Raw genomic sequence first — 48,909 nt, forward strand, 5'->3', positions numbered from 1 at the left:
CCCCGCCGACGCGACCGAGTCCGACCGGGCCGCGACCGAGGAGGGCCGGATCTCCCGCTTCCGCGAGGCCACCCGCGACATGCGGGTGCAGATAGCGCAGCAGCTCCAGTACCGCTACCACCGGCAGTCCTCGTGGGGCGCGCGCTGCGGGAGCACCACGATGGTGTTCACCCACCAGTCGCTGCCGGTGACCACGCGTCTGCGCCAGCCCGAGCGGCTGGTGCTCGACACGCTCGTCGGATCGGGGGTGGCCGCCTCGCGCTCGGACGCGCTCGCGTGGTGCGTGCGCCTGGTCGAGCAGCACGCCGAGGACTGGCTCAAGGAGCTGCGCGAGGCGATGGTCAGCGTGGACGAGCTGCGCCGACGGGGGCCGTCGGTCTAGACCCGAATGCTTCGACCGGCGGGGACGCCTGACGTCCCCGCCTTTTTCATTCACCGCAGGAGCAGGTAGACGGCCGCGATCGCGACCAGGATCAGGACCGGGACGGCGACGCCGACGGCCACCGTCCTGGTCCGGTTCGAGTGCGGCTGCGGTTCACGGTGCGCCATGGACCTCTCCAACGATTCGTCCCTGTGTTGCTGCTGTGCATCTTCGCCCAAGTCGCACCCTCGCGCGGTGATTCGCGGCGAATGGGCGCGGTGCACGCCCGTAACCGTTCTGCGACAACGATCTAACGCGCTCGTTCCATGATCGAAACCGATCGCATTAGTTGCGAGCGTTCTTCGAACGCCGTCGATGATGATCGCTACTGAGCGGTAAAGCATGAAGGGCAAGTAGTTGTGATCGTTTCGAGCTTGAATGCGCAAACTCTGGGAAACCGCTAGGAGAGGCCCTGCTCAACGTCCGATCAATCGAGCACGAGTCCCTGCGCGCTCGCGCGGGTTCCCGTAGCGTCCGAAGGACCGGCCCCGGCCGGAGCGCCCGCGTCAGCGCTGGGCGACCAGTGCCGTCGAGCCAGTGCCTTGGAACCAGCGCCCATCGACAGCAGAGCACCGAAGGAGCCACCGTGAGCATCGAAGCCGCCGAACCCGCGACCGGACTGACCGATCCGCCCACCAGCCACGCAGGGCTGGTGGCCTGGGTCGGCGAGGTCGCGGCGCTGACCGACCCCGACCAGATCGTCTGGTGCGACGGCACCAGGGCCGAATGGGAGCGGCTGACCTCCGAACTCGTCGCGTTCGGCTCGCTGGTGCCGGTCCCGGCCAAGCCCGACTCGTTCCTCGCGCGCACCGACCCCGACGACGTCGCCCGGGTCGAGGGGCGCACCTTCATCTGCTCGGTCGACCCCGAGGACGCCGGCCCCACCAACAACTGGACCGCGCCCGACTACATGCGCGAGACCATGACCGGCCTCTACCGCGGCTCCATGCGCGGGCGCACCATGTACGTCGTCCCCTTCTGCATGGGCTCGCTCGAGGCCGAGAAGCCCATGTTCGGCGTCGAGCTCACCGACTCGGCCTACGTCGCCGCCTCCATGCACATCATGACCCGCATGGGCGCGTCGGTCCTCGACAGGATGGGGACCGACGCCGAGTACGTGCGCTGCCTCCACTCCGTCGGCGCGCCCCTCGAAGCGGGCCAGACCGACGTGCCGTGGCCGTGCAACGAGACCAAGTACATCTCCCACTTCCCCGACGACCGCGAGATCTGGTCCTACGGCTCGGGCTACGGCGGCAACTCGCTGCTGGGCAAGAAGTGCTACGCCCTGCGCATCGGCTCGGTCATGGGCCGCGACGAGGGCTGGCTCGCCGAGCACATGCTCATCCTGCGCATGACCAGCCCCGAAGGGAAGGTCTACCACGTGACCGGGGCCTTCCCCTCCGCGTGCGGCAAGACCAACCTCGCCATGCTGGAGCCGACCATCCCCGGATGGAAGGTCGAGACCCTCGGCGACGACATCGCCTGGCTGCGCTTCGGCGAGGACGGGCGCCTGTGGGCCTCCAACCCCGAGTACGGCTTCTTCGGCGTCGCGCCCGGAACCGACTACCGGACCAACCCGAACGCCATGCGCACCATCGAGAAGGGCCACACCCTGTTCACCAACGTGGCCCTCACCGACGAGGGCGACGTCTGGTGGGAGGGCATGGGCGAGGCGCCCGACCACGCGATCGACTGGAAGGGCGAGGACTGGACCCCGCAGTCCGAGGGGCCCTCCAGCCACCCGAACAGCCGCTTCTGCACGCCCGTCAAGCAGTGCCCGGTCCTCGCCGACGAGTACGACGACCCGCGCGGCGTCCCGATCGACGCCATCCTCTTCGGCGGGCGGCGCGCCACCACGATCCCGCTGGTCACGCAGGCCCGCGACTGGGTCCACGGCGTGTACATGGGCGCGACGCTCTCCTCGGAGACCACCGCCGCGGCGGTCGGCCGGGTCGGGGTGGTCCGGCGCGACCCGATGGCGATGCTCCCGTTCATCGGCTACAACGCCGCCGACTACTTCGGCCACTGGATCGAGATGGGCAAGGCCGCCTCCGACGAGTCGCTCATGCCGCAGGTCTTCTACGTCAACTGGTTCCGCCGCGGCGAGGACGGCCGCTTCCTGTGGCCCGGGTTCGGCGAGAACTCCCGCGTCCTCAAATGGGTCGTCGAGCGCCTCGAAGGCCGCGCCGAGGCCGTCGAGACCCCGATCGGGTACTGCCCGACCCCGGAGTCGCTCGACGTCGAGGGCCTCGACCTCGCCGAGGCCGACCTCAAGGCCGCCCTCCTGGTCGACCACGAGGAATGGGCCGCCGAGGTCCCGCTCGTCGAAGACTGGTTCGCCCGCTTCGGCGACAAGCTCCCGGCCATGCTCTGGAGCGAACTCGACGCGCTCAAGCAGCGCCTCGACGTTCAGTAGGGTTGGCGCGCAACGCGAACGCGAATCACCGCAAACCGGGGCCGGGGTGTCGCGCACCCCGGCCCCGGTCTGCTGTCCCGCTTGACGGGGCGAAGTGCACGAGCGGCGCGGCGCCGCCCGAGGCGAGGTTCGCGAACGGCGGACCGGCACCCGAGGTGAAGCGTGCGAACCCTAAATCGGGGGAGCCTACAATTGCCGGTTGTGGCGATCTCGAACCTGCTTTACCGGATCTACGAGCGTCGGCTCGCTCGCGAGCTGACCGGCCAGTCCCTGCCCAAGCACATCGGCGTCATGGTCGACGGCAACCGGCGCTGGGCCCGCGACATGGGCCTGACCGACCCCAACGACGGCCACCGCGCCGGCGCCAAGCACATAGAGCGCTTCCTCGGCTGGTGCGACGAGCTCGGCGTCGAGCACGTGACCATCTGGCTCCTCTCGACCGAGAACCTCTCCCGGCCCAAAGACCAGCTCAACCCGCTCCTGGACATCATCGACGAGCTCGCGGGGGAGCTGTCCGAGGACGACCAGCCCTGGCAACTGCGCATGGTCGGCGCCCTCGATCTCCTCCCCGAGGAGCACCAGGCCGCCCTCAAAAGCGCGCAGCAGCGCACCGCCGAGAAGCTCGGGATGCAGGTCAACCTGGCCGTCTGCTACGGCGGCCAGCGCGAGATCGCCGACGCCGTGCGCGCCTTCATGCTCGAACAGGCCGCCGCGGGGGCGAGCCTGGAAGAGGCCGCGGACGCCCTCGACGCGGACTCGATCGCCCGCCACCTGTACATGACCGGCCAGCCCGACCCGGACCTGGTGATCCGCACCAGCGGCGAGCAGCGCATCTCGGGGTTCCTGCTGTGGCAGTCGGCGTACTCGGAGTTCTACTTCTGCGATTCGAACTGGCCGGACTTCCGGCGCGTCGACTTCCTGCGCGCGGTCCGCTCCTTCGCCACCCGAGACCGCCGCTACGGCAAATAGCCGCGGGCGAAGCCCGCGGCTCAGCTCCGTGTCTAGGAGAGGGTCACGCCCGCTTCTTCGAGGTCCTTCAGGGCCTTGGCCCTGGTCTCCTCCGCCACCGCCGCGGTGTACTCGAGGAGGACCGTCGTCGCGAAGCCCTCGGCGGCGGCGTCGATGGCGGTCGCGCGCACGCAGTGGTCGGTGGCGATGCCTACGACGTCGACCGCGTCCACGTCGCGCTCGCGCAGCCACGCGGTCAGGCCCGTCTCGCCCGAGGAGCCCTCGAAGCCCGAGTACGCCGCCTCGTAGGCGCCCTTGTCGAAGACCGCCTCGGCGAGCGTGTGGTCGAAGTCGGGGTGGAAGCCCGCGCCCGGGGTGCCGACCACGCAGTGCGGGGGCCAGGAGTCGCGGAAGTCCGGTTCGGCCGAGAAGTGCTTGCCCGGGTCGATGTGCCAGTCACGGGTGGCCACCACGTGGTCCCATCGTTCGGGTTCGGCGCCGATGAGCGCGGTGACCGCCGCCGCGACGGCCGCGCCGCCCTCGACGGCCAGCGAACCGCCCTCACAGAAGTCGTTCTGGACGTCTACCACGATCAATGCCCGGCTCATGTCTTGATCCTATGGGCATTCGCCGACCGCTTCAAGCCACGGGTGGATCACGGCCCGGCGCCGGGTGCGCGAAGAGCCCGGAAGCGGCCGCTTCCGGGCTCTTCGCGTGCTTTCGGGCTAGTGGCCCTTCACTTCCTTGACCAGGTGGCCCCACTTCTCGTCGAAGACGGGGCGCTCGGAGCGGATGCGCGGGAGGCGGTCGAAGTTGCGCAGCGGCGGCGGGCAGCTGGTGGCCCATTCGAGCGAGCCGCCGTAGCCCCACGGGTCGTTGGTCTCGACCACGCGCCCGGCCTTCCAGGACTTGAACAGGTTCCAGATGAACGGCAGCGTCGACAGACCGAGGATGAACGCGCCGACCGTGGAGATCATGTTCAGCGTCGTGAAGTCGTCGGTCTTGAGGTAGTCGGCGTAGCGGCGGGGCATGCCCTCGGCGCCGAGCCAGTGCTGGACCAGGAACGTGGTGTGGAAGCCGATGAAGGTCAGCCAGAAGTGGACCTTGCCGAGCCGCTCGTCGTACATCCGGCCCGAGACCTTCGGGAACCAGAAGTACACCCCGGCGTAGACGGCGAACACGATGGTGCCGAACAGCACGTAGTGGAAGTGCGCCACCACGAAGTAGGAGTCCGAGACGTGGAAGTCGACCGGCGGGCTGGCCAGCAGCACGCCCGACAGGCCGCCGAGGAGGAAGGTCACCAGGAAGCCGATGCTGAACAGCATCGGCGTCTCGAAGGTCAGCTGGCCCCGCCACATGGTGCCGATCCAGTTGAAGAACTTGACGCCGGTGGGCACCGCGATGAGGAAGGTCATGAGCGAGAAGAACGGCAGCATGACCGCGCCGGTGGCGTACATGTGGTGGGCCCACACCGCCATCGACAGGCCCGCGATCGCGAGCGTGGCGGCGACGAGGGTCTTGTAGCCGAAGATCGGCTTGCGGCTGAAGACCGGGAAGATCTCGGAGACGATGCCGAAGAACGGCAGCGCCACGATGTACACCTCTGGATGGCCGAAGAACCAGAACAGGTGCTGCCACAGGATCGCCCCGCCGGTCTCGGAGTCGAAGACGTGCGCGCCGAGCTGGCGGTCGGCCACGACCGCGAGGAGCGCGGCGGCGAGGATCGGGAAGACGAGGATCACGAGCAGACTCGTGATGAGGATGTTCCAGGTGAAGATCGGCATCCGGAACATGAGCATGCCGGGGGCCCGCATGGTCACGATCGTGGTGATCATGTTGACCGCGCCGAGGATGGTGCCCAGACCCGAGATGGTGAGGCCGACGAACCACATGTCGGCGCCGATCCCGGGGGAGTTCACCGCGTTCGACAGCGGCTGGTAGGCGAACCAGCCGAAGGAGGCCGCGCCGCCGGGAGTGATGAAGCCCGAGACCGCCAGCAGCGAGCCGAGCAGGTACAGCCAGTACGCGAAGGCGTTGAGCCTGGGGAACGCCACGTCGGGCGCGCCGATCTGCAAGGGCACCAGGTAGTTGCCGAACGCGAACACGATGGGCGTCGCGAACATCAGCAGCATGATGGTGCCGTGCATGGTGAACAGCTGGTTGAACTGCTCGGAGGAGACGATCTGGAGTCCCGGCTGGAACAGCTCCGCGCGGATCAGGAGTGCGAGGACGCCGCCGATCGCGAAGAACGCCATCGAGGTGACGAAATAGAGCAGGCCGATCTGCTTGGCGTCGGTGGTGCGGAGTGTGCGGGCGAGCCAGGAGCCGTTCGGCTCGCGGCGCACCGGCCACGGGCGCGCGACGACAGGCGTTGGCTCCAGCTTGGGCTCAACCGTGGTCACCTGTGGGCCTCCAGATTCGTTTTCCAGGTAGCGAACGCAGCATAGCTCCGCGAGCGGCCGCGGACGCGCAGGGGCGTTGCGGAAGCGGCGTGGCGGTGCGTGATCGTCTGCTGCGCTCTCGGTGGTTCTCGCAGGTCGACGGTGCGACCGGGCATTGAGGAGGAGTGCCGCGCGCGGGCCGCGGACCGGTGCGGCCCCGCGCGGGTGAGCAAGGTCCTACAGGTTCATGCGCCGCTGCGGGCGTCGGGCTCCAGGGCCGCGTAGACCCGCTTGACCAGGAGGGCGGTCTCGTAGCCGACCTGGCCGAGGTCGCACCCGGCGTTGGCCAGGACGGCGAGCTGGGCGCGGTCGCCGACGGCCATGAGCAGCAGGACGCCCTCGTCCATGTCGATGACCGACTGGCGGATGCGGCCGGCGTCGAGGACCTTCGCCGCGCCGGTCGTCAGGCTCGCGAGCCCGGAGGTGATGGCGGCGAGCTGGTCGGCCCGGTCGGTCGACAGTCCGCGCGAGGCGGCGATGGCGAGGCCGTCGACGGAGACCGTGAGCGCCTCGGAGACGTCCGGGACCTTCTCCACGAAGGAGGTCAGGAGCCAGTCGAGTTCACCGACGTTCTTGTCCTTGCTATCCATCTCGCTGCTTTCTATTGGCGTTGTTCGTGCGCGGCGGCCGCCGCGATGCCGGAGGCGAAACCGGCGAGCCGGTCTCGGATCTCGGCCGGATCGATGTCGGCTCCGCCGCCGGAGCGCGTGGCGGGCACGGAGCCCGGGAGCAGCCGGGTGCCCGGCGCGCGACGGGGCAGTTCGGCGCCGTTGACCCTGCCAGAGGATTCGAGTGCTCGGTTCACCTTCCTGAAGGTAACATCCAGCGTCTCGGAGCCTGGTCCCGCAGGCCCCTGGGAGCCGTTGGCGCCGTTGAGTGTTCCTCCGGCCACAGGCCGTGGTTCCGGGGCCGGCCCGGCCTTGCGCGGGCGCGGCACGATCGGCTCGACGGCGCTCGGCGCGGCCGCCTCGGCGCCCGTCCCGGTCACCGGCAGGTTCGCCGCGCGGGCCGACAGCGCCAGCCGCGCGGCCGAGCCGCCCGTGCCGTCGGGCGACAGGCCCACCGGGTCCTCGGCGTGGGCGCTCGCCGGGATGCGCACCAGCGCGAGCGTGCCCTTGCCCATGGTCGAGTGCAGCTGCTGCACGCTGATCGAGTGCTCGGCCGCGAGGCGCCCGACGACCAGGAGGCCCATGGTCGCGGTCAGCTCGGAGTTCAGCTGGGTCGGCTCGGCGAGGCGGCGGTTGATCGCGGCCATCGGCTCGGGCGCGAGCCCGATGCCGTCGTCGGCGATGGAGATGACGATCTCCGAGCCGGTGCGCCGCGAGGTCACCCGCACCGACTGGGTCGGCGGCGAGTAGGCCGCGGCGTTGTCGAGCAGTTCGGCGAGGATGCGCACCAGGTCGCCGGCGGGCTTGGTCTCCAGGCGGGCCGCGACGGGGTTCTCGACCACGACGCGCCCGGCGTCCTCGATCTCGGCCACGGCGTCGCGGATGATCGCCTCCAGCCCCGAGGGGTGGCTGTAGCGGCGCTGCGGGTCGCCGCCGGCGAGCAGGAGCAGGTTCTCCTCGTTGCGGCGCATACGGGCGAGCAGGTGGTAGACGCTGCGCCACTCGTCGGGGACGGACGTGCCCGGCGAGCCCTCCACGAGGGCCTCCATGACCTGCTGCTGGCGGCGGATGAGGCTCTGCCCGCGGCGGGCGAGGGTCTTCATCATCGCCTCGACGTCGATGCGCAGCAGGGCCTGGTTCGCCGTCTGGCGCAGGGCCTGGTGGTGGGCGGCGCTGAAGGCCTCGGCGAGGCTGTCGAGCTCGTCGGCGTAGCGCGAGTCGCTCGCCATGAGCGTCTGGCGCTTCGCGGCCTGGAGCAGCCGATCCACCTCGTCGGCGTTGCCCGCCTGCGAAACGGCCGCGACGGTCTTGGGCAGCGTGTCGTAGGCGGCGGTCAGGGTCGCCTCGCGGACGCCGTCGACGCGCAGGCTGATGCGGCGGGCGAGCATCGCCGCCGAGATGATCGCCGTCAGCGCCAGCACGATCACCAGCGCGAGCGTGGTCAGCAGCGTCCGCGACGAGGCGTCGCGCATCGCGTCGACCTCGTCGTCGAGGGAGTCGAGGATCGACTCCTGGGTCGTGTCCAGGGCGGCCACGATCGAGCCCTGGGAGGTCGAGAAGTCCTGCGGCGAGATGGAGGGGATGTTGCCGCGCAGGTAGATGCCGAGGGCCTGGCGGGCCGCCTCGGCCTCGCGGGACTCCGAGGCCTGCCGGTAGACCGAGGCGGTCTGGGCGGAGGCGTTCGCCTTGAACTCCACGATCTGGCGGTCGAAGGACCCCGAGAGGTAGGAGACGGTGCTGAGCGTGTCGCGCCCGACCACGACCGCGCCCTCCTGGGCGAGCATCGCGAGGTCGGCGGCGACGGTGAACTGGATCTCGGCGGCGATCCGGCTGGCCTGCATGACCGCGGCCAGGGAGTCGAGGTGGGCCGAGACGGTCGCGTCGTCGACCAGGCGCGGCAGGATCGAGGCGACGCCGACGATCTGGTCGGCCACGCCGCGGTAGACCTGGTAGGCCTCCTCGACGGCGGTGTCGCTGAAGTCGGCCTCGCCGGCGGCGAGCATGTCGAAGCCGGCGCGGGCGATCTCCAGGTCGTGGGCCTTGGCGAACAGCTCGTCGAGGTCGTCCTCGAGGTCGGGGAAGCGCTCGGAGGCGGCCGCGGCGGTGGTCTCGAGGTCGGCGAAGGCCCGGTCGGTCTCGCGGCGGGCGACCGCGGCGTCGAACTGGCCGCCGCCGCCGTTGATGACCGAGCCGACCAGCGGCGCGGCCTCGGCCTGGTGCACGTCGAGGGTCCGGTTGAGCCCTGCGGACAGTTCGGCGAGCACCTCGGCGTCGGTCGCGTTCTGGTACTCGTCCCAGACGCTGATGGTCTGGAACAGCCCGAGGACCAGCATCCCCATGAGCGCCGCGGCGATCGGCAGCATCAACTGCATGCGGATGGGGAGACGACTGGTGCGCTGCCGGGCTTTACGGGACATCGAGGGGCGTCCTTTCTGAGAGCGACGATCCGCGCTGCGGCGTGCTGGTGACCATCTTCGCTTGTTGGTCCTGGGCTTCGTGAGGCGGGGCTCACCCCACGAGCGGTCGTGTCTCTGGGTAGCGGTACAGGCGGTGTCGCGTACGCAATGCCAGTGAGGCCGCAAACAGTACCGGTCCCACACGGCCGGTGTACATCGCGAGGGCCAGCAGCCACTTCGAGGGCTCGGACAGGTCGAAGGTGATCCCGGTGGACTGCCCGACCGTCGCGAACGCGCTCGTCACCTCGAACATGATCGCGGTGAGCTCGACCTGCGGCTCGAACCGTTGCAGCAGGAACACCCCGAGGGCGTTGCAGGCGACGTAGACGAGCGCGACGGTGAGCGCCTCGCGCATCACCGCGGGGCTGATGCGGCGGCGAAAGACCGTCACGTCGGGCTCGCCGCGCACCTCGGCCCAGATCACCAGCAGCAGCACGAAGAACGTGGTGACCTTGATGCCGCCGGCCGTCGAGGCCGAGCCGCCGCCGATGAACATCAGGATGATCGAGCCCAGGAGCGAGTCCTCGCGCATCGTGCCGATGTCGACGGAGTTGAACCCGCCGCCGCGGACCATCGCGGACTGGAAGAACGCCGGCGCCAGCTTGTCGTACCAGGGCCACTGGCCGAACGTGGCCGGGTTCGTCCACTCGAACACCAGGAAGGCGGCCCAGCCGCCGACCAGGAGGATCGCCGTTCCCGCGAGGGTCAGCTTGGTGTGCACCGACCACTGCCTGCGGCCCCAGCGCCGCCGCGTCATCTCGAAGACCACGGGCATCCCCAGGCCGCCGAGGATCGTCGCCACGCACAGCGGCACGGCGATCCACGGATCGGTCGCGTAGCCGACGAACGAGTCGGCGAACAGCGCGAACCCGGCGCTGTTGAAACTGCTCACCGAGTGGAACACGCCGTTCCACACCGAGGAGGCCGCGCCCATCCCGTACGCGGAGAACCGGATCGCGAGTGCGAGCGCGACCGCCGCCTCCACCAGGAACGAGAACGCGACGGTGCGCACCAGCACCGCCCGCACGTCGCCCAGGCTCAGCGCCTGGCTGATCTCCATGCGCGTGCGCAGCTTCGTGCGCAGGCCCAGCTTCTTGGACACCAGCAGGCCCACCAGGACCGCGCTGGTCATGATGCCCAGCCCGCCGATCTGGCAGCCCAGCAGGATCACGAACTGCCCGAAGCCCGACCAGTGGCCGGGCGTGTCGACCACCGCCAGGCCGGTCACCGACACCGCCGAGGTCGCGGTGAAGAACGCGTCGGTGACGCTCGTCGGCTCCCCGTCGGCGTGCGCGACCGGCAGCATGAGCAGCAGCGCGGCGACGGTGATCGCCCCGAGGAAGATCAGCGGGACGAGCCGGGCCGGGTGGCGGAAGAAGGCCTTGAATCGGGCGGTCATGTCAGGTCGTGGAGGCGAAGGCCTCGACCTTGGTGGTCGCCCCGGAGACGATGAGGGTGTCCCCGGCGGCCACGACCGTCTCCGGGGTCGCGTACGTGAAGTCCTCGCCGGACTGCTTGACGCCCACCACGGTGACCCCGTACTTGCTGCGCAGGCGCGATTCGGCGAGCGTGCGCCCGACCGCCTCGTTCGGCGCCCGCGTCTTGACGATCGCGAAGCCGTCGTCGAACTCGATGAAGTCGAGCATCTTGCCGCTGACGAGGTGCGCGACCCGCTCGCCCATGGCCGCCTCGGGGTAGACCACGTGGTGGGCGCCGGTGCGGTGGAGGATCTGGCCGTGCTTGGCGTTGATCGCCTTGGCCCAGATCTCGCGGACCCCGACCTCCTCGCACGCCAGGACGGTGAGCACGCTCGCCTCGATGTCGGTGCCGATCGCGACCACGACGTGGTCGAACTCGCCGATGCCGAGCTGGGCGAGCACCGCCGACTCGGTCGCGTCGGCCTGCACCACGTGCGTGAGGGTCTCCGAGGCGCGCTGGACGATCTCGGGGCGCTCGTCGATCGCCAGGACCTCGTGGCCCAGGCGGGTGAGGGACTCGGCCACGGCCGAGCCGAAGCGGCCCATGCCGATGACGGCCACGGTCTCCTCGGTGGCTCGCTCGCCCCTGCCGAACAGGTTCATCGGATCGCCCCTCGGACGCGGCGCTGGCTCGGTGCTGACACGAGAGCTGATTCTGCCACTCGCCGGGCGCGAACGCGGTGCGCACCCGCGGAACCTCAGGACGCGGGACGGATCGGGGGACGGAAAGAGGGAGGCGGTCGATAACCCCTCATGACCGCCTCCCTCGAACACCCCTAACACTCTCCAAGGATGGAGGAGCTTCACATTCTACTCCGCGAGCACGGCCCGAAGGAAGTCCTGAGTACGGGCTTCCCGCGGCTCGGAGAACATCGCCTCGGGCGTGCCCTGCTCGACGATCCTGCCGTTGTCGAACATCATCACGCGGTTCGAGACGTCCCGCGCGAAGCCCATCTCGTGGGTCACGATGAGCATCGTGATGCTCGTGGTCGCCGCGACGTCGCGCAGCACCCCGAGCACGTCCGAGACCAGCTCGGGGTCGAGCGCGCTGGTGACCTCGTCGAGCAGCAGGATGTCGGGGTCCATCGCCAGCGCCCGGGCGATCGCGACGCGCTGCTGCTGGCCGCCGGAGAGCTGCGCGGGGTAGTTGTCGACCTTCTCCGACAGGCCCACCAGTTCGAGCAGCTCGCGGCCCTTGGCCTCGGCCTCGTCCTTGGAGCGGCCCAGCGTGTGGACCTGCGCCTCGGTGACGTTGCGCAGCACCTTCATGTTCGGGAACAGGTTGAACTGCTGGAACACCATGCCGATCTTCTGGCGGGCGCGGCGCAGGTACCGCTCGTTCGCGACGTGGAGCTTCCCGCCCTTCTCCATGTGGGAGTAGGGCTTCCCCTCGACCCAGATGACGCCGCCGTCGGCGTCGGGGTCCTTCACCGGGGTCACCCGCTCCAAGGTCATGAGCAGGCGCAGGATCGTGGTCTTCCCCGAGCCGGACGGGCCGATGAGGGTGACCCGCTCGCCGGGGGCGACCTCGAAGTCGAGCTCGTTGAGCACGCTCAGGTCGCCGAAGGACTTGTTCACCCGGTCGAAGCGGATGATCGGCTCGCCCTCGGCGGGCCCGGAACGGTCAGAAGTGTGATTTGGCAAGACGGTTCTCCAATCTCCGCGCCGCCACCGCAATCGGGTAGGAGGCGGCCAGGAACAGGATCCCGGCGATGGTGTATCCCTCGATGTCACCGGTGTAGTGCTGGCCCTGGTACTTCTGGATCTGGGAGATCATCTCCAGCACGCCGATGGCGAACAGGGTCGGGACCTCCTTGAACATGGCGATGATCCAGTTGGTGACCGCGGCGGTCGAGCGCCGCATCATCTGCGGCAGGACCACCGCGCCCCAGGTCCGGTGGGCCGGCAGGCTCAGCGCCGTCGCCGCCTCCCACTGGCCCTTCGGGATCGCCTCGATCCCGGCCCGGTAGGACTCCGAGGTGTAGGACGCGTAGTGGACGCCCAGGACCGCCGAGCCGACGGCGAAGGCGCTCCACTCGGGGTTGATGTAGTAGCTCGTCGCCGTCCACACGAACAGCACCTGCACCAGCAGGGGCGTGTTGCGGACGAACTGGAAGAACCCGGAGACGACGCGCTTGAGCCAGGTCGGCCCGACGCGCTCGCCGATGGCGACCAGCAGGCCCAGCGCCACGGCGATGAGGCCGGCCACCAGGGTGACCTGGAGGACGACGATGAAGCCCCTCCAGACCGCGGGGAGGACTTCGAGAGCGGTCTCGCTGTTCCAACCGTCCATCAGAGGGAACCTCCCGCCGCGCCGGCCCCGCCGGGGGGAGCGACCGCGCGGACCTTCTTGGGCGGCTCGACGCCGATGCCGCGCTTGGCGCGGCGCTCCAGCGCGCGCATCCCGGTCCAGATGAGCCAGGCGAGCACGAAGTAGACCACGAGGATGAACCCGTACTGCGGCAGCAGGTACTGGCCGCTGGGTCCGCCGAGGATGCCGGCCATGGCCGTGAGGTCGAGGACGCTGATGAACGAGACCAAGGCGCTGGCCTTGAGCAGCATGATCGCGAACGAGCACAGCGAGGGGATCATCTCGGGCCAGGCCTGGGGCAGGACCACCAGGCGCAGGCGCTGCAACGGGGTGAAGTTCACCGCGACCGAGGCCTCCAGCTGGCCCTTGGGGACCGCCGCGATCGCGCCGCGCACGATCTCCGAGCTGTAGGCCCCGTAGTTGAGGCCGAGCGCGATGATCCCTGCGGCGATCATGTAGTCGAACTGGATGCCCAGGATCGCCGGCATGGCGTAGGCGAACCAGAACAGCTGCACCACCACCGAGGAGCCGCGGATGAACTCCACGAACACGCGCGCGGGGGTGCGCACCGCCAGGAACCTCGAACTCGTCATGATCCCCAGGGCGAACGCGACGATGAGCGCCAGGGCCGCCGAGGCCAGGGTGACCGAGACGGTCACCAGCAGCGGTTCGGCGTACCTGGGCAGCGAGTCGATGACCGCTTGAAGGTTCATGGGACGCCTACTGGTAGGTGTCCGGGCACAGGTCCTGCGCGGTCAGGCCCTCGGGGTGGTTCTCCTCGACGGTGAACCCGTACTCGCTGACCAGGCCCTCCCAGGTCTCGGTGTCGGCCAGCAGCTCCTGGAGCTTCTCGTTGATCGCGTCGCGGAAGTCGGTGTCCTTGGGCTGGAAGACCGCGGCCCCGGCGCCGATGATGTCCTCGCCGGTCTCGGGGTCGGTCAGCCAGAACCCGTCGGTGGTCTCGACGTCGCCGTCGGCGTCGGCGGCGAGCTTGAGGTTCGCCGAGGTCAGGCCCACCGCGTCGCAGCGCCCGGCCTTGAGTTCGAGGATGAGCGCGGCCAGGTTCGCCTGGACGTTGATGCGGTCCTCGTCGAAGATCTGGTCGGCCACCTCCTGCTCGCTCGTGCCGTTCATGACGCCGATGACGCCGTCGGTGTCGGCCATGGCGTTGAGGGTGGTCCACCCGCCCGGGTTTCCGGCCGTGACCAGCAGCGCGTCCGGCATGATGTAGTCGGGGTCGGCGAACGCGACCGCCGCGCAGCGGTCGGGGGTGACGTACATCCCGGCGATGACCATGTCGTGGTTGGTGCCCAGGCCGGTGATCAGCGCGCCCCAGTCGGTCAGCTTCCACTCGATCTGGTCGGGCCCGATGCCGAGCTCGCCGAGCAGGTGCGTCTGGACGTCCACGGACTGTCCGAGCACGTTGTCGCCCTCGGTGTAGGCGTAAGGGGGCTCGTTCGCGTAGGCGACGCGGATCTTGCCGCCGTCCTGGGCCTTCTGGAGCAGGCTCGTCCCGCCGCCGTTGCCGTCGTCCCCGCCGGAGTCGGTGCGCGAACAGGCGGCCAGGGCCATGGCCGCCGCTCCGGCGGCGGTGCCCTGGAAGATGGTGCGGCGGTTGAGATGAAGTTCTTTCGACACTGTGGTCGCCTCCTGAGTTGGACTCGGGTGTCTTGCCGACCCTAACGTTCTATTGTAAGTTTGTCGACAATCCGATGATCGACGTTCGGTAACAAACCTGAAAGCATGTTCGCGAGGCCGCAACCGGAGCGAGCGGCGAAACGTGAAGTTCCGACGGCGATAGGATGCCGACCATAAGCGACGGAAGGAGAGCGGGCCGACGTGTCGACACGCAACAGCGGACTGAGCGCGCTCGCGGGCGCGCGCCAGGTGGGGCGCCTCGCGCCCGTGCGCCGCACCTCGACGGTGGACCTCATCGCCGAACGCCTCCGCGAAGCGGTCGTCGAAGGCTCCCTGCCCCCGGGGGCGGTGCTCGGCGAGGCCGAACTCGCCTTCCAACTGGGCGTCAGCCGCGGCCCGCTGCGCGAGGCCATGCAGCGCCTCACCGCCGAAGGACTCCTGGTCATCCCGCGCCGCCGCGGCCTCGCGGTGCGCACCATGACCCCCGAGGACGTGCGCGACATCCACTGGCTGCGCTCGCGCATCGAACCCGAACTCGGCCGGCGCATCCTCGCCCGGCCCGCCGCCGAGCGCAAGACCGTCCTGGCCGAACTCGGCGCCGAGGTCAAGCGGATGCAGCGGGCGCTGCGCAAGGACGACGCCCGCGACCTCGGCGACGCCTACCTCGACTTCCACCGGGCCCTCGCCGCCTGGGGCGGCTCGGTGCGCCTGGCGCGCATGATGGCGACCCTGCTCATCGAGACGCGGCTGTGCACCTTCTCGATGTACGAGCACTTCGAGGTCCACCGCGACCTCGTCCCCGAGCACGTGGCCTTCGTCGAGGCGCTGGCCGCCGAGGACGCGCGCCGCTTCGCCGTCCTCATCGAGGCGCACCTGGACGCCGAGGTCGCCCGCCTGCTCGCCGAGCCGGTGGCCGCCGCGAAGGAGGGCGAGGACCGGCTCCTGGCCGAGACCCCCGACGAGCCGCAGCCCCTCGACCGCCTCGACCTCCCCGAAGGCCTCTGACCCCGACCGGTCCTGCCGCCGCGCACCCCCGCGCCGCAGGTGGAACGGGCGTTGTCGACATCCCGACACACCGCGTTCCGCTGCTGGACCGTTCGTTATGCGACCGATATAAAGAGGGCTCCGACACCCGGACAAAATTCGAGACGGAGCCCAAAATGTCACACCCCCGGCGAATCTCCACAATGGCGGCCACAATGGTCGCCGCCGTCGTGGCCGCCCTGGCCTTCACGGCCGGCACCGCCCAGGCCCAGACCTTCGAGTACGTCGCCCTCGGAGACTCCTACGCCTCCGGCGTCGGCACCCGCTCCTACATCGACGACGGCACCGACTGCCAGCGCTCGACCCTCGCCTACCCCTCCCTGTACGCCGCCGCGAGCGGCGCCAGCCTCGACTTCGCGGCCTGCTCGGGCGCGACGACCGGGGACGTGCTCTCCGGTCAGATCGGCGCGCTCTCGGCCTCCACCGACCTCGTCACCATCACCGTCGGCGGCAACGACACCGGCTGGGCCGGCGTGGTCCAGCAGTGCGCCTACCCCGCCCCGCTCACCTGCGACAGCGAGATCGCCGCGGCCGAGGCGTTCATCCGCGACCAGCTGCCCGCCAAGCTCCACGCCGTCTACGACGCCATCGCCGCGGCCGCGCCGAACGCCCAGGTGGTCGTCCTGGGCTACCCGCGGCTGTTCAACGGCGAGGAGTGCAACATCATCACCCGCATCAGCCCCGCCGAGCAGGCGGCCCTCAACGCCGCCGCCGACCTCCTCGCCGAGACCATCGGCCTGGTCGCCTCCAGCCACGGCTTCACCTACGTCGACGTGCGCGGCGCCTTCGACGGCCACGCGGTCTGCGACGACGCCGAATGGCTCAACGGGCTGTCCTGGCCCATCGGCGAGTCCTTCCACCCGAACCAGGCCGGCCACGCGAGCGGCTACCACCCGCTGCTCGCGGGCGTGGCCTGACCGCGACGACGAAGGGCCCCACCGGAGCGATCCGGTGGAGCCCTTTCAGGCGTTCGCGGACCTTAGAGCAGGCCGCCGGTGTCGCCGCAGACCTTCCAGGCGCCGTCTTCCTTGACCAGGTCGAGGTCGTAGGACTCGTCCATGGGGATCGAGCCGAAGTCGGGGTGCGTGAGCTCGCCGGTGATGGTCACCGGCACGGTCGCGTTGTCCCCGTCGACGGTCGCGTCGCCGACGCTGTAGTCGATCGTGATCTCGGCGTCCTCGAACATCTCGGCCATCTCGGCCAGTTCGGCCTCGCTGTCCTCCGCGTCGGCCAGGTCGGCGTCCATCTCGTCGGCGAGCTCGGAGCACATGTACGGGCGCAGGTCGTCGGCCAGGCCCTGGAGGTCGCTGAGGCCGCCGCCGGTGACCGCGTCGTAGGTCGTCGACATGTAGCCCTCGGCGACCTTCTCGGGGGAGTCGCCGGCGCCGGGGCCGCCGCTGCTCCAGGGCTGGAGGACCAGGAGGACCACCGCGGCCGCGAGGACCACGACGCCGCCGACGACGCCGACGATCAGGCCGGTCTTGCTCTTCTGCGCCGGGGGCGGCGCGCCGTAGCCGGGCTGCTGGCCGTACCCGGGTTGGGGCTGCTGCCCGTATCCGGGCTGCTGCTGGCCGTACCCGGGCTGCTGCGGCTGGTATCCGGGCTGCTGGGGCTGCTGCCCGTAACCCGGTTGCTGCCCGTAGCCGGGCTGCTGGGGCTGCTGGCCGTATCCCGGTTGCTGCCCGTAGCCGGGCTGCCCTTGGGGCGGTTGCTGGTTCGGGTCGAATCCCGGCTGCTGAGGCGGGTAGGCCATGACGGTTCCTCGGATTGTCGTGAGCGTGTCGCGCCAGGCTAACACGCGCGGCCCAGCCCCCGGGGTCTTCATTGTCCTCGCTCCCGGCAAGGGAAAAGGCGGCGCCGGGACCGTGAGGTCCCGGCGCCGCCGGCGATGCGCGGAGGGCTCAGCCGCCCTCGGCGGGCTCGCCGGAGTCGTAGCGCGGCACCTGGCTGTCGTCCATCACCAGTTGCTTGCGCGCCTCGAACGGGTCGAGGTCGGCGCCCCTGGGGATCATCTGGATCATCGTGTCCGGCACCGATACGGACCTGACGTCGCCGTAGCCCAAGAGCTTCTGCGTCGAGTCGGTCACGCCCTCGTCGACCAGGCCGAACTGGAAGCCGAGGCTGTCGATCAGGTAGGTGTTGCTCTGCACCGTCGCGCCCGAGTTCGTGCGCGAGTCGGCGAGCACGGCCCGGCCCGGCGGCAGCACCGTCTGGGCCGTCAGCCCCTCGACGCTGGAGAAGATCTCGCCTTCGGGGGTGAACTCCACGGCCTTGGCGTTCTCGGTGAGCGTGGTCGGCGCCGAGTCGTACAGGGCCACCGAGATGCGGGTCTGGCCGTCCTCCTGGGCGGTCGGGTCGTAGACGCTGCACAGCGCCGGACGCTCGCCCGAGGGCTTCCACACCGTGTCGCTGAGGACCTTCGTGGGGAAGTTCGCGGTGCCGTACTCGGCCTGCGCCCCGTACTCGTCCAGGGCCGTCGGGCTGACCGAGACGGGGTTGCCGTACTTGGCCTGGAGCAGGTTCTTCTGCGTCTCGGTGATCCGGGCGAACTCGTCGCCGCGGTCCTGGGTCTCCAGCAGCACGTAGAAGTTCCCGGCGATGTCGAGCGGGTGGCCGTAGTTCACGATCCCGCCCGCCTCGCTCGGCACGCCCTCCGCGGAGGGCTCCTGGAAGTAGTCGGGGATCTCGACGGTGAGCGGCGCGCCCGGCAGGATCGTGTTGATGACGTTCTCGTTGACCGGGATCGCCTGGCTCTCGGTCATCCGGAGCGCATCGAGCGTGCTGGTCTCCTCGATCCGGTAGCTGCGGTCGTTCCACAGCAGGAAGTACTGCGCCTGCTGGCCCTGCGAGGTGTCGACGGCGGTCTTCACCAGGACCCACTTGTCGTCGCTGAGCCACTGGGAGGGCGGCTCCATGTCCGAGATGACCAGCTGGGTGAGCTGGTGGCTGTCGATGCTGCCGACCTCGCGCGGCATCGAGCACGCGTTCCAGTCCTGGTCCTGGAGCAGCTCCTCGGCCGTGGGCGGCTGCGCGGGCACGTTGTCGATGCCGACCATGAACCCGCGCGGGACGTCCGTGAGCGAGGTGGGCTTGAGGTTCTGCACCGGCGGGTCGCCCTCGTAGGGCTGGAGCAGCAGCAGCGCCGAGGTGAAGTTGGCGACCGGCCACAGCTTCGCCGGGTTCGCCTCGGTCGGCTCGCCCCCGCCGGCCACCGTGTACACGTAGATCGCGCTCGTGCCCTTGACCTGGATGATGTGGTTGAGCTGCGGCGCGTCGTTGCCCTTGCCGAACAGCGTCGCCACGGCGAACCCGCCGAAGATCACCACCATCACCATGAACGAGGCGAAGATCGAGACGCCGATGCGCCGCAGCGGCCGCTCGATCGAGTCGGGGTTGGCGAGCACCAGCGCCTGGTTCATCCGCGAGGTGATGAAGCGGTGTGCCTCCACCTGCTCGCGGCGGGAACGCATCTGGGCCATCGGTGTGTGCCTCTCTTGGAGTCGGGGTCGGGGGTGCGGGCGGTCAGCCTCGCAGCGACAGCGCGATCGAGTACAGGTCGCAGACCCAGCCGACCAGCGGCAGGATCGACACGATGAGCAGCGCCTCGATGATGTCGAGCGCGCGGCCCCAGGTGGGGGCGATCTTCTTGCCGGCCACGGCCAGGCCGTAGACCATCGCGATGAGCGTCACCAGCGTCAGCGCGCCCAAGATCACCGTGAGCCGCACCAGGATCGAGTCGTTCCCGAAGAACACCGCCGCGAGCGAGGCCGCCAGGGCCCCCATGCCGCCGGCGAGCATCACGATGCGACCGGGGCGGTCCTCCACCGTCCGGGAGCGGCTCAGCAGCACCAGGCCGATGATCACCGCCAGGAGCAGGCCGGGCGTCTGGCCCGAGAACGCCAGCGCGATCGACGAGACCAGGCCGACCACGGCCGCGAAGGAGTACAGGGCCTCCAGGTAGTTCCCGGCGTGCTCGGAGAGCTTGAGGATCCGCTTGCCGTCGATGGCCTCGGCGTCGCCCTCCTTGAGCTCCTCGGTGGTCGCCGGCAGCTGCGGGGTCGGGACCATCGCCATCGACAGCGACAGGCGCGGCGCGGCCGGGAGGATCGCCAGCGCCAGGGGCGCGGCGATGCCCGCGGCGGTGGCCGCCGTCCCGTCCGGGATCACCATCATCAGGGCCGTCGAGACGCCGAGGACCACCGCGCCGAGGATCGTCACGATGAACACCGGCGCCGAGGCCATGTCGCCGACGGCGACCATCGACAGGACGCTGAACAGCAGGATCGCCGAGGCCGCGATGAGCACGTGCGGGCCGGCCAGGTCGAACAGGGAGTTGCTCCCGGCGGCGATGAGCAGGCCGCCGACGCCGCCGTAGAGCACGGCGGTGACGCCGAAGTAGGTCGCGGCGCGCGAGTCGCCCACCGCGCGCGAGAGCAGCGCCGCGGCGCCGACCAGGACCGCCGCGATGCCGAGGCCGACGATGGCGCTCGCCATGCGGCCGGTGAGCAGGATCGCGACGGCGCCGATGCACAGGGCCGCGGTGCCGACGCCGACGCTGAAGCGCTTGGTGGCCAGGTGGTCCCAGCGGTTGCCGCGCTGCTCGGTGGCGGTGGCGACCGCGTCGATGATGTCGTCGAAGACCACCTCGGGCTTGGCGGCGTCGGCGGGGTTGAGGTAGAGCATCTCCCCGTCGCTGATCGACAGCTGCGAGCACGAGTGGCCGGTGTCGAGGGCGTCCTCGCCGAGCCTGGCGAGGATCCACCCGCCGTTGTCGCCGGCTTCGTCGATGTAGTACTCGCCGGCCTGGTGCAGGATGGTGGGCAGCAGGTCGGAGAGGGGGACGTCTGAGGGCAGTGCGAGGTCGATCCGCGTGCGCGGACTGACGATCGTCACCCTTGAGAGAGTGGCCGACTTGGTGCTCACCGCGTGAACCTCCGGGTCAGGTCGGTAATCGGGGGACCGTTCAAGGATAATTCCCTCGCGCAACGGCGGGTGTACCGCCCGTGTGGCGATGCGGTTCTACCCTGTTAGTGCGATACTCGACAGAGCGCACTTACAAACCTTTATACGGCAGCGTCGAATCGCGGCTCGCAAGCAGCCTCGCCGAAGCTCGCGGACGCGAATCGGACGAGGCGTGGTAGACGCATCCCCCGGTGAGTACAAGGACCCTCTGTGACGACCAAACTCTTCCGCAGGCCTCCGCGCAAGCGCGGACCGCAGGCTCCGCGAGGCGACATCCTCCTGGAGTCGCCGCCGGACATGCCCGATCCGCAGCCCAAGAACATCTCGCAGTATCTGATGATCCTGCCGATGCTCGCCGGCGCCGCCGCGATGGCGATGATGATGATGATGCGCACGACCGGCGGCGGCTCGGGCGGCAACAACACCCTGCGCATCGCCATGGGCGCCATGATGGGCATCTCCATGGTCGGCATGATGGCCACGAGCATGGGCGGCAACCGCGCCCAGAAGAAGGCCGAGTTCAACGCCGACCGGCGCGACTACATGCGCTACCTCAACCAGGTGCGGCGCCGGGCCCGGAAGGGCGCCGAGCGGCAGTGGCGCGCGGCGCGCTGGCGCCACCCCGACCCGAAGGCCCTGTGGTCGCTGGTGGGCTCGCGGCGCATGTGGGAGCGGCGGGTGAAGGACGACGACGCGCTGGACGTGCGCGTCGGCATCGGCAAGCAGCGCATGACGATGAAACTGGTGCCTCCCGAGACGAAACCGGTCGAGGACCTGGAGCCGATGACCTCGATGGCGCTCCGGCGCTTCGTGGCGGCCCATTCGAACGTGATCGACATCCCCAGGTCGATGAAGTACACCGAGGCCGGGCGGATGGTCCTGCGGGGCGACCGTGCGCTCGTGATGGACAACCTGCGCTCGCAGCTGTGCCAGTTGGCGGTGCTCCACTCGCCCGACGACGTGATCTTCGCGGTCGTCGCCGACAACGAGCGGATGCCCGAGTGGCACTGGATGAAGTGGCTGCCGCACTTGCAGCACCCCAGCGCCGAGGACGGCGCGGGCCCGGTGCGGATGTTCTACAGCACCACCACGCAGCTGGAGACCTCGCTGCGCGACCAGCTCTCCAGCCGCGGCGCGTGGGCGCCGGGGGCCGGACCGGGGGAGGGCCAGGCGCAACTGGTCGTCATCCTCGACGGCGGGGAGGTCGACCCGACCGGCGTCATCGCTGCCGACGGGATGGCCGGGGTCACGGTGTTCGACTTCTCCGGTTACCTGCCGCGCAAGCCCGGGCCGCAGATCAAGCTCTACGACGTCACGCCCGAGGAGATCTACACCGACCAGGCCGGGCGCCGCCGCGTGCTCGGCAAGCCCGACCGCCTGTCGTACAACCAGGCCGAGGGCATCGCCCGCTCGCTGTCGCCGTGGCGGCTGTCGCTCAAGAACGCGAGCGGCGGCACTGATTCTGGTGACGAGGACGCCTCGCCGCTGAACAACCCGTCGAGCCTGCCCGAGATGCTCGGGTTCAACGACTCCGCGGCGCTCGACCCGGCCGTGCACTGGCGCGAGAAGCCGATCAAGGACTACCTGAAGGTCCCGATCGGGCCCGGCCCGGACGGGGCGATCGTCGACATCGACTTCAAGGAGTCGGCCGTCGGCGGCATGGGCCCGCACGGCCTGCTCATCGGCGCGACCGGTTCGGGCAAGTCCGAGGTGCTGCGCACCATCGTGGGCTCCTTGATCGCCACGCACTCCTCGGAGGAACTGAACTTCATCCTCGTCGACTTCAAGGGCGGCGCGACCTTCGCGGCCCTGGACGACCTGCCGCACGTCTCGGCGGTCATCACCAACCTCGCCGACGAGATCGAGCTGGTCGACCGCATGGCCGACGCGCTCGAAGGGGAGCTGGTGCGCCGCCAGGAGGTGCTGCGCGCGAACGGCAACTTCACCAACCGGTGGGAGTACGAGAAGGCCCGCAAGGCCGGCCAGCCGCTCGACCCGATGCCGACGCTGCTCATCATCGCCGACGAGTTCTCCGAGATGCTCGTCGCCAAGCCCGAGTTCATCAACCTGTTCCTCCAGATCGGCCGCATCGGCCGCTCGATCGGCGTGCACATGCTGCTCGCCTCGCAGCGGCTCGAGGAGGGCAAGCTCAAGGGCCTGGACACGTTCCTGTCCTACCGGGTCGCGCTGCGCACCTTCTCGGCGCAGGAGTCGCGCACCGTCATCGGCTCCGGCGCGGCCTACGAGCTGCCGCAGGCGCCCGGCCACGGGTACCTCCAGGTCGGCACCGAGGACCTGGTGCGCTTCCGCGCCGCCTACGTCGGCGGGACCTACAAGCCGCCCAAGCGCGTCGCCTCGCGCGCCGAGCGCATCGCCGCCGTGCAGCACAAGGTGCAGCGGTTCCTGCCCGGCTTCGTCGAGCTCCCGCCCGAACCGGAGGTCGAGGAGGAGCCCGAGGAGGAGCTGGCGCCGACCGAGGCCGACGAGGAGAACGAGAAGCTCTCCGACCTCGAGGTCATGGTGAACAACTGCATCGGCATGGGCCGCCCGGCCCACGAGGTGTGGCTGCCGCCGCTGGCCGAGCCGCCGACCCTCGACCAGCTGCTCCCGCCGCTGGAGGCCGACCCGCAGCGCGGGCTGTCCCCGAAGGGCTTCTCACTCAACGGGAAGCTCCACGCCGTGCTCGGCGAGGAGGACCGGCCGTTCGAGCAGCGCCGCAGCCCGTTCGTGGTCGACCTCTCCGGCGCCCAGGGCACCGTGGCGATCGCAGGCGGGGCCCAGTCGGGCAAGTCGACGATGCTCCGCGGCATGATCGGCTCGCTCGCGCTGCTGCACACGCCGCGCGAGGTGCAGTTCTACTGCCTCGACTTCGGCGGCGGCACCCTGCGCGGCATCGAGGACCTCCCGCACGTCGCGGGCGTCTTCGGCCGCCAGGAGGAGGAGGGCGTGCGGCGCACGATCCAGGAGGTCACGACCATCCTGGACGAGCGCGAGACCTTCTTCACCGCCAACAAGATCGACGGCATGGGCTCCTACCGGCGCATGAAGGCCGAAGGCCGCTTCCAGGACGACCCGTACGGCGACGTCTTCCTCGTCATCGACAACTGGATGACGCTGCGGGAGGACTTCGAGCCGTTCGTCGACCAGGTCCGCGCCATCGGCAACCGGGGTCTGGCCTACGGCGTGCACGTCATGGTCACCTGCACCCGCTGGGGCGACATCCGCATGAACATGCGCGACATGTTCGGCCTGAAGCTGGAGCTGAAGCTCTCGGACAACATGGAGTCCGAGATCGACCGCAAGGCGGCGGCGAACGTGCCGAAGAACCGCCCCGGCCGGGGCCTGTCGCTCCAGAAGCTCCACTTCCTCGCCGGCGTGCCCCGCGTCGACGGCATCCGCGACGGCGACAACCTGCAACCGGGCGTCGAGGACTTCGTCAAGAAGGTCAAGCAGGCCTGGCGCTTCGCGCCCTGCCCCGAGGTGCGGCTGCTGCCGCGCCAGCTCAAGGTGGCCGACTTCCTCAAGGCGATCGACCGCTCGAAGCCGGGCATCCCGATCGGCCTCAACGAGGCCGGGCTCAAGCCGGTGTACCTCGACTTCCAGACCGAGCCGCACCTGCTCGTGTTCGGCGACTCCGAGTCGGGCAAGACCAACCTGCTGCGGCACATCGCCCGGGAGATCCAGGCGAACTACACGCCGCAGGAGGCCAAGGTCATCATGGCCGACTACCGGCGCGGGATGCTCGAGGAGATCTCCAAGCCGACCCTGCTGGACTACGCCATGTCGGGCAAGCAGTTCGAGAACTCGGTGAAGAACCTCAAGGGGCCGATCGAGCGGCGCCTCCCCGGCGACGACGTCTCCCCGGCGCAGCTGCGCGACCGCTCCTGGTGGACCGGTCCGGACCTGTACCTGATCATCGACGACTACGAGATGGTGGCGCAGCGGGTCAACCCGCTCGCCCCGATCGCCGAGCTCATCCCGCAGGGCCGCGACATCGGCTTCCACGTCATCATCGCCCGGCGCGCCTCCGGCGCCTCGCGCGCGATGATGGACCCGATCGTCGGCCAGATCAAGCAGTTGGAGTCCCCGGGCCTGCTCATGAGCGGCCGCAAGGAGGAAGGCGCGATCTTCGGGAAGCTGCGGCCCAGCCCCCAGCCCCCGGGCCGCGGCACCCTGGTGCGCCGCAAGGACGGCGAGCAGCTCATCCAGACGACGCTGCTCCCGCCGAACGGCACCGCGTAAGACGAGGAGGGCCGCTCGCGGCCCGAATGCAGGAGTAGGGCCGCCCGCGGCCCGATGTGAGACGGGGCCGCCGACCCGGCGGCCCCGGACGGCCCGCTCGCGGCCCGATATGAGGATCACCACGGGGCCGGCGACCGCGCAACCGGTCGCCGGCCCCGCCGCGTATCCCGGGCAGCAAGGAAGACCCCTTCGCCGCACCCGACGACAAGGGCCCCGATGGACACACTGCTCACGCCCTCCGGTGTCGCGCCCGCACCGCAGGAGGAAGCCCCCCGACACCCCGCGGCGCGCCCTCCCGCGAGCGTGCTCGCCCTCCAGGCGCTGCTGCTCGCCGAGACCGCCGCGGTCGTCTGGATCTGGCTGTGGACCTGGCACGGCGTGCAGGCCTACGCCTGGCCCGGCGTCGACAACGGCCTGTTCGAACGCGGCCTGTCGTACCTGCTCATCCTCGCCCCGACCCTCCCGGTGAACCTGCTCGCGGCGATCTGGCTCGGCCGCGGCGGACGCCGCGCCCAGCTGTACCTGGCCGCCGCCGGGGCCCTCGCCGTCGCGCAGCTCCTGCTGCTGCTCACGCCCGCCGCGATGCCCTCGCACGAGGCCATGAGCGACGGCGCGGCCAACGTCGGGATGCGCTTCCTGGTCCTCGTCGTCCCGCTCCTGTTCGCGGGCGCCGCGATCGCCGCCTCGGCCCGCGCCCGGACCTGGCTCGGCGAAGGCCCCGACCGGCCCCGCCGCCGCGTCGCGGGCGTCGAGGCCGCCGTGTGGTGCCTCGCCCTGGCCCTCGCGGTCGGCACCGGAACCGAAGCGCGCCAATGGGCCGAGGCCGCCGCGACGCCGCAGGGCCCGCAAGGCCACTTCGCCGAACCGGGCACCTGGGCCCGGCTCGAGAGCGCGGTCGCCGACACCACCGCGGTCCTGCCCGGCTTCACCGGCTTCGCCGCCCGCACCGTCGAGGTCGCCTCCTGCGACTACACCGCCCGGTCGGGCCTGGCGACGTACCGCTACTCGCTCGAATACGAGCTGCCCGCCGCCACCGCCGAAGACGAGGCCGCGATCGCCGCCTACTGGGCCGAGGACGACCACACCCTCACCTACGACGGCGAGACCCTCGAAGGCACCCGCCGCATCACCGCCGAACGCCTCTACCACTTCGACGAGCAGGTCTTCACCGTCACGCTCCTGTACACCGGCGGCGGCGACCCGCGCCTCCACCTGGAGAGCCCCTGCGTCGAACGCACCGAGGACGCCCCCGAATGCCTGGCGCCCCAAGGCGACCCGGTCGCCGACGAGGTCATGGGCCTGCGCTGCGGCGCATACGCCTGATCACCAGGCCGACAGGAACGCCGTCTGCGAGAGGTCGGCCTCCACCGGCAGGCAGTGGCCGCGGATCTTCACCGAACGCGTCGACTCCCCGGGCGGCAGCGTGTCGACCGATCGGACGTCGCACCCGCCCACCACAGCGCCCTCGCCATCCCTGAAGACCGCGATCAGGCTGGGACGCAACGGCTCCTGCGACGCCAGCGTGAACCCGACCGCGAACAGCCGATCGCCGCCGGGCAGCGTCGACACGGAGTCGAACCGGGCGCTCAACGGCTCCGGCTCCGCCGGGGGACCGTCGTCGTAGACGAACCACTCCAACCCGACCACCTCGACCGTCAGCTTCAGATCCGCGGGCCGCGCCTCGCCGACGTACATGCTCCCGGCGGCCGCGGTCCGGGCGCCCGGGGCCAGCACGTCGCCGGTGCGCAGCACCAGATCCTCGCGCTCCTCCAGGCCCTCACCGGTCAAGGTCACCACCAGGTCGAAGTCCGCGGCGTACTCGTCGTGGCCGCTGACGATCGACACGGCCCAGCCGATGTCGACCTCCTTGTCCCCGGCGACGCCGAAACCCAGCTCCTCCACCGCGATCGCCTCCGCCGGCGGCGGCTCCTCGCCGGGCCTCGCCACCGACAATCGCGAGTACGTGCCGGCCGAGGGCACCACCGACTCGATCGCGGGCGCCGACCAGGGCTCGACGAACCGATCGCCGCCGGGCTCCCACCCGAAGGAGCACAGCAGGAGGACGATCGACACCGCGACGCCCAGGGCGAGGACCCGGTCGGGGATCCGACGCGGACCCGCGGGAGCGGAATCGGGAGAGGTGCGCACCGCTGCATCGTAGGAACGGAGCGCAACCTGGTGGAAGCGCCGCAGTACGGTGTGGCGAAGCCGAGCCCTTCAAGGAGACCGATGGCCTCGCCCGACCCCGAACCCGACCGAGGCCCCGTCCGGCACTGGCCCGACGCGCCGATGCGACCGCGCACCCGCAGGAACCTCGCGATCGCCGTCCCGCTGATCCTCGCGCTCGCGGGAGCGGTCCTGGCCGGCCGGTGGGTGCAGGCCGACCGCCAGACCGACGCGCCGGTCGCGACCGTGCGCGCCTTCCTCGAAGCCGTCCGGTCCGGCGAGGTCGAGACCGCGCTGGCGATGACGGCGAGCGAGCCTTCGGCGTCGACGGCGCTGCTGGTCCCCGAGGCGCTGGACGCGGACTGGGAGATCGCGGACCTGGGCCTCGGCCGGTGGGTTTCGGCGGCGTCGACCGCCGAGGTGTGGGCGACCATCAGGGGCCCCGAGGGCACGGAGGTCACCGCCGAGTTCGAGCTCGACCCCGAGGGCGACGACTGGAAGATCACCGACCCGTTCTCCACGCTGCACCTCCCGCAACTGCCGTTGCCGTACATAGAGGTCAACGGTCACAAGGTGGACTACGACCCCGAGGCCGAGGACGCGCTGGGGTTCGTGGTGCTCCCGGGGGTGTACCGGCTCTACGGGGACCCTCCCGAGCTGCTCGCCTACGACCACGGGCCGATGCTCACGCTGGGGCACCGCTGGAGCGACCCGGACGGGACCCGGATCTTCGACCAGGGGACGACCTTCGCGGCCGCGGGCGTCTTCAAGGGCTTCAGCGTGGCCGAGGGAATCGAGCCGGCGCTCGGCGAGCAGGTCGCGGCCTACCTCGACGCGTGCTTCGCCGATCCCGAAGGGCCCGAGCTGTTCGGCTGCCCCTTCGGCTTCGAGGAGCGGTACCTGGACCTGGACGGGGTCGACCTCGGTGCGGTCCGCGGCTGGGAGATCGTCGAATACCCGCAGGTCGCGGCGGTCAGCTACCAGGGGCCGATCGTGGGACCCTTCCAGATCGACGTCCTGGACCGCGTCCCGGGGCTCGCGCGGGTCACCGTGGCCGACGCGAACTCCGGCGCCGACGTGGTCCTGGAATGCACCGTCGCGACCAGCGGCCTCTACCTGTGGCTCGACGAGTCGGGCCAGTACGCGATCGGCCCGAACGGCGACCCGAACGGCCCGGACAGCGGCGCGGCCCGCCTGTGGGAGGAGGGCTACCGCGCGGACTGCGAACCCGCGCCCTGACCGCTACCTCGCGAAGGCCTCTTCGAGGTACGGCAGCAGATCGGCGGCGATCGCGGTGACATCCCGCACGACGGGGTCGGCGTCCACGGTGAGCTCCAGATTGGCGTCCCTCGCCTGGCACATTCGCGCGCTCTTGCCGTAGCCGCTCTCGGCGTACTTGTAGCAGAATCCGAACTCGTATCCGGGGATCGCGCTCGCCAGGACCTGCACGCCCGCATCCTCTTCAAGGGTGCGAAGGCGGTCCTCACCAGGGCTGGTGGCGTCGCCGTTCTTGTAGATCCTCACCGAGAAATGGACGGCGCCGGCGTCGCGCCCGTCGGCGCCGAACACCCGGACCGTGCAGCTGTAGGAACTGGCACGGGCGTCGCCGGAGTCGAACCCGACCTCAGGATCGCCGGTGCTCGAAACCCCGGCGTCCCTGTCGAACACCGAGGTCGCGCCCAGGCACGAGTTGAAGGCCTCCGCGTTCGCGTCGAACGAGTAATGGACGCCCTGCGTCCGCTCGATCACCTGGTGCAGTCCGAAGCCGAGAAGCGTCAGCACGAGAGCGACCGACAGCAGCAGCGTCACCACCTTCCCAGGCGGCCAAGGCTTCCCGACGCCCCGACGGTCAAGCTGACTCATGATGGAAGGCGTCCCCTCGCGCTGGTCGGCCGCGCACTTCGCAGGTGCGTCAGGACGTTTCGAATTCGAGGTCCGGCTCGCCCTGGGCCTGGCCCGACAGGTCGTCGTAGCGCTTGGCGCGCCGCATCACCTGCTGCCAGCGCGAGGTCAGCGCGGGCTGCGCCTGCTCGCGCCGGTGCGCCATCGCGAGGAAGTTGAACCAGGCGACGACCGGCTTGGCCTCGCGCTCCACGAGGATCTCGGTCTCCTCGGCGACGCCGACGCTCTGGCAGCCGCCGATCCCGTCGATCTCCACCCGCAGCCGATGCGTTCCGGTCCCGGCCGGAATCCACCACTTGCCCCAGGCCGCGCCGAGTTCCTGGCCGTCGAGGATCACTCGCGGCGGCGAGACCCAGTCGACCAGCTCGTTGTAGTAGAACTCGTAGCCGATCCGCTTCCTGGCGTCCCGGAACGCGCGGCGCTGGAAGCCGATCATGGGCATCGTCCGCGGCCGCGGCCGCACCCGCAGCACGATCCCCGGTCGGCCCTTCGGCGCGTCGACCGCGGCCGGAAGCACCACCGCGTTGCCGCCCATGCGGATCGGCTTGGGGGCGAGTTCGCCCGCGTCCTCGGCGGGGCGGCGGCCCGCAAAGCCGAGCCAGACCCCGCCGATGAGGCCCACGATCGTCGCTCCGCCCAATGCGCCCAGGATCGCCTGGGCCCCATTGAGTCCGAGCGAGCCCGCGAAGGCCCCTGCGATGCCGCCGAGGACGGCGAACATCAGAAACCACAGGCCGAGGCCGCAGCCCACGCCTTTGACCACGGCCGAGTTCCCGGCGGAGAACGCCCGGTCCACGTACGGCTTGGTGCCGACGTAGAGCCGGTCGTCGCCGTCGGTCTTGCGCCGCAGGTACCCGATCCGGAGCTCGACGGTCTCGCCTTGGGCCAGATCGACCTGCACCGTCTCGTAGGTCTGCTTGACCATGACCTCGACCCGGTGCCTGCCGGGGTTCAGCGGCACCTCGATGCGGCGCACGGCGTCCCGCTCGGGATGGTCGATGACCGGGTGGCCGTCCACCCGCACGGCCGGGGCGACCTTCGTCGCGCGGACCATGCCGGTGAGCGAGTCGGGGTCGATGTCCTCGGATTCGAGGACGGGGGCGTGGATGACGAGCCGCGTGCTCACCTCAGCATCCCGGCGGGAGCTCGACGACGATGACGAGTTCGATCTCCTTGAAGATCTGCTGGATCTCGGCGTCGGCCCCGTCCCAGGCGTCGCCGGCCTGCTGGATGTTGTCGGCCAGGAGCTGCACGGTCGACTTCGCCTCGACCATCACCTGCTTGAGCTGCTCGACCTGCTGATTGTAGTCCCCGGCGAAGAACCAGCCGGTGATGCCCCAGGTGAGGTCGTCCTTGGAGGTCCCGGCGACCACGTCGGAGACGCCGCCGGCGTCCTCGGCGATGTTCTGGAACACCGGCGCCGCCTGCGTGATCTCGGCCGGGTCGACCGAGAGCGACAGCCCCGGGCCCTGCCCGCGCTGGATGGACTGGAAGGAGCCCTCGGCGTCCTGGCTCATGCCGATCGCGTCGGGCACGGAGTTGCGGAGCGCGTCGATGGCGACCACGGCCGCGTCGCTGCCGATGATCTTGCCTACGACGCGGACGAGCTTGCCGAAGATCTGGGTCATCTCGCTGATCTTCTGGGCGACGCTCGTGGCCGTCTGCGCCGACCGCACCGAGGCCCACGCGACCCCGGTCGCGGCGGTGGCGCCGAAGGTGAGCGGGCTGGCGAGGATCATCGGCGCGATCTCGGTGATGAAGTACTTGATCAGCTGCGAGATGAGGTACTTGACGACCGACTGGATCGTCTCGGCCATGATCTGCGCGGCGGCGAGGCACCCGGCGATCCCGTTCGACATGGAGCCGGCGGCGAAGAAGCCCGCGCCGATGAGGTTGGTCTTGATCGCGGCGGCGGCGCCGTCCTGGCCCGCCCAGTTGCTCAGGGGCTGCATGTTGTCGACCACGGCCTGGCTGAGGTCGACGTTGGCCTGGGCGACCCGCTTCCACAGCTCGGCGGCGTCCTCCATGTCGCCGGGGCTGCCGGTCACCCAGTCGAGGGCGTCCTGCAACGGCGTGACGAGCGACAGCAGAATGTCCAGGCCCCAGGCGGCGAGGGTGCCGATCGGGTCGGAGATGAACCCCGCGACCTGCGAACCCAGGGAGGCGACGGTGAGGCCGATGTCGGTGAGCCCTTCGGCCGCACCGGTGTCGCTGTTCGCCATGTCCCAGATCGTTCCGGTTATGTCGGCGACCTGGTTGACCCCCGGCATGGCGCTGACGCCGGGAAGGTTCCCCATGAAGTTGTCCACGGGATTGTCCGACGACACGTCGGTGTCCACTTGGATTCGCTCATAGTCGCTCATGCCGAATCGCCTTTCGAAGCTTGGGGGCTTAGGCGGATTGTACTGATGGTCCGCACACCGTCGAAACCGCAGCATATTGGGGCCCTGAAAAGCACGCGATCGCATGGGGAACGCGATGAGCACGCCATCGCTACCTTTGTGCCTACGTGTACGAGAACGTCGGTCCCGCAATTGCGCGGACCGAGTGTCAGCGGATATCAATTGTTCGGCAGATCCGAAGGGGCGCAACGTGACCACCGAATCCCAGCCCGAACCGGCACCGGCGCCGCCCTCGTTCGCGGCGGGCCGGGCGATGCTGGTGGTCCAATCGGTCGTCGCGCTGCTCAGCATCGTCACCGTCTACCCGCTCCTCCTCGTCTTCGCGGCCATGGCCGGCTACACCACCGCGAGGCTGCACGCCTTCACCCTGGGCTTCATCGTCGTGGCGGTGCTCCCCGCCGCCGTCCACGCGCTCGCGGCCGTCAACCTCGGCGCCACCAGGCGCGGCCAGGTCTACGTCCTGCTGTCGCTCATCGTCTCGGCGGTGCAGGTCGTCGTCGTCCTCGTCTACGCGGGCAGGTACGGCCTGTGCCTCATGCTCCCGATCGCCCTCCTCGCGACCGGGACCGCCGTCGGCTCGTTCGGAACCGAGCGCAACGCCTACGTCCGCGACCTCGGTCCCGCGCGCCGCCGCGCCGCCGCCGACCTGACCGTGCTCGCCGCCGCCGCGGCCCTGGTGGCCTCGCTCGTCCTCGTCAACGACCGCGTCCACGACGTCGACAACCGCCACCCGGCCCGCGAGTTCGACGCCGGCGAGGCGAGCGAGCGCCTCGACAGCGCCCTCGACCCGCTCCTGGCCGTCCTCGCCGAGGTCGAGGGCATGCCCGACCCGCTGCGCGACTACAGCGACGCCGACATGTGCAACGACGGCACGGGCTGGGACGAGGAATGGTCCGACCACCAGCACTTCTACCGGCTCGAAGACCGCGACGAAGTAGTGAACATCTCGCCGAACGCCGGCGCGGGACTGCGCGCGATCGAAGCCGTCCGCGCCCACCTGACCGAGAACGGCTGGGACATCGCCTGGGACGAGCAGCGCCATCCGGGCTTCCACGCGATGTCGGCCGTCCGCGACGACGGCGTCCGCGTCCACTTCGAGGTCGGCGCGGGCGCGACCCGCCTGTGGGCCGCCACCGGCTGCATAGAGAACGCCTGACGCCGCGAGCCCCGGAGCGGGCCGCCGCCGAAGCTGTCAGTTTGCTGAGTGAACGGAGTCTCGAACGCATCGGCCCTGGTCCAGGCCGACCTGCGGGGAACGCGGGCCCGACATCGGTCCGGTATCTTGTGGGACAGAGCGGACAGCGCTGTAACGACCGGCATACGGAAGGGGTCCCCCCTATGGCCACACCTCTCACGCCAATCCCTCCGAATCCTCCACCGGCACAAGCCGACTCGAGGCGCAGCCTCCGCACGACCATCGGCGCGGGACTCGGCGCGATCGCCATCGCGGCGGCCGTCACCGCCGCCCCGGGCACGGCGTTCGCTCAGGACACCTACGCCCAGGACAACGCCTGGGTCCCCGAGGTCGTCAACGCCCCCGACGTATGGGGCACCACCCAAGGCGAAGGCGTCACCGTCGCGGTGATGGACACCGGCATCAACGACCACCCGTTCTTCGAGGGCAAGAACATCCTGCCCGGTTACTCCAGCTTCTCCGACGAAGAGGACGGCTGGAACGACCAGGACGGCCACGGTTCCGGCGTCGCGGCGGCAGTGCTGCTGGCGGCACCGGAAGCGACGATCATGCCGGTCCGCATCGGAACCGGGGCCTCCGTTCTGAGCGGGGCCATGGGGCCCGTCCAATGGGACGCGTTCTACTGGGCCGTCGACAACGGCGCGGATGTCCTCGTGGTGCCCTGGATCGTCAGCGGAGTGCGCTCCTCGTTCGATGGCGGATACCTCGAATGCCTCCAGTACGCGGTGGACAACGGCGTGATCGTGGTCGGCTCGGCGGGCAACGACCCGAACGCCGAAATCGCCTATCCCGCATGGGTGCCGGGGGTGCTCACCGTCACGGGGGCCAATAGCAGCGGCGACATCTGGTACGAGAACACGACCGTCGGACCGGAGGTCGACGTCGCGGCGCCGGCCGACGCGATGACCGTGCCCCTGCCGCAGGACAGCGCCCTGGGAAACACCGAGCTTTACGCCGAAGTCATCGGCGGCACCTCGATGGGCACCGGTGTCGTCGGCGGAGTCGCGGCCCTCACCTGGGCGGCGCATCCCGACCTCGACGCGAACAACGTCATCCAGCGGCTGCTGCTGACCTCGGGGGACGGCAGCGGCAACCGCAGCGACGACGTCGGGTACGGCCTGGTGAACGCCGAGCGCGCCGTCAACGCCGACGGCATCGAACCGGTCGACGAGAACCCCCTCGGCTACCCCATGGGCGAACCCGGAGTCAGCGGTTCCTCCGACGAGACTTCCGACACCGACGAAGGCGAAGCCGCTCCCGGAGTCGGCCCGTCCGGTCCTTCGGAGACGCCGCAGGCGAACAAGGAGTCCAACCTCTCCACGATCATCGTGGTGGCGGCCGCCGTCGTGCTCATCGGCGCGGCCATCGCGGTCTGGCTGGTCCTCCGCGGCCGCGGCCGCAAATCCGCCGCAGCCGCCGAGCAGCCGGGAGCGTTCAACGCCGACAATGGACCCGCACCGGGCGGCTACCAGCAGCCCGCCCCGCCGCAGCAGCAGTTCGGCCCTCCGCCGGGAGGCGGCCAGCAAGGCTACGCGAGCCCCCCGCCGGGACCCCAGGGCTACAGCAGCCCACCCAACGGGCCCCAGGGATTCACCCCGCCGCCCGGCGGCGGGGAGCAGAGTCCCCCATGGCGCCCCGGCGACCGCCAGTAGCAGTCCGAAAGGGCCTCAAGCGCTTGCGCTTGAGGCCCTTCTCTCATCCCGCGTCCTTCGAATCCTGGAAACAGGTGAGGGGCGGACGGCCTTGGCCGTCCGCCCCTCACACGACTGCTACCGGTCGTCAGTCCTCGTCGAGCTCTTCGCTCCGCACGTTGTTCCGACCCCAGTTGACGTCGTCCTCCCGCAGCCAGGTCTCGCGGGTGTACGTCTCGTCGTCATCGTCGTCGCTGTAACCGGAACGCGTGCCCCCGCGCCCGTTGTTGGCGCCGCTGCTGCCGCCGCGGTTGAGCGCGTTGCGCCCGCCCGCCGAGTTCGAGGACATGCGGCCCTGGTTGCCGCCGCCCGCACCACGACCGCTGGCGGTACCGCCGGAGCGGGCGCCGGTCGAGCCGGGACGGTTGTTCGCCGCACCCGCGCGAGCCGGGCTGTTCGAGGTGCCCCCTCGGCCCGGCGCGTTGTTCCCGCCGGTGGTGGCGCCGCCGGCGGGGAAGAGCCCGCCTCCGGAGCTGGCGATGCTGGAACCGCCGAACGTCGAGGTGCCCATGGTGGGCCCCCCGCCCGTCGGAACGGTGGCGCTGGCGAGACCACCGCTGCCGAGGTCCGAATCGATGTCGTCGTAGGAACCGGGGTTCCAGCCGTTCTCGACCGGGTCGAGGTCATCCGAGTCGATCACGCCGTCGCCGTTGGTGTCCAAGGAAGCGCCGCCGCCGCTGGCGCTGCCTCCGGCGGTCGCGGGAGAGCCTTCGATGGAACCGGGCGGATTCAGACCGCCCTCGGCGAACACCCCGCCCGTGGGCGGCTGGTAAGTGGCGTTGCCGGGCATGTCGCTCGGAGGCGGCGGCGGGGGCTCGGAGAACGTCTCGTGGAGCGCCTGCGCGTATACGTCACCGAGGTTCGCGACGATCTCGGCGAGCTGGTCGTGCTTGAGGTCCAGCTCGTCGCGCCACTGCTGTTCCCACTGCGCCCGGTTGGTCTCGAGCCGGGGGTCACCGGGCTCGACGTTCTTCTTGCTGAGGACCCAGGTCTCGAAGTCGTCCTCGAGATAGGTGGGGTTGAGGTCGACCGCGTTGTCCTGCGCGGTCTTGAGGGCGGCCGCCAAGCTGGGGACCACCGTCTCGCCGACCTGCTTCATGCCGTTCTCGGACTCGACGCTGTAGCGCTTGACCGCGGCCATGCGGTTGTCGAACTCGTCGGAGGCCGGACCGGTCCATTGCGTCCGCAAGCCGGTGACGTGGGTGTCCAGCTCCTCGCGCGCGGCCTTCATACCGCTGGCGGCGGAGGTCCAGATCGAACCGGCGCGCTCGACCGCGAAGTCGTCGCCCTGCCCGAGCAGCGTCCACAGCTCCTGGTGGGTGTACTTGTTCTTGTAGAAGGCCTTGCCCTTGCCTTTGCCGGCCATCCTCGGCTCCTTCCTAGGGGGTCAAGTGTGCAGCGATCGACCCGAATTACATGGTCGGCGGTTCGTCCTCGGCTTCGCCTTCGGCGCCCGGGTCGGCGCCGGTCCCGTCGCCGCCCCGCTCGTTGTCCTGGCGGACCTCGTCGACCTCGTGGTCGGTCACGCCGCCGCGGCTGTCGAACCCGCTCTGGACATCGTTGAGCGAGGCCTCCGACTCGTCGTCGGTCTCCAGGTAGCTGACCTTGATGTCCGCGCTGACATCGCGGCCGGTGCTGAGGCCGTGGTAGACACGGTCGAGCTGCTCGGTGCGAGAGGGGTAGAAGACGGTGCGGTAGGCCTCCTGGAGCTCGATCGCGTCGTCGAAACCGCCGAACTTGGGGTTGACCGCGTCGATGTCCTGGATCGCCGCCGTGCTCAAGTAATCCTGGTTCCATCCCTCGCGGATCGTGACGACGGTGCCGCCCAGCAGCCTCGACCGGAAGTTGTCGAGGTCGGAGATGGTCGAGTCCATCTTGGTGATGAACTCGTCGAAGGACTCCTCAGTCATCTCGAAGCGCTGGCCGCTGTTGTCGGTGACCGTGTAGAGATCGGTGCTCGAGTCGTAGCTCGCACTGGCCATGCCATCGGGAAGCAACGTCATCACCTCAGGGAAGATCAGGTTTGTCAGGGGGTAGAAATCCGGGCCGTTCCACGCAGCGCGAAAGGCACGGCCGCTCGATCAGTACTGGATCCAGCATAGCGAGCCTGGACCACCCCGGCCTATCAGGTCGCGCCGCGTGGCACGAATGGGGGAGTGGACGACTCGGCCCCGCCCGGACCCCCGAACCCCGCCGCCCGCCGGCGCCCGAGCCCCCGGGCCGAGTGCTCGCGGCACCTCGCGCGTTCGCCCTGGTAGGCCCGGATTGTCCACCGCGCCGCCGCACAGGTGATCGCATATAGCTCCCACTCCACCGTTCGGAGGAGACCTCCCTGGAGGGGTGGCACAAAGTGGGGATACACGCGGGTGGCGGCAACCAGTAAACTCGGAGACGCACCGCCAGCCCGGTGAGTTTGCACGGACGGGCTATGGTGATTGCGGAATCGATCAAAACACTCACTGGGATACCCCTGACGGCCTAGCTCTCTAGTGCCGCAGCCCCGGTTTATCACTTGGAGGTGAACATGGCCGGTGTCGCAATGGACACAGAGACAGTCGCCCAAGCCGCGACTGACACGGTCAACGCCAAGCTCTCGGTCGACGGCAACCTCGCCCGACTGAAGGCACTGTGCGACGAGCTGGCTTCGTCCTGGACCGGCCAGGGTGCGCAGGCCTTCACCAACGTGATGCTGCAGTGGGACAACGAGGCGAACAAGCTCCTCGAAGCTCTCCAGACGATCGCGGACAACCTCGACTCGTCCGCGGCCCAGCAGGCCGAGATGGACGCCGAGTCCAACTCCGAGTTCGCAGCCTTCGACGGCGAGCTCTAAGCAAACCCCCCGACCCAAGGAAAGAGGTGAACCATGTCCGGCCGCATTGCAATGAGCTACGAGGAACTCGAAGCTGCCACCGCCGAGATCGCGTCGCAGTCTGGTGAGATGACCAGCACGCTCGCCGACCTCCGCACCCAGCTCGACGCCATGGACTGGCAGGGCGCCGACAAGTCGTCCTACGAGGAAGCCAAGCTTCAGTGGGACCAGTCCTTCGAGAAGATCAACGACATCCTCGAAGCCGTCGGTCGCGCCGTCGACAACGCGAAGAACCGCTACCAGGAGACCGAGGCGGCCAACGCCGCTCGCTTCTCCTAGCGGCCTCGCAGCTCGAAGACGAACGGAAACCCGGGCAGGTCCACTGGACCACCCGGGTTTCTGCTTGCCCGGAAACCAGCCCGAAAACCCGAGCCCGGCCCCCTACGAACGGCGCCGCCACGACCCCCGACACGGAACCGGTCCCACAGCGGCGACGAACAAGGGGCGCGGCCCGAAGGCCGCGCCCCTCATCACACTCGTTCCGACTCAGTCGCTCTCGGCCTTCACCAGCACCTCGTCCGGCTTCCGCACCCCGGCCCGCCAGCGCCGCCTACGTCCCATGGGGATGATCTGCCGAAGCACCAGCACCAGCGCCACCAGCACGATCGACCCGCCGACACTCGCCCAGGCGACCGTCTTCTCGAACGCGAGCGGGTCGTAGTTCACATCGATCGCCGCGATCGAGGACGGCTCGACCTGCGGCTGGTTCGGAGCGCCGCCCTCGCCGCCGTCCGCGTCCGGCACCACCACCTCGTTCGGCGCGTGCGCGTTCCCCACCGGCGTCGCGATGGCGTCGCCGACGTTGAGCACCCCGTGCCCCTGGTAGATGCTGAAGTCGTTCGGCGGGTGGATCGCGGTCGTCTGCAAACGCCACTCGATCCAGCTCGGCGTGGTGTCCTTCCCGAACTCGCCCTTCAGCAACGCCGCCGCACCGGCCACGTACGGGGCCGCGAAGCTCGTCCCCTCCTGCCGGCTGAGCCAGCCGCCGCCCGGATACGGGATCGTCACGCCGTCGCCGGGGGCGATCAGGTCGAGGTTCTCCCCGTAGTTCGTCTTCGCGTACCAGTTCCCGACCTGGTTGTGGCCCCCCACCGCGATCACCTCGGGATAGTTCGCGGGGTAGAACTTCGCGTCGTCGACCGGGGTGTTCGACGCGTCCATGTTGAGGTTGTCGTTCCCGCTCGCGGCCACGACCACCACGTTCGCCGCGACGGCGTCGAGCACCGCCTGCTCCAGCTCGTTCGTGGGCGGCAGGGTGATCGAGATGTTGATGACGTCGGCCCCGTTGGCGACCGCGTCGTCGATCAGGCTCGCCACCATCCGCGACGTGCCCGTGTCCGCGCCCTCGCCCCCGACGAAGGCCCGCAGCGGCAGGATCATCGCCTCAGGGGCGACCCCCACGAACTGCTCGCCCTGCGCCGCGCCCGCGGCGATCGCCGCGACGCCCGTGCCGTGGTAGTTCGCGTCGCACCGGCCGTCGTTCGAAGGGTCGTGCACGTCCCAACCGGGCAGCACCCGCTCGCCGAACACGTCGGTGCGCGTCGCCTCAACCCCCGAGTCGATGATCGCGATCGTCACCGGCTCACCGGTGTCCTTGAACCGCCCCCGGTTGAACTGGTGGGCCTCTTCGAGCCCGATGAAGTTCCCCGACCAGTCGCGCGAGGTCAGCGGATCCTGCTCCCCGGGCGCCGTCGTGCAAGGGGAGATCTTGTCCCCGCTCATCTGAGCGGTGGTGAACTCCGCCTGAGCGGGAGTGGTCGCCAGCAGCACCGTCCCGACCGTCGCCACCGCGACGGCGGAAAGATAAAGAGGTATACGCGGGAGGAATCGCACCCGCACAGTCTAGCCCCGCAGCGCCAGCGGGCAGGTACGCCCGCAGACCCTCCCGCGACACCGGAAGGGCGGGGGACCAAGAGGTGGACTCGTCCGCTTACGATAGGTACGACCACTCACCTTCACGATGGAGACGTCGCCAATGACGATGCTTCAGGCGCAGCAGCAAGCTCGCGGCACCGCGTCCGTGCAAGCTCAGCAAAGCGGCGGCCCGACACCCGGCGAGTCGGTCGTGTTCACGACCCGATCCTCCGGAAGGCTCGGGCCGCTCACGGTCGCGCAGCTCATCACCGTCGAGCTCGCCCTCACGCTCGCGCTGGCCTGCCTCGCGTTCGGGATGATCCCCGGGGCCGCCGGCGGCGGCGTCGCGCTCATCGTCCTGGTCGTCGTCTTCTGGCGTAAGGGCGACTACTGGTGGTACCAGACCTGGCCGCTCAAGTCCCGCCTGAATCGCCGCGTCCGCGCGCTCGACCCCGAGCAGCTCACCGAGGTCCTTCACCGCATCGCGCCCGACCTGGGCATCACCGGCATCGAGGACCGCGACGAGAACGTCGGCATCGGCCACGACAACGGCGGCTGGTTCTCGGTCATCGAGATCGGCACCACCGACGAGGGCACCAAGGCCGTCCCGCTCGAACGCCTCGAACGGCTCTTCGACGAGACCTCCGTCCCGGTCACCGCCGTCCAGCTCGTCGGCCACACGACCCCGGTCGGCTTGAGCGCCTACGACAACAGTCCCGCCTCGCGCTCCTATCGCGAGCTGCGCGGCGACTACCCCGCCGTGGTCCACCACAAGGCCTGGCTCGCGGTGCGCCTCGGCGCCCGCGACGCGCGCGAGGCCACCGCCGGGCGCGGCGGCGAGGTCGACGGCGTCTACAAGGCGCTCGCCTCGACTTCGCAGCGGGTGAGCAAGCTGCTCGGCAACGTCGGCGTCCCCAACCGCATCCTCGACGCCGAGGGCGTGCGCGAGGCGGTCCAGCAGTCGCTCGGTGTGGCGTTCGCGCCGGTCCCGGGCGAGCGGACCGCCGAGGAGTGGAGCCACTGGTACGCCGACGGGCTGCGCCACGTGGCCTTCCGGATCACGCGGTGGCCCACCGACGCGGTGGCCCTGCACCGGACCGTGGACGCGCTGTCGGGCGTGCCCGCCGCGTTCGTGACGGTCTCGACGGTGGTCACCGCCGGGGCCAACGGCAAGGTCAACCCCGACGGCCGCATCACCGGGCGCCAGCTCGCGGTCGAGGGGATCGTGCGCCTCGCGCTCGACCAGGCCTCGTGGGAGTCGGCGCAGAACCAGTTGCTCAACGTCGCCGACCAGCTCGGCGTGCGGTTGCAGCGCCTCGACGGCGAGCACGGGCCCGCCGCCTACGCATCCGCCCCGACCGGAGGAGGACCCCGATGAGCGACCGCGGGAACGGCAACGTCTACGGCGGCGGCACCTACCAGGGGGGCACCTATCAGAGCGGTTCCTACCGCTCGGGCCGCCACTCGGACGAGGACGAGGAGCCGCAGGGCGGCGAGGAGCAGCAGCGCCCGGTCGACGACGAAGGCGCGGGCACCCTCAAGGTCGCCCGCGGCGGCGGGCAGCCGACGCAGCCGCCCGCGGGGCCGCCGACCGGACCGCAGGCCGCGCCCCCGCAGAACGCGGGTTATGGTCGCCCGCCCGAGCAGTCCGCCTCGATCCGGCAGACGCCGCCGCAGCCTCCCGGTGCGCGCACCGGCGCGCAGCCGCCGGTCGCCGGCGCCCGCACAGGGGCCCAGCCGCCGCGCCCGGCCGGTCCGCAGCCGCCGCAGCAACCGCAGCATCAGACTCCGCGCCCGCCGGAGATGCGTCCCGCGACGCCCCCGCCGGGGCAGCCGGGTCCGCCTTCGTCGCCGCCGCAGCAGTTCAACCAGCCTGGCCACCCCCAAGGGCCGCAGCCGAACCCGCAGAGCCAGCGCCAGGGCGTGCCGCCCGCTGGCCCACCGTCGGCGCCTCGGCCGCAGGCGCAGCCGCCGTCCCAGCAGCCGCAGTTCAACCCGCAGGGGCCGCCGCCGAACCCGCAGAGCCAGCGGCAGGGACCGCCGCAGCCGCCGATCGCGCCGGTCTCCGCCGCGCCCGTCTCGGCCCCGTCGGTCTCTCCGGTCTCGGTCTCGCCGGTGTCGGCCAGTCCGATCTCGGGGCAGCCCATGTCGGGCGGTCCGGTCTCCGGCCAGCCCTACTCGGCGCAGCCCGCCTCGGCCCAGCCGTATTCGGGGATGCCCTACTCGGGCGCGGCCCCGATCACCGGCGGCCCGGTCAGCTCACTGCCGACCTCGGCGGGCCTGTTCGGCGTCTCGCAGGTCTCGGCCGGCCCCACCGAGGGCACGGTCTACGGCCTCCCGGTCACCGACCGCGCGGTCGAGACGGCCAGGGACGCGGGCAAGCCCATCGAGGCGGTCAGGTCCACCGCGCAGATCCCCACGGCCCGGGCCCTGGAGCTCATGACCTCCGCGAGCCCGCCCTCGGGCCTGGTCATCGGCCGCGACGCCGAGCAGATCCCGGTGGTCGCGCCGTTCTTCCGGCCCGAGGAGACCCGCATCAACCTCATCGGCGGCGTCTACCTCGCGCGCCTGCTCGTCTTCCGCGCCTTGGCGATCGGCACCCGCGTCGCGGTGTGCACCACGCGCCCGCAGGAGTGGAACGGCCTCGGCGAGACCGCCACCGGCCGCAACGACCGGCTCGCGGTCCTGCACGGCGACCAGCCGGTCACCGTCGAGGCCAGCCAGCACTCGCCGGCCCTCTACGTCTACGACGTCGGGGAGCAGGGCTCGCAGACCAAGCCGGTCCTCGGCCCCTGGCGCACCCAGCTGACGGTGCTCCCGCGCCTGACGAACTACGCCGACAACCTCACCGGCGAGGCGCACATGACGGTCCTCCAGCGGCTCACCGCCGAGGAGGCCCAGGTCGCCCGCTCGGCGATCCGGGTCAACCAGGAAGTGCTGCAATGGCTCCAGATGCTGCACGACGACATGATCGCCATGCTCCGCAAGGGCCAGAAGGAGCGCTACCTGTGGTGCGCCCCGACCTCCATCGAGTCGCAGATGTTCGGCCCGCCGATGCGGACCTACTGACCGAGTGAACGCCAACGGGGCGGGGCCGCAAGGCCCCGCCCCGTTCGCGTCGCTTCGCTAGCTCGCGTTCCGCCAGTTCTCCAGGTACGAGGCCGCCAGTTGCGAGGCCAGGTCCGTCAGGCCCTGCTCGTCCAGGTCGGCGCCGGGCGCGACCGACAGGCGCAGCACCATGTAGACGTTGTCGTCGTGGATGTGCAGGTGGTAGTTCGAGGTGCCACCGGCGACGACCCGCGCCACCGCGGCCGTCTCGTCCCCGATCTCCGGGGCCGGCTCGACCAGGGTCCAGGCCTCGCCCATGTCGCCGATCTCACGGGTGCCCAGCTCGAAGTTGACGCTCGCCTTCGCCTCGGTGTCGAAGACGGTGCCCTCGACCTCCAGCAGCGCGTCGGCCTTCTCGGGCTCGCCGTAGGTGAGCGAGCACGACTGGACCCAGCCGCGGCTCTTCTGCTCGCCGTCGGCCGACTCGACCGGCTCGGTGCCGTTCACGACCGACTCCAGCGGCGCCGCGTCGACGAGCGAGCACGGCGCCTCGCTGCCGGCGTACGTCAGGCCCGCGGCCGTCTCGGTCCCCGCGGCCTCCTCCGAAGGGCGGCTCACGAACCACCACGTGGCCGCGCCGACCAGCGCCAGCGCCACGACGCCGATGAGGATCTTCGGCAGCGGGCTCGACTTGCGGGCCCGGCTGCGCACCTTCTGGAAGTCCGACCGGCGGCGCTGCTCCTTCGGCATGTAGCCGAGGCGCCCGATCGCGGTCGTCTCCGCGCCGCCGCTCCAGTCGCCCTGGGACCGGTCGTCGACGAACGCGGTCTCCTCGAACGGCTCGTCCGCGACGTGCGGAGGGGAGGCCTGGGGTTCGAACTCGCCGCCGCGCTGGGGCGCGCTCCGCGGGTCGGGGCGGCCCGGGAGCGGCCCGGTCTGCGACGAGCGCGGCGGCTCCTGGCCGCCCTGCGGCGAGTAATGCTGCTGCGGTGACTGGTACGGATTGGGCTGCTGGCCGCGGCCGGCCGAGGGGCCGCCCGCTCGCGGCGCGCCACCGCGCGGCTCGGGGGAAGGGCGCCCGGCCTGCGGCATCGGGCGACGGCCCGGCTGCTGCCCGCCGTATCCGCCCTGGCCCTGCGGGCCTCGGGGAGGTTGGGGCTCGCCTTGGTACTGGCCCGCGCCGCGCTGCCCGTCGAGCGGTTCACCTTGCGGGCCCTGCGGGCGCCCCGCGCGGGGCCGCCACTGGCCCGGACCTGACCGCGACCCGTCGTCGGGCTGCTCGTCATAAGCCGGGCCAAAGGGTGGTGTGGCGCTCACAATGATCCTCCGCGAGTGTTCCCGGCGTGTCGACTTGACGCCGAGGTAGTCACGGCCAGCTTAAAGGGGGCCGCCTAATTCCGCACCCGGGGGAGCGCGTCGACGAGGCCCGAGCCCAGATCTCGGGCCAGTTGCCCGACCTCTCCGCCTTCGGGGGCGTTCCCGGTGAAGAACAGGTTCAGGCTCACCGTGGCGTTCGCCTCCTGCGCGTGGAGGCGCACCTCGTCCTCCTCGCCGTCGGACACCGTCGCGGTCACGGCCTGCTCGGCCACGCCGCCGGCCGGGGAGGTCCGATGCCCCTCGGACTCCTCGAAGTCCAGGACGCCGGCGTAGGCGGCCCGCGCCTTCGCGGGCGTCTCGTAGACCTGCACCGTGACGAACACCGTGACCAGCCGGTACGCATCGTCACCGGCGTACTCGGCAGAGTACGTGCAGTCGAAGACCCGCACCTTCTCTTCGGAGCGCTCGGCCGGGTTGCGCGCCTGCTCGACGTCGGCCCACGGGGCCAGCAGCTCGGGGTCGACCACGAGTTCGCACAGGTCGCCGACCGCTCCCGTGTCCACCAGGGGCTGCTCGTCGTCCCCGGTGACCCAGAACAGCACGGCCGCGCCCCCCGTGAGGAGGACCGCCACGACCGCGAGCACCCAGCCGACGCTGGCGAGCTGCCGCAGCCGGTCGGCACCCCGATGGCGCCCCTGGTAGGCGGACCGCTTCCCGTCCGCCTGGGGTTCCTGGGGTTCCTCGGACTCGTCCGATTCGATCACCTGAAGTGCGATGGTCGTCTTCCCTGCTTCGATGGTCGCTGCCGACACGCCAGCCAACAGCCTATCGAGTGGGTGCGACGCGAGCCACGCTCCGACCGTGCCAACCGCGTGGAGTCGCGTTCTGTCACCCGATCGTGAGCGAAGTCAAGTCTCTTTTCCGCGGGCCTTCCGCACGGGTGTCTGCCCAGTTCGGCGGGTGCGCGAGGGGCGTCTCAGGACTGAGTGGAGCGCCTCGGGCTTTCCGTCCCGCTCGGCGAAAGAGGCAGAGTGTGCGATACTCGACCTTGTCGCACCGCTCACCGTTACTTTGGGTGCGACCCGAAGATGTCCTGTCCGCGCCCCTCACGACGGCGACGGACTTGACGACTCGGCTGGGGGCAGAGGTGTTTCCCCAGTGCGAGTTGAGGCTTTCAGTGCGGCCCGAACGGCATGGATTTCAGCGCCGGAGCAAGGCTCGCCAGCCTCCTAGGCGAAGCGAGCCGGATGCCGGCCTCGTCAGGTCGGGAGGACCGCACTGCTGATGCCGCGCCCGTGCGGCAGCGGACGCAAACCGCGTCACGCGCCCGGGCAGCGGCTGGAATGGAGAAAATTTCGTATGCGCGAGAACGAGCCGCGCGAACAGGTGCCCGTGGTTGCGGTCACCTTCATGGCTCCCCAGAAACCCAAGAACGACGAACCACCGGCGGAACCGCCCCGCTCCGAGCGCGCACGCGCCGCGGCGACGGCGGCCCCGATGTTCGCCCCCCCACCGAAGGTCCAGCCCAAGGCCGCCGAGCCGAAGGCCGAGCCCGCCAAGCGGGAACCGCGCGAGCAGCGCGACTCCCGTGACGACGAGCCGGAGCCGCGCCGCGGCCAGGCCAAGAAGACGCAGGCCAAGAAGGCCCAGCCGCAGGAGCAGTCGGCGACGCGCAAGCGCACCCGCAACCGCTCCGAGAACCGCTCCGAGTCCAAGGCCGAGCGGCCCGAACCCAAGGTCGAAGAGCCCGCCGCCGAGGAATTCGACGACGACTTCGACGACGATGACGACTCCGAGGCCGGCCGTCGCCGGCGCGGGCGCCGGGGCCGCCGCGGCCGAGGTCGCGGCAAAGGCGTCGACGGCGCCGCCGACGACGAAGGCGACGAGACCGACGACGAGGACCGCGAGTCCGACGAGGACGACGAGGACGCCAACGGCGACGGGCCCGAAGTGACCCGCCGTCGCCGGCGCCGTCGCAGGCGGGCCGGCTCGGAGGACTCCGACCGCTCGCGTCCCGAAGAGTCCGAGGACGACGCCGAAGTCGTCGTCAAGGTCCGCGCGCCGCAGCGCCGGACCTCCTCCAACGAAGAGGTCCGCGGGGTCTCCGGCTCCACGCGCCTCGAAGCGAAGCGCCAGCGCCGCCGCGACGGCCGCAAGTCCGGCCGCGGCCGCGTCCAGGTCGTGAGCGAGGCCGAGTTCCTCGCCCGCCGCGAGGCCGTTGAGCGCCAGATGGTCGTCCGCGTCCGCGGCGGCCGAGCCCAGGCGGCCGTCCTCGAGGACGGCATCCTCGCCGAGCACTACGTGTCGAAGTCCGGCGCGCAGGGCCTGGTCGGCAACGTCTACCTCGGCAAGGTCCAGAACGTGCTCCCGAGCATGGAGGCCGCCTTCGTCGACATCGGCCGTGGGCGCAACGCCGTGCTCTACGCCGGCGAGGTGAACTGGGATGCGACCGGCCTCGCCGGGAAGGCCCGCTCGATCGAGCAGGCCCTCCGTCCCGGCGACCCCGTGCTCGTCCAGGTCACCAAGGACCCGGTCGGCCACAAAGGCGCGCGCCTCACCAGCCACGTCGCCCTCTCGGGCCGGCACCTGGTCTACGTTCCCGGCGGCAACGCCTCCGGGATCTCCCGCAAGCTCCCCGACCGCGAGCGCACCCGCCTGCGCGCGGCGCTCAAGAAGCTCGTGCCCGAGAGCGCGGGCGTGATCGTGCGCACCGCCGCCGAGGGCGCCGGCCCCGAGGAGCTCGCCCGCGACATCTCCCGCCTCCAGATCGAGTGGGAGGAGATCCAGGCCAAGTCGAAGAAGAGCAACGCCCCGGCGGTGCTGCACTCCGAGCCCGACGTGCTCATCCGGGTGGTCCGCGATGTCTTCAACGAGGACTTCAAGGAGCTCCTGGTGGAGGGCGACGACGCCTACGACGAGATCCACAAGTACCTGGAGTCGGTCTCGCCCGAGCTGCTGCCGCGGCTCAAGCGCCACACCGGCACGAAGGACGTCTTCACCGAGATGCGCGTTGACGAGCAGTTGCTCAAGGCCCTGGACCGCAAGGTCTACCTGCCTTCGGGCGGCTCGCTCGTCATCGACCGCACCGAGGCGATGACGGTGATCGACGTCAACACCGGTCGCTTCACCGGCGAGGGCGGCAACCTCGAAGAGACCGTGACCAGGAACAACCTGGAAGCGGCCGAGGAGATCGTCCGCCAGCTGCGCCTGCGGGACATCGGCGGCATCATCGTCATCGACTTCATCGACATGGTCCTGGAGTCGAACCGCGACCTGGTGCTGCGGCGACTGACCGAGTGCCTGGGCCGGGACCGGACCAAGCACCAGGTCACCGAGGTCACCTCGCTGGGCCTGGTGCAGATGACGCGCAAGCGCGTCGGCCAGGGCCTCATCGAGGCCTTCTCCGAGCCGTGCGACCACTGCAAGGGCCGCGGCGTCATCATCCACACCGACGAGATCCTCGGCAACTCCCGCAAGAAGGGGAACGGCGGCGGCAACTCGCACGCCAACGGGAACCAGGGCCAGAACCAGCAGGGCCAGGGCGGCGGCAAGAAGAAGAAGGACAAGGCCAAGTCCGGCCAGCAGCAACAGCAGCAGGGCCAGCAGAAGAAGCAGGACAAGGCCGATTCGCAGGTGAAGTCGGCCGCGGCCGAGACCGCGAAGATCGCCGCCTCCCTCGGTGAGCACCCGCACGACGAGGACGACCCGGTCGTCCACGCGGACGCTCCCGAGAGCGAAGCGGGCGAGGACCGCGCCCCCGCTGCGGCGCAAGCCGACGCGGACCGGAACGAACCCGAGCACGGCGATGAGGCCGAAGCCGGGACGGCGACGGACTAGGACGGACCGGCGCCGCGTACTGTGACGTTCGCGGCCCCGGCCCCCGCCCGATTCCTGAACCGGCGGGTACATGACGTACCCTAGTGAGCGGCCTATAGAGCCCTCAGCTTTTCGTCCCCGCGCGAGCGGGGACGAGCGCGGAGCTCGATCGGCGGCCCAGCCAAGGCGACGTTCTCGGAGCCGGAAGTTGGCAGGTGCACGGCACCGCGAAATTGACAGACACCGTTCCCCTGCGGGGAACTCATTTCCCCGCACCGGGGAGGACCCAAGGAGACCGCGTCGACATGTACGCAATCGTCAAGACTGGCGGAAAGCAGTACAAGGTCGCCGAAGGAGACGTCCTCGAAGTCGAGAAGCTTCAGGGCGCGCCCGGCGACACGCTTACGCTGCCTGCGGTGTTGCTCGTCGACGAAGGCACTGTGGTCACCGACGCCTCCGGCGTCACGGTGAGCGGTGAACTTCTCGAGCACACCAAGGGCCCGAAGATCAAGATCCACAAGTACAAGAACAAGACCGGCTACCACAAGCGCCAGGGTCACCGTCAGCCGCTGACCCTCGTCAAGGTCACCGGCATCACCAAGTAAGGGGTTGGACAATGGCACACAAGAAGGGCGCATCCAGCTCCCGCAACGGGCGTGACTCCAACTCGAAGCGACTTGGTGTCAAGCGCTTCGGTGGTCAGCACGTGAGCGCGGGCGAGATCCTCATCCGTCAGCGCGGCACCAAGTACCACCCGGGCGAGCTGGTCGGCCGCGGCGGCGACGACACGCTGTTCGCTCTGGCCGAGGGAGAGGTCCTCTTCTCCAGCAAGCGCGGCCGCAAGCTGGTCAACATCGTCCCCGCCTCCACCGAGGCCGCGGCGTAAGACCGGAGCGGCGACGCTCGAAAGCATGAAAGGGCCGGACACGTCGAAAGACGGGACCGGCCCTTTTCGCGTACCCGGGCACCGGTGGGCCGCAAGGAGAGCCGGCACCGGCCGCTCGCGGACGCGCGCCGGCCGTCGTCGGCGACCGGTTCTTGTCGGACCCCGCGCGTAGGTTCGTGCCGAAGGGTCTTCCCCGAGCATCGGGAGCGGAGCGGCTTCGCGAACGGATCGGCTTGGGCCGCAGGGCATCACCCCAGCTCAACCGCATCCGCGAACCCTCCTGCTCGGTTAGGGGACCCCCCTGATTCATGCCCTCAGAACCCCATGTATATTTGTTTCTGCCCGAGGGGGAACGGAACAGCCGATAAGGACTGGTCCGGAAGCCACCGGAGACCAGCGACAGACCTGAAGAGGTTTTGGCGCGGTCCGGAAGCTGAATCTTGGGTATCTCAGAGACTCACTAGAGGCTCGATCGCATGTGACACAGGTTAATCGACCTGAAGTTTGCAGAGGGATCAGAGACTGTTAGAGTTGAGAGGTTGCTCCGGCTGAGGCCGATTCTGAATCAGAGAATCGTTTTGGTTGTGGCGTGTTGTTTGAGAACTCAACAGGGTGTTTGGATGGTCAGCGTGCGGGCTGGTCGGATTGGCTCGGTCTAGGTATCGGGTTGGTTTGGTCGGTACTGTTTTTGACTGTCTTTTCCTTGGGGCACTTGCTTGGTGTCCCGTAGAATCCTGGCTCAGGACGAACGCTGGCGGCGTGCTTCACACATGCAAGTCGAACGGAAAGGCCCGCTTG

The 48,909-nt window shown here is 70.1% G+C and carries 38 protein-coding genes and 1 pseudogene (1 of these 39 running past the window's edge); 17 read left to right on the plus strand and 22 right to left on the minus strand.

Annotated features, from left to right (window positions below; translation table 11 throughout):
- From IF12_RS0102660 to IF12_RS0102675, 3 genes are all read left to right on the plus strand, one after another.
- Positions 1-382: the 3' portion of a hypothetical protein gene (locus tag IF12_RS0102660; protein WP_030144716.1), read on the plus strand. 173 nt of this gene lie to the left of the window's left edge; the window shows 382 of its 555 coding nt (coding positions 174-555); its start codon lies beyond the left edge, outside the window; its stop codon occupies positions 380-382.
- A gap of 631 nt (positions 383-1,013) precedes the next feature.
- Complete coding sequence (locus IF12_RS0102670; protein WP_030144717.1) at positions 1,014-2,837, plus strand: phosphoenolpyruvate carboxykinase (GTP); 1,824 nt, start codon at positions 1,014-1,016, stop codon at positions 2,835-2,837.
- A gap of 201 nt (positions 2,838-3,038) precedes the next feature.
- The gene (locus tag IF12_RS0102675; protein ID WP_030144718.1) at positions 3,039-3,806 is read left to right on the plus strand and encodes an isoprenyl transferase; all 768 of its coding nucleotides are present in this window, start codon (positions 3,039-3,041) and stop codon (positions 3,804-3,806) included.
- Between the two features lie 32 nt (positions 3,807-3,838).
- On the opposite strand, the gene IF12_RS0102680 is transcribed toward IF12_RS0102675, so the two are convergent.
- The 10 genes from IF12_RS0102680 to IF12_RS0102725 form a co-directional block, all read right to left on the minus strand.
- Positions 3,839-4,393 carry an isochorismatase family protein gene (locus tag IF12_RS0102680; RefSeq protein WP_030144719.1) on the minus strand — a complete coding sequence of 185 codons (555 nt, stop codon included), beginning with the start codon at positions 4,391-4,393 and terminating at the stop codon, positions 3,839-3,841.
- A gap of 117 nt (positions 4,394-4,510) precedes the next feature.
- Complete coding sequence (ctaD, locus tag IF12_RS0102685; RefSeq protein ID WP_030144720.1) at positions 4,511-6,187, minus strand: cytochrome c oxidase subunit I; 1,677 nt, start codon at positions 6,185-6,187, stop codon at positions 4,511-4,513.
- 224 nt (positions 6,188-6,411) lie between these two features.
- A complete protein-coding gene (locus IF12_RS0102690; RefSeq protein WP_030144721.1) occupies positions 6,412-6,816 on the minus strand; it encodes a roadblock/LC7 domain-containing protein in 405 nt (134 codons plus the stop codon).
- An 11-nt stretch (positions 6,817-6,827) separates the two neighbouring features.
- Positions 6,828-9,251 (minus strand): ATP-binding protein, encoded by a 2,424-nt coding sequence (locus IF12_RS0102695; protein ID WP_081912994.1) that lies wholly within the window; start codon positions 9,249-9,251, stop codon positions 6,828-6,830.
- Positions 9,252-9,342: 91 nt separating this feature from the next.
- On the minus strand, positions 9,343-10,689 hold the full coding sequence (locus tag IF12_RS0102700; RefSeq protein ID WP_030144723.1) for a TrkH family potassium uptake protein: 1,347 nt from the start codon (positions 10,687-10,689) through the stop codon (positions 9,343-9,345).
- A gap of 1 nt (position 10,690) precedes the next feature.
- On the minus strand, positions 10,691-11,371 hold the full coding sequence (locus IF12_RS0102705) for a TrkA family potassium uptake protein (protein WP_030144724.1): 681 nt from the start codon (positions 11,369-11,371) through the stop codon (positions 10,691-10,693).
- Positions 11,372-11,578: 207 nt separating this feature from the next.
- Positions 11,579-12,412, minus strand: a complete 834-nt coding sequence (gene ehuA, locus IF12_RS0102710) for an ectoine/hydroxyectoine ABC transporter ATP-binding protein EhuA (RefSeq protein WP_304412660.1) — start codon at positions 12,410-12,412, stop codon at positions 11,579-11,581.
- Positions 12,393-13,061 (minus strand): amino acid ABC transporter permease, encoded by a 669-nt coding sequence (locus tag IF12_RS0102715; RefSeq protein WP_030144726.1) that lies wholly within the window; start codon positions 13,059-13,061, stop codon positions 12,393-12,395. The genes ehuA and IF12_RS0102715 overlap by 20 nt, the downstream gene beginning before the upstream one ends.
- Positions 13,061-13,792, minus strand: a complete 732-nt coding sequence (locus IF12_RS0102720) for an amino acid ABC transporter permease (RefSeq protein ID WP_081912997.1) — start codon at positions 13,790-13,792, stop codon at positions 13,061-13,063. The genes IF12_RS0102715 and IF12_RS0102720 overlap by 1 nt, the downstream gene beginning before the upstream one ends.
- 7 nt (positions 13,793-13,799) lie before the next feature.
- On the minus strand, positions 13,800-14,717 hold the full coding sequence (locus IF12_RS0102725) for a transporter substrate-binding domain-containing protein (RefSeq protein WP_030144728.1): 918 nt from the start codon (positions 14,715-14,717) through the stop codon (positions 13,800-13,802).
- Positions 14,718-14,918: 201 nt separating this feature from the next.
- On the opposite strand from IF12_RS0102725, the gene IF12_RS0102730 reads away from it, so the two are divergent.
- Together IF12_RS0102730 and IF12_RS0102735 are read left to right on the plus strand one after the other, a co-directional pair.
- Positions 14,919-15,722, plus strand: a complete 804-nt coding sequence (locus IF12_RS0102730; RefSeq protein ID WP_051703870.1) for a GntR family transcriptional regulator — start codon at positions 14,919-14,921, stop codon at positions 15,720-15,722.
- A 182-nt stretch (positions 15,723-15,904) separates the two neighbouring features.
- Entirely contained in the window at positions 15,905-16,678 is a 774-nt protein-coding gene (locus IF12_RS0102735; protein ID WP_133884157.1) for an SGNH/GDSL hydrolase family protein, read from the plus strand.
- Between the two features lie 62 nt (positions 16,679-16,740).
- Here the strand turns inward: IF12_RS0102735 and IF12_RS25980 are convergent, their stop codons facing one another.
- The 3 genes from IF12_RS25980 to eccD form a co-directional block, all read right to left on the minus strand.
- On the minus strand, positions 16,741-17,514 hold the full coding sequence (locus IF12_RS25980) for a hypothetical protein (RefSeq protein ID WP_051703871.1): 774 nt from the start codon (positions 17,512-17,514) through the stop codon (positions 16,741-16,743).
- A 148-nt stretch (positions 17,515-17,662) separates the two neighbouring features.
- Positions 17,663-19,240, minus strand: a complete 1,578-nt coding sequence (eccB, locus tag IF12_RS0102745) for a type VII secretion protein EccB (protein ID WP_081913000.1) — start codon at positions 19,238-19,240, stop codon at positions 17,663-17,665.
- A 43-nt stretch (positions 19,241-19,283) separates the two neighbouring features.
- Positions 19,284-20,654 (minus strand): type VII secretion integral membrane protein EccD, encoded by a 1,371-nt coding sequence (gene eccD, locus IF12_RS0102750; RefSeq protein ID WP_051703872.1) that lies wholly within the window; start codon positions 20,652-20,654, stop codon positions 19,284-19,286.
- Between the two features lie 279 nt (positions 20,655-20,933).
- On the opposite strand from eccD, the gene IF12_RS0102755 reads away from it, so the two are divergent.
- Both IF12_RS0102755 and IF12_RS0102760 read left to right on the plus strand, forming a co-directional pair.
- Entirely contained in the window at positions 20,934-24,965 is a 4,032-nt protein-coding gene (locus tag IF12_RS0102755) for a type VII secretion protein EccC (RefSeq protein ID WP_030144734.1), read from the plus strand.
- Positions 24,966-25,181: 216 nt separating this feature from the next.
- Positions 25,182-26,288: a hypothetical protein gene (locus IF12_RS0102760; RefSeq protein WP_030144735.1), complete on the plus strand. Its 1,107-nt coding sequence runs from the start codon at positions 25,182-25,184 to the stop codon at positions 26,286-26,288.
- On the opposite strand, the gene IF12_RS0102765 is transcribed toward IF12_RS0102760, so the two are convergent.
- Positions 26,289-27,113 (minus strand): hypothetical protein, encoded by an 825-nt coding sequence (locus tag IF12_RS0102765; RefSeq protein ID WP_030144736.1) that lies wholly within the window; start codon positions 27,111-27,113, stop codon positions 26,289-26,291. It abuts the gene before it with no gap.
- Positions 27,114-27,194: 81 nt separating this feature from the next.
- On the opposite strand from IF12_RS0102765, the gene IF12_RS25400 reads away from it, so the two are divergent.
- On the plus strand, positions 27,195-28,370 hold the full coding sequence (locus IF12_RS25400) for a hypothetical protein (RefSeq protein ID WP_030144737.1): 1,176 nt from the start codon (positions 27,195-27,197) through the stop codon (positions 28,368-28,370).
- Between the two features lie 3 nt (positions 28,371-28,373).
- On the opposite strand, the gene IF12_RS0102775 is transcribed toward IF12_RS25400, so the two are convergent.
- The 3 genes from IF12_RS0102775 to IF12_RS0102785 all read right to left on the minus strand — a co-directional run bounded on the left by IF12_RS0102775 (position 28,374) and on the right by IF12_RS0102785 (position 31,396).
- The gene (locus tag IF12_RS0102775) at positions 28,374-28,940 is read right to left on the minus strand and encodes a hypothetical protein (protein ID WP_030144738.1); all 567 of its coding nucleotides are present in this window, start codon (positions 28,938-28,940) and stop codon (positions 28,374-28,376) included.
- Positions 28,941-29,043: 103 nt separating this feature from the next.
- Complete coding sequence (locus IF12_RS22555) at positions 29,044-30,159, minus strand: hypothetical protein (protein WP_035748050.1); 1,116 nt, start codon at positions 30,157-30,159, stop codon at positions 29,044-29,046.
- A gap of 1 nt (position 30,160) precedes the next feature.
- On the minus strand, positions 30,161-31,396 hold the full coding sequence (locus IF12_RS0102785; RefSeq protein WP_166659561.1) for a type VII secretion target: 1,236 nt from the start codon (positions 31,394-31,396) through the stop codon (positions 30,161-30,163).
- 229 nt (positions 31,397-31,625) lie between these two features.
- On the opposite strand from IF12_RS0102785, the gene IF12_RS0102790 reads away from it, so the two are divergent.
- Entirely contained in the window at positions 31,626-32,591 is a 966-nt protein-coding gene (locus IF12_RS0102790) for a hypothetical protein (protein WP_030144740.1), read from the plus strand.
- 182 nt (positions 32,592-32,773) lie between these two features.
- Entirely contained in the window at positions 32,774-34,282 is a 1,509-nt protein-coding gene (locus tag IF12_RS0102795) for a S8 family serine peptidase (RefSeq protein ID WP_030144741.1), read from the plus strand.
- Positions 34,283-34,409: 127 nt separating this feature from the next.
- Here IF12_RS0102795 and IF12_RS0102800 read toward each other — a convergent pair whose 3' ends face one another.
- Both IF12_RS0102800 and IF12_RS0102805 read right to left on the minus strand, forming a co-directional pair.
- Positions 34,410-35,687, minus strand: a complete 1,278-nt coding sequence (locus IF12_RS0102800) for a WXG100 family type VII secretion target (RefSeq protein ID WP_030144742.1) — start codon at positions 35,685-35,687, stop codon at positions 34,410-34,412.
- Between the two features lie 46 nt (positions 35,688-35,733).
- Entirely contained in the window at positions 35,734-36,324 is a 591-nt protein-coding gene (locus IF12_RS0102805; RefSeq protein WP_133884160.1) for a hypothetical protein, read from the minus strand.
- Positions 36,325-36,860: 536 nt separating this feature from the next.
- Between IF12_RS0102805 and IF12_RS0102810 the strand changes: the two genes are divergently transcribed.
- Complete coding sequence (locus IF12_RS0102810; RefSeq protein WP_051703873.1) at positions 36,861-37,151, plus strand: WXG100 family type VII secretion target; 291 nt, start codon at positions 36,861-36,863, stop codon at positions 37,149-37,151.
- A 33-nt stretch (positions 37,152-37,184) separates the two neighbouring features.
- The gene (locus IF12_RS0102815) at positions 37,185-37,469 is read left to right on the plus strand and encodes a WXG100 family type VII secretion target (RefSeq protein ID WP_081913008.1); all 285 of its coding nucleotides are present in this window, start codon (positions 37,185-37,187) and stop codon (positions 37,467-37,469) included.
- Between the two features lie 207 nt (positions 37,470-37,676).
- On the opposite strand, the gene IF12_RS0102820 is transcribed toward IF12_RS0102815, so the two are convergent.
- Entirely contained in the window at positions 37,677-38,978 is a 1,302-nt protein-coding gene (locus IF12_RS0102820) for a S8 family serine peptidase (RefSeq protein ID WP_133884161.1), read from the minus strand.
- Between the two features lie 277 nt (positions 38,979-39,255).
- Between IF12_RS0102820 and IF12_RS0102825 the strand changes: the two genes are divergently transcribed.
- Positions 39,256-40,422, plus strand: a complete 1,167-nt coding sequence (locus tag IF12_RS0102825) for a type VII secretion protein EccE (RefSeq protein ID WP_133884162.1) — start codon at positions 39,256-39,258, stop codon at positions 40,420-40,422.
- Positions 40,419-42,113, plus strand: a complete 1,695-nt coding sequence (locus IF12_RS23675; RefSeq protein ID WP_051703875.1) for a hypothetical protein — start codon at positions 40,419-40,421, stop codon at positions 42,111-42,113. The genes IF12_RS0102825 and IF12_RS23675 overlap by 4 nt, the downstream gene beginning before the upstream one ends.
- A 57-nt stretch (positions 42,114-42,170) precedes the next feature.
- On the opposite strand, the gene IF12_RS0102835 is transcribed toward IF12_RS23675, so the two are convergent.
- Together IF12_RS0102835 and IF12_RS0102840 are read right to left on the minus strand one after the other, a co-directional pair.
- Positions 42,171-43,409 carry a hypothetical protein gene (locus IF12_RS0102835; protein ID WP_133884163.1) on the minus strand — a complete coding sequence of 413 codons (1,239 nt, stop codon included), beginning with the start codon at positions 43,407-43,409 and terminating at the stop codon, positions 42,171-42,173.
- Positions 43,410-43,483: 74 nt separating this feature from the next.
- The gene (locus IF12_RS0102840; RefSeq protein WP_133884164.1) at positions 43,484-44,221 is read right to left on the minus strand and encodes a hypothetical protein; all 738 of its coding nucleotides are present in this window, start codon (positions 44,219-44,221) and stop codon (positions 43,484-43,486) included.
- Positions 44,222-44,819: 598 nt separating this feature from the next.
- Between IF12_RS0102840 and IF12_RS22560 the strand changes: the two are divergent.
- From IF12_RS22560 to rpmA, 3 genes and pseudogenes are all read left to right on the plus strand, one after another.
- Positions 44,820-47,271, plus strand: a pseudogene (locus IF12_RS22560) (Rne/Rng family ribonuclease).
- Between the two features lie 259 nt (positions 47,272-47,530).
- Positions 47,531-47,830, plus strand: coding sequence for a 50S ribosomal protein L21 (rplU, locus tag IF12_RS0102850; RefSeq protein WP_030144752.1), 300 nt, complete (start codon positions 47,531-47,533; stop codon positions 47,828-47,830).
- 11 nt (positions 47,831-47,841) lie between these two features.
- A complete protein-coding gene (rpmA, locus tag IF12_RS0102855; protein WP_030144753.1) occupies positions 47,842-48,111 on the plus strand; it encodes a 50S ribosomal protein L27 in 270 nt (89 codons plus the stop codon).
- Positions 48,112-48,909 lie beyond the last annotated feature (798 nt).

The organism is Glycomyces sp. NRRL B-16210 (genome assembly GCF_000719515.1).
Taxonomy (GTDB): domain Bacteria; phylum Actinomycetota; class Actinomycetes; order Mycobacteriales; family Micromonosporaceae; genus Glycomyces.

Excerpts from the sequence above, each read along its gene's own strand:
- IF12_RS0102680 (WP_030144719.1), bottom strand. The coding sequence starts at position 4,393 with ATGAGCCGGGCATTGATCGTGGTAGACGTCCAGAACGACTTCTGTGAG.
- IF12_RS0102690 (WP_030144721.1), bottom strand. The coding sequence starts at position 6,816 with ATGGATAGCAAGGACAAGAACGTCGGTGAACTCGACTGGCTCCTGACC.
- IF12_RS0102695 (WP_081912994.1), bottom strand. The coding sequence starts at position 9,251 with ATGTCCCGTAAAGCCCGGCAGCGCACCAGTCGTCTCCCCATCCGCATG.
- IF12_RS0102700 (WP_030144723.1), bottom strand. The coding sequence starts at position 10,689 with ATGACCGCCCGATTCAAGGCCTTCTTCCGCCACCCGGCCCGGCTCGTC.
- IF12_RS0102705 (WP_030144724.1), bottom strand. The coding sequence starts at position 11,371 with ATGAACCTGTTCGGCAGGGGCGAGCGAGCCACCGAGGAGACCGTGGCC.
- IF12_RS0102715 (WP_030144726.1), bottom strand. The coding sequence starts at position 13,061 with ATGGACGGTTGGAACAGCGAGACCGCTCTCGAAGTCCTCCCCGCGGTC.
- IF12_RS0102720 (WP_081912997.1), bottom strand. The coding sequence starts at position 13,792 with ATGAACCTTCAAGCGGTCATCGACTCGCTGCCCAGGTACGCCGAACCG.
- IF12_RS0102735 (WP_133884157.1), top strand. The coding sequence starts at position 15,905 with ATGGCGGCCACAATGGTCGCCGCCGTCGTGGCCGCCCTGGCCTTCACG.
- IF12_RS25980 (WP_051703871.1), bottom strand. The coding sequence starts at position 17,514 with ATGGCCTACCCGCCTCAGCAGCCGGGATTCGACCCGAACCAGCAACCG.
- eccB (WP_081913000.1), bottom strand. The coding sequence starts at position 19,240 with ATGGCCCAGATGCGTTCCCGCCGCGAGCAGGTGGAGGCACACCGCTTC.
- IF12_RS0102760 (WP_030144735.1), top strand. The coding sequence starts at position 25,182 with ATGGACACACTGCTCACGCCCTCCGGTGTCGCGCCCGCACCGCAGGAG.
- IF12_RS25400 (WP_030144737.1), top strand. The coding sequence starts at position 27,195 with ATGGCCTCGCCCGACCCCGAACCCGACCGAGGCCCCGTCCGGCACTGG.
- IF12_RS0102785 (WP_166659561.1), bottom strand. The coding sequence starts at position 31,396 with ATGAGCGACTATGAGCGAATCCAAGTGGACACCGACGTGTCGTCGGAC.
- IF12_RS0102795 (WP_030144741.1), top strand. The coding sequence starts at position 32,774 with ATGGCCACACCTCTCACGCCAATCCCTCCGAATCCTCCACCGGCACAA.
- IF12_RS0102800 (WP_030144742.1), bottom strand. The coding sequence starts at position 35,687 with ATGGCCGGCAAAGGCAAGGGCAAGGCCTTCTACAAGAACAAGTACACC.
- IF12_RS0102805 (WP_133884160.1), bottom strand. The coding sequence starts at position 36,324 with ATGACGTTGCTTCCCGATGGCATGGCCAGTGCGAGCTACGACTCGAGC.
- IF12_RS0102810 (WP_051703873.1), top strand. The coding sequence starts at position 36,861 with ATGGACACAGAGACAGTCGCCCAAGCCGCGACTGACACGGTCAACGCC.
- IF12_RS0102815 (WP_081913008.1), top strand. The coding sequence starts at position 37,185 with ATGTCCGGCCGCATTGCAATGAGCTACGAGGAACTCGAAGCTGCCACC.
- IF12_RS23675 (WP_051703875.1), top strand. The coding sequence starts at position 40,419 with ATGAGCGACCGCGGGAACGGCAACGTCTACGGCGGCGGCACCTACCAG.
- rplU (WP_030144752.1), top strand. The coding sequence starts at position 47,531 with ATGTACGCAATCGTCAAGACTGGCGGAAAGCAGTACAAGGTCGCCGAA.
- rpmA (WP_030144753.1), top strand. The coding sequence starts at position 47,842 with ATGGCACACAAGAAGGGCGCATCCAGCTCCCGCAACGGGCGTGACTCC.